At 48.3% G+C, this 57,671-nt stretch carries 53 protein-coding genes and 1 pseudogene (1 of these 54 running past the window's edge); 11 read left to right on the top strand and 43 right to left on the bottom strand.

Annotated features, from left to right (window positions below):
- Positions 1-200 precede the first annotated feature (200 nt).
- Positions 201-407: a hypothetical protein gene (locus tag U2F10_RS12965; protein WP_163700234.1), complete on the top strand. Its 207-nt coding sequence runs from the start codon at positions 201-203 to the stop codon at positions 405-407.
- Here U2F10_RS12965 and U2F10_RS12960 read toward each other — a convergent pair.
- The gene (locus U2F10_RS12960; RefSeq protein ID WP_163700237.1) at positions 404-1,591 is read right to left on the bottom strand and encodes a n-acyl-d-glucosamine 2-epimerase; all 1,188 of its coding nucleotides are present in this window, start codon (positions 1,589-1,591) and stop codon (positions 404-406) included. The genes U2F10_RS12965 and U2F10_RS12960 overlap by 4 nt on opposite strands.
- Before the next feature lie 278 nt (positions 1,592-1,869).
- On the opposite strand from U2F10_RS12960, the gene U2F10_RS12955 reads away from it, so the two are divergent.
- Together U2F10_RS12955 and U2F10_RS12950 are read left to right on the top strand one after the other, a co-directional pair.
- Positions 1,870-2,073: a hypothetical protein gene (locus tag U2F10_RS12955; RefSeq protein ID WP_163668076.1), complete on the top strand. Its 204-nt coding sequence runs from the start codon at positions 1,870-1,872 to the stop codon at positions 2,071-2,073.
- Positions 2,074-2,322: 249 nt separating this feature from the next.
- Complete coding sequence (locus U2F10_RS12950; RefSeq protein ID WP_431732050.1) at positions 2,323-3,186, top strand: M23 family metallopeptidase; 864 nt, start codon at positions 2,323-2,325, stop codon at positions 3,184-3,186.
- 72 nt (positions 3,187-3,258) lie between these two features.
- Here U2F10_RS12950 and U2F10_RS12945 read toward each other — a convergent pair whose 3' ends face one another.
- Positions 3,259-4,500 (bottom strand): SGNH/GDSL hydrolase family protein, encoded by a 1,242-nt coding sequence (locus U2F10_RS12945; protein WP_499872333.1) that lies wholly within the window; start codon positions 4,498-4,500, stop codon positions 3,259-3,261.
- A gap of 358 nt (positions 4,501-4,858) precedes the next feature.
- Between U2F10_RS12945 and U2F10_RS12940 the strand changes: the two genes are divergently transcribed.
- A complete protein-coding gene (locus U2F10_RS12940; protein WP_499872332.1) occupies positions 4,859-7,414 on the top strand; it encodes a CHAT domain-containing protein in 2,556 nt (851 codons plus the stop codon).
- Positions 7,415-7,535: 121 nt separating this feature from the next.
- Here U2F10_RS12940 and U2F10_RS12935 read toward each other — a convergent pair whose 3' ends face one another.
- On the bottom strand, positions 7,536-7,877 hold the full coding sequence (locus U2F10_RS12935) for a hypothetical protein (protein ID WP_163700246.1): 342 nt from the start codon (positions 7,875-7,877) through the stop codon (positions 7,536-7,538).
- A 538-nt stretch (positions 7,878-8,415) separates the two neighbouring features.
- On the opposite strand from U2F10_RS12935, the gene U2F10_RS12930 reads away from it, so the two are divergent.
- Positions 8,416-8,556 (top strand): hypothetical protein, encoded by a 141-nt coding sequence (locus U2F10_RS12930; RefSeq protein WP_499062329.1) that lies wholly within the window; start codon positions 8,416-8,418, stop codon positions 8,554-8,556.
- A 40-nt stretch (positions 8,557-8,596) separates the two neighbouring features.
- On the opposite strand, the gene U2F10_RS12925 is transcribed toward U2F10_RS12930, so the two are convergent.
- From U2F10_RS12925 to U2F10_RS12900, 6 genes are all read right to left on the bottom strand, one after another.
- The gene (locus U2F10_RS12925) at positions 8,597-9,106 is read right to left on the bottom strand and encodes a DUF1993 domain-containing protein (protein ID WP_163668087.1); all 510 of its coding nucleotides are present in this window, start codon (positions 9,104-9,106) and stop codon (positions 8,597-8,599) included.
- A 176-nt stretch (positions 9,107-9,282) separates the two neighbouring features.
- Positions 9,283-10,170, bottom strand: a complete 888-nt coding sequence (locus U2F10_RS12920; RefSeq protein ID WP_163668089.1) for a nucleoside monophosphate kinase — start codon at positions 10,168-10,170, stop codon at positions 9,283-9,285.
- 426 nt (positions 10,171-10,596) lie between these two features.
- Positions 10,597-11,031, bottom strand: a complete 435-nt coding sequence (locus tag U2F10_RS12915) for a GNAT family N-acetyltransferase (RefSeq protein WP_163700251.1) — start codon at positions 11,029-11,031, stop codon at positions 10,597-10,599.
- 73 nt (positions 11,032-11,104) lie between these two features.
- Entirely contained in the window at positions 11,105-12,436 is a 1,332-nt protein-coding gene (locus tag U2F10_RS12910) for a YncE family protein (RefSeq protein WP_163700255.1), read from the bottom strand.
- A 27-nt stretch (positions 12,437-12,463) separates the two neighbouring features.
- Positions 12,464-13,351, bottom strand: coding sequence for a DUF1349 domain-containing protein (locus tag U2F10_RS12905; RefSeq protein WP_499866826.1), 888 nt, complete (start codon positions 13,349-13,351; stop codon positions 12,464-12,466).
- Between the two features lie 68 nt (positions 13,352-13,419).
- On the bottom strand, positions 13,420-14,061 hold the full coding sequence (locus U2F10_RS12900) for a cytochrome P460 family protein (RefSeq protein ID WP_163700260.1): 642 nt from the start codon (positions 14,059-14,061) through the stop codon (positions 13,420-13,422).
- Between the two features lie 135 nt (positions 14,062-14,196).
- Between U2F10_RS12900 and U2F10_RS12895 the strand changes: the two genes are divergently transcribed.
- A complete protein-coding gene (locus U2F10_RS12895; RefSeq protein ID WP_163700263.1) occupies positions 14,197-15,123 on the top strand; it encodes a LysR family transcriptional regulator in 927 nt (308 codons plus the stop codon).
- 321 nt (positions 15,124-15,444) lie between these two features.
- Here the strand turns inward: U2F10_RS12895 and U2F10_RS12890 are convergent, their stop codons facing one another.
- The 3 genes from U2F10_RS12890 to U2F10_RS12880 form a co-directional block, all read right to left on the bottom strand.
- A complete protein-coding gene (locus tag U2F10_RS12890) occupies positions 15,445-15,975 on the bottom strand; it encodes a GNAT family N-acetyltransferase (RefSeq protein WP_163700265.1) in 531 nt (176 codons plus the stop codon).
- Positions 15,976-16,079: 104 nt separating this feature from the next.
- On the bottom strand, positions 16,080-16,505 hold the full coding sequence (locus U2F10_RS12885; protein WP_499866825.1) for a hypothetical protein: 426 nt from the start codon (positions 16,503-16,505) through the stop codon (positions 16,080-16,082).
- 224 nt (positions 16,506-16,729) lie between these two features.
- On the bottom strand, positions 16,730-17,158 hold the full coding sequence (locus tag U2F10_RS12880; protein ID WP_163700271.1) for a GFA family protein: 429 nt from the start codon (positions 17,156-17,158) through the stop codon (positions 16,730-16,732).
- Positions 17,159-17,453: 295 nt separating this feature from the next.
- Here U2F10_RS12880 and U2F10_RS12875 point away from each other — a divergent pair, with 295 nt between their 5' ends.
- Positions 17,454-18,689 (top strand): hypothetical protein, encoded by a 1,236-nt coding sequence (locus tag U2F10_RS12875; protein WP_499872329.1) that lies wholly within the window; start codon positions 17,454-17,456, stop codon positions 18,687-18,689.
- A 98-nt stretch (positions 18,690-18,787) separates the two neighbouring features.
- On the opposite strand, the gene U2F10_RS12870 is transcribed toward U2F10_RS12875, so the two are convergent.
- The 14 genes from U2F10_RS12870 to U2F10_RS12805 all read right to left on the bottom strand — a co-directional run bounded on the left by U2F10_RS12870 (position 18,788) and on the right by U2F10_RS12805 (position 37,419).
- Positions 18,788-19,567: a DUF8692 domain-containing protein gene (locus tag U2F10_RS12870; RefSeq protein ID WP_163668099.1), complete on the bottom strand. Its 780-nt coding sequence runs from the start codon at positions 19,565-19,567 to the stop codon at positions 18,788-18,790.
- A 666-nt stretch (positions 19,568-20,233) separates the two neighbouring features.
- A complete protein-coding gene (locus U2F10_RS12865) occupies positions 20,234-20,524 on the bottom strand; it encodes a hypothetical protein (protein WP_499062333.1) in 291 nt (96 codons plus the stop codon).
- Positions 20,525-20,545: 21 nt separating this feature from the next.
- Entirely contained in the window at positions 20,546-20,839 is a 294-nt protein-coding gene (locus tag U2F10_RS12860; RefSeq protein WP_163668103.1) for a hypothetical protein, read from the bottom strand.
- A gap of 12 nt (positions 20,840-20,851) precedes the next feature.
- Positions 20,852-24,358, bottom strand: coding sequence for a DUF6519 domain-containing protein (locus tag U2F10_RS12855; RefSeq protein ID WP_499872327.1), 3,507 nt, complete (start codon positions 24,356-24,358; stop codon positions 20,852-20,854).
- A gap of 42 nt (positions 24,359-24,400) precedes the next feature.
- Positions 24,401-26,659, bottom strand: coding sequence for a hypothetical protein (locus tag U2F10_RS12850; RefSeq protein WP_499872326.1), 2,259 nt, complete (start codon positions 26,657-26,659; stop codon positions 24,401-24,403).
- The gene (locus U2F10_RS12845) at positions 26,656-29,325 is read right to left on the bottom strand and encodes a putative baseplate assembly protein (RefSeq protein WP_499872324.1); all 2,670 of its coding nucleotides are present in this window, start codon (positions 29,323-29,325) and stop codon (positions 26,656-26,658) included. Before U2F10_RS12845 ends, U2F10_RS12850 begins: the two co-directional genes overlap by 4 nt.
- Complete coding sequence (locus U2F10_RS12840) at positions 29,322-31,802, bottom strand: putative baseplate assembly protein (protein ID WP_499872322.1); 2,481 nt, start codon at positions 31,800-31,802, stop codon at positions 29,322-29,324. The genes U2F10_RS12845 and U2F10_RS12840 overlap by 4 nt, the downstream gene beginning before the upstream one ends.
- Position 31,803: 1 nt before the next feature.
- Positions 31,804-32,163 (bottom strand): GPW/gp25 family protein, encoded by a 360-nt coding sequence (locus tag U2F10_RS12835; RefSeq protein WP_006514835.1) that lies wholly within the window; start codon positions 32,161-32,163, stop codon positions 31,804-31,806.
- A complete protein-coding gene (locus tag U2F10_RS12830; protein ID WP_163668113.1) occupies positions 32,163-32,486 on the bottom strand; it encodes a PAAR-like protein in 324 nt (107 codons plus the stop codon). The genes U2F10_RS12835 and U2F10_RS12830 overlap by 1 nt, the downstream gene beginning before the upstream one ends.
- 39 nt (positions 32,487-32,525) lie before the next feature.
- A complete protein-coding gene (locus U2F10_RS12825) occupies positions 32,526-33,059 on the bottom strand; it encodes a phage baseplate assembly protein V (RefSeq protein ID WP_163668115.1) in 534 nt (177 codons plus the stop codon).
- Complete coding sequence (locus U2F10_RS12820) at positions 33,059-34,201, bottom strand: hypothetical protein (protein WP_499872320.1); 1,143 nt, start codon at positions 34,199-34,201, stop codon at positions 33,059-33,061. The genes U2F10_RS12825 and U2F10_RS12820 overlap by 1 nt, the downstream gene beginning before the upstream one ends.
- Positions 34,194-34,514: a LysM domain-containing protein gene (locus U2F10_RS12815; protein ID WP_499872318.1), complete on the bottom strand. Its 321-nt coding sequence runs from the start codon at positions 34,512-34,514 to the stop codon at positions 34,194-34,196. Before U2F10_RS12815 ends, U2F10_RS12820 begins: the two co-directional genes overlap by 8 nt.
- Positions 34,514-35,170, bottom strand: a complete 657-nt coding sequence (locus U2F10_RS12810) for a CIS tube protein (protein ID WP_499062339.1) — start codon at positions 35,168-35,170, stop codon at positions 34,514-34,516. The genes U2F10_RS12815 and U2F10_RS12810 overlap by 1 nt, the downstream gene beginning before the upstream one ends.
- Before the next feature lie 272 nt (positions 35,171-35,442).
- Complete coding sequence (locus U2F10_RS12805) at positions 35,443-37,419, bottom strand: eCIS core domain-containing protein (RefSeq protein ID WP_499872317.1); 1,977 nt, start codon at positions 37,417-37,419, stop codon at positions 35,443-35,445.
- A gap of 241 nt (positions 37,420-37,660) precedes the next feature.
- Between U2F10_RS12805 and U2F10_RS12800 the strand changes: the two genes are divergently transcribed.
- Together U2F10_RS12800 and U2F10_RS12795 are read left to right on the top strand one after the other, a co-directional pair.
- Positions 37,661-38,197, top strand: coding sequence for a TetR/AcrR family transcriptional regulator (locus U2F10_RS12800; protein WP_499872315.1), 537 nt, complete (start codon positions 37,661-37,663; stop codon positions 38,195-38,197).
- Positions 38,198-38,321: 124 nt separating this feature from the next.
- Positions 38,322-38,765 (top strand): DoxX protein, encoded by a 444-nt coding sequence (locus U2F10_RS12795; protein ID WP_163668127.1) that lies wholly within the window; start codon positions 38,322-38,324, stop codon positions 38,763-38,765.
- 77 nt (positions 38,766-38,842) lie between these two features.
- Here U2F10_RS12795 and U2F10_RS12790 read toward each other — a convergent pair whose 3' ends face one another.
- From U2F10_RS12790 to U2F10_RS12710, 17 genes and pseudogenes are all read right to left on the bottom strand, one after another.
- On the bottom strand, positions 38,843-40,549 hold the full coding sequence (locus U2F10_RS12790) for an eCIS core domain-containing protein (protein WP_499872313.1): 1,707 nt from the start codon (positions 40,547-40,549) through the stop codon (positions 38,843-38,845).
- Between the two features lie 211 nt (positions 40,550-40,760).
- Positions 40,761-41,153, bottom strand: coding sequence for a hypothetical protein (locus tag U2F10_RS12785; protein WP_499872311.1), 393 nt, complete (start codon positions 41,151-41,153; stop codon positions 40,761-40,763).
- Positions 41,150-43,150: an ATP-binding protein gene (locus U2F10_RS12780; RefSeq protein ID WP_499872309.1), complete on the bottom strand. Its 2,001-nt coding sequence runs from the start codon at positions 43,148-43,150 to the stop codon at positions 41,150-41,152. The genes U2F10_RS12785 and U2F10_RS12780 overlap by 4 nt, the downstream gene beginning before the upstream one ends.
- Entirely contained in the window at positions 43,147-44,379 is a 1,233-nt protein-coding gene (locus U2F10_RS12775; RefSeq protein ID WP_163695918.1) for a Pvc16 family protein, read from the bottom strand. The genes U2F10_RS12780 and U2F10_RS12775 overlap by 4 nt, the downstream gene beginning before the upstream one ends.
- A gap of 3 nt (positions 44,380-44,382) precedes the next feature.
- Positions 44,383-45,234, bottom strand: a complete 852-nt coding sequence (locus U2F10_RS12770; protein WP_163695916.1) for a hypothetical protein — start codon at positions 45,232-45,234, stop codon at positions 44,383-44,385.
- Positions 45,231-45,965 (bottom strand): T4 family baseplate hub assembly chaperone, encoded by a 735-nt coding sequence (locus U2F10_RS12765; RefSeq protein WP_163668139.1) that lies wholly within the window; start codon positions 45,963-45,965, stop codon positions 45,231-45,233. The genes U2F10_RS12770 and U2F10_RS12765 overlap by 4 nt, the downstream gene beginning before the upstream one ends.
- Before the next feature lie 6 nt (positions 45,966-45,971).
- Positions 45,972-46,493, bottom strand: a complete 522-nt coding sequence (locus U2F10_RS12760; protein ID WP_006514820.1) for a phage tail protein — start codon at positions 46,491-46,493, stop codon at positions 45,972-45,974.
- Between the two features lie 15 nt (positions 46,494-46,508).
- Entirely contained in the window at positions 46,509-47,366 is an 858-nt protein-coding gene (locus U2F10_RS12755; RefSeq protein ID WP_499872307.1) for a phage tail sheath family protein, read from the bottom strand.
- A 44-nt stretch (positions 47,367-47,410) separates the two neighbouring features.
- Positions 47,411-48,439 (bottom strand): hypothetical protein, encoded by a 1,029-nt coding sequence (locus tag U2F10_RS12750; RefSeq protein ID WP_499872305.1) that lies wholly within the window; start codon positions 48,437-48,439, stop codon positions 47,411-47,413.
- 1,243 nt (positions 48,440-49,682) lie between these two features.
- The gene (locus U2F10_RS12745) at positions 49,683-50,225 is read right to left on the bottom strand and encodes a DUF4253 domain-containing protein (protein WP_499872360.1); all 543 of its coding nucleotides are present in this window, start codon (positions 50,223-50,225) and stop codon (positions 49,683-49,685) included.
- Positions 50,226-50,249: 24 nt separating this feature from the next.
- Positions 50,250-50,348 (bottom strand): annotated as a pseudogene (locus U2F10_RS12740) (toxin-antitoxin system toxin component, PIN family protein); the annotation flags it as partial.
- Between the two features lie 148 nt (positions 50,349-50,496).
- Positions 50,497-51,039 (bottom strand): opioid growth factor receptor-related protein, encoded by a 543-nt coding sequence (locus tag U2F10_RS12735; RefSeq protein WP_163659687.1) that lies wholly within the window; start codon positions 51,037-51,039, stop codon positions 50,497-50,499.
- Positions 51,040-51,169: 130 nt separating this feature from the next.
- Positions 51,170-51,373, bottom strand: coding sequence for a hypothetical protein (locus U2F10_RS12730; RefSeq protein ID WP_163659689.1), 204 nt, complete (start codon positions 51,371-51,373; stop codon positions 51,170-51,172).
- A gap of 66 nt (positions 51,374-51,439) precedes the next feature.
- Complete coding sequence (locus tag U2F10_RS12725) at positions 51,440-51,607, bottom strand: PCP reductase family protein (protein WP_163659691.1); 168 nt, start codon at positions 51,605-51,607, stop codon at positions 51,440-51,442.
- Positions 51,608-51,765: 158 nt separating this feature from the next.
- A complete protein-coding gene (locus U2F10_RS12720; protein WP_499872303.1) occupies positions 51,766-52,776 on the bottom strand; it encodes a hypothetical protein in 1,011 nt (336 codons plus the stop codon).
- A gap of 198 nt (positions 52,777-52,974) precedes the next feature.
- The gene (locus tag U2F10_RS12715; protein WP_163695907.1) at positions 52,975-53,598 is read right to left on the bottom strand and encodes a DJ-1/PfpI family protein; all 624 of its coding nucleotides are present in this window, start codon (positions 53,596-53,598) and stop codon (positions 52,975-52,977) included.
- Between the two features lie 42 nt (positions 53,599-53,640).
- Positions 53,641-55,947 carry a WD40/YVTN/BNR-like repeat-containing protein gene (locus U2F10_RS12710; protein WP_499872301.1) on the bottom strand — a complete coding sequence of 769 codons (2,307 nt, stop codon included), beginning with the start codon at positions 55,945-55,947 and terminating at the stop codon, positions 53,641-53,643.
- A 504-nt stretch (positions 55,948-56,451) separates the two neighbouring features.
- Here U2F10_RS12710 and U2F10_RS12705 point away from each other — a divergent pair.
- The gene (locus U2F10_RS12705) at positions 56,452-57,228 is read left to right on the top strand and encodes a PspA/IM30 family protein (RefSeq protein WP_163661645.1); all 777 of its coding nucleotides are present in this window, start codon (positions 56,452-56,454) and stop codon (positions 57,226-57,228) included.
- A gap of 87 nt (positions 57,229-57,315) precedes the next feature.
- Positions 57,316-57,671, top strand: the 5' end (the start) of a protein-coding gene (locus U2F10_RS12700; RefSeq protein WP_499872299.1) for an LL-diaminopimelate aminotransferase. The gene runs 829 nt beyond the window's last position; the window shows 356 of its 1,185 coding nt (coding positions 1-356); the start codon lies at positions 57,316-57,318; the stop codon falls past the right edge of the window.

Here is a 57,671-nt window from a genome sequence, read left to right as displayed (position 1 = left end):
TATTGGTAGCTATATTTACGTACCCAGGGTGCCAGAGTGTTGTTAAATAAGGACATTCCTGGTCAAAACCACGTGGTTTCCGCAATCGGTTTGTCGTCGATATCACTTGATTTTCCTCAGTACCCTAAAAAGCTATGTATCATTGGGCACCTTGAGATCGGTTGAGTACCCATGACTTATTCAGCTGATCAAGGAATTTTATGGCTTCGAACAAACCTGTCAACAATTCATATGATCACACCAGTCATAATCAGGATCCGGAATTTTGGCGACAGTTGTCTAGGGATTTTCCGTTTGAGGGTGTGGATGAGGAGCAGCTACGCCAACAGACGGAACAGTGGATTAATTGTGCTAACGAGCTTTTAGGTCCGCTCCCGTCTCGGATGAAGAATAAAACGAAGCGTTAGAGCATTGCTTGAGTGTGTTCCCAGCCCAGGTATAGAGCCCTCGGTACATGGAAACAGCCTTTCCACTTTCCTCCTTTTAGGGGGAGTAGTACATCGCCCTGGCGGTTTAGATAGCCAAACCATTCACCGTGGTCTGGGTCATTAAACCGGGACCATGCATAGTTATGAACGGTGCGATACCATTGCCAGCAGTCATCTCGCTGGGTGAGTCGATAGCCCAATAGCAGGGCCACTAAGGTTTCTAAATGAACCCACCACAGTTTTTGGCTCCATTCTAGTTGCTGAGGGGGATGGCCCATGCGGTCTAAGAAGTAGAAAATACCGCCATACTCATTGTCCCAACCCCGTTCAAGAATTGTTAGGGTGGTGTCGATGGCGCGATTAATTAAGGTGTTGTCCTGGCGTCGCTGGCCAATGTCCATCATGAACCACATGGCTTCGATGCCATGGCCAGGGTTGAGTAATCGACCTTCAAAACAGTCGATGGGAGTGCCATCTGGAGCAATGTGTTCATATATCAAGCCGCTCTCAGGATCTAGGAACTCTTCCATAACGGCGTGAATGGTTTGGTTTAATACTACATCTAGGCATTCTGTTGTTAGCAACCAGTCCATTTCTAGGGTGAGGTTGGCCAAAATCATGGGTATGGCCAAGGACTTCATGGGGCGTGTGCCTGGGTAAGCTTTGTTGTACTGGCCTTTAGGATTATCTTGACGACGCAAAACATTGTTATAGGCCTGTAGGGCAATTTCCTTAGCTTCGCTATCTCCACAGGCCTGGGCGTATTGACTGAAGGCCATGGCGGCAAAGCAATCGGAAAAAATATTGTAGGGCTGTATTAAGGGACGGCCTTGGCGATCTAAGGAAAAGTACCAGTTACCCTCAAGATCACGACCGTGCTGGGTCAAAAAGTTAACACCGTGGCGGGCCATCTCTAACCAGTCTGAACGTTGTTCTAGGCGGTTGTACACCATGGAAAAGGTCCAGACTTGGCGGTTTTGCAGCCAGATAAACTTATCGGTGTCGTAAACATTTCCCTGTACGTCTAGACAAGTAAAGTAGCCGCCGCACTCACGATCTAATGAGTGGTTTTGCCAAAATGGCAAGACTGTCTCTAGCAGTGTGGATTTGTAGAGTTGGGCAAGGGCGCTAAAGTCCTTGTGGGATAGACGTTCGATCAGCATCAGTCAAATGTTGATAACTAGATAGGGAACACTATCTCACTCTTTGTCTGGATGTAATTGGAGAGAAAGTTGAAGTTTTTTAGGAACAAACTACACCAAGCTACAGGCCACTGCACAGGACTACCTATGGTTTGACGCACTGGTTTGACCCGCTGGTTCGGCGCGCTAATTTGATACATGAGTGTAACTTGGTGAGTTGCCGATCTCCTCGGGCAGTCTATGGAAAGCATCCAATAGGGATCTACTTAGTAAAACTGCTGATGACTGGATGAATGTCTATGTTGCTCTCCGAGGACTTGATCGAACTGAAATATCAAGAGATTGTGGAATACCAGGACGTGGTGACCAATGCAGCCATGGAAAGTATTGCATTTGATGTGATCGACACCCAGATGGCTTGCTTAGGGACAGCGATTATGACAAGCCTGATAATGGGGTGTTGTGCCAAGGTATTTATACCGAGTCGCAAACATCCACGGTAGTCTTAGTCCAACTGCTCCCACTGGGCTATTTTAAATGGCATATATTCACGAACAGATAAAAAATCTCTGTATTATTCTGTAAACCTAGCCACTAAGAGCATGGTATCGACGACATGTCATTAGTGGTAAATCAATCGTCAGGGGATATTGGTGATTAATACCTAGTTGGGTGAGATATCGGCCAGGTTCTCACCAAATCAAAGGTCAGATTAAACCAGACAGAACATAAGGAATTAGCAGAGTATGGTGATGCAGCGGCGAGAGGTATTAGCAGGGCTATTGGTAACCGGTGGGTTGATGTCATGGGGATTGATGGGCAAAGCGGCCCATGCCTATGATGTTATTATTACGCCCAACGATCCTCAGCTGGGCGATACCATTTCTGTCATGGTGAAAGCTAGAAACGGTGCTAGCTCTCCTCCCACAGTTATTGCCAATGGTAAAGAATATCCCAGTTTTCCCCTATCCGATAATCGCTTTCGCGCGTTTGTTCCCACCAGTCCTCTGGATACGCCGGGGCGTATCGTGATCCAGGTCAGTGGTGATGAAGAAACCCGCAATCTGGCCGTCGGTTTACGCAACCGTAGCTTCCGGACCCAGCGGATCACACTGCGAGGTAGCGGTAGCCTGGGCACGGACCATGAATTTGATCGAGTGGATGCCTTTAAGCAACTGGTGAGTCCTGAGCGCCATTGGCGGGGCACATTGTTGCGTCCGAGTCAGGGCAGGGTGAGTTCAGAATATGGCGTACGGCGTTATTACAATGGTGAGTTTGCCGAAAACTACTACCATCGTGGTGTGGATTATGCTGCGGGAACTGGAACACCGGTAGTAGCTCCTGCGGCTGGGTATATCCGCCTAGTGGGTCGTGTGAGTGATGGATTTGAGCTCCATGGTAATACCGTTGGCATTGATCACGGTCAGGGGCTGTTGAGTATCATGATTCACCTCAGTCGCATTGATGTGAATGAGGGAGATTTCGTAAGTGCAGGTCAGCAAGTGGGGGCCATTGGTTCCACCGGTGCGTCCACTGGCCCCCATTTACACTGGGGGCTATATATGAATCAGGTGGCGGTTGATCCCGTACCCTGGCGCTATAACGGCTTTGAGTAGTGGGCAGCTGACCTACTTTAGGAAGAGAGTTTGGTTGTTGTTATTGAGATTTTATAATTGCTCTTTTCTTATTTATTTTAAGGCATTCAATTTTTCTAGCACTAATGGGTCGCGCGCTAACTGTTGCGCGATGCTGGTTGCGCCTGCCTGGTTTAAGTGACTGGGGTCAGCAAAGAAGGCATTTTGTTGACGCCATTGCAGAAGCAGGTCAATGACGGCAAATCCCTGACGCTGGCTTTGGGTTTGTAAAAACTGTTGGAAGCGTTGATCAAGGGGGAGACGAAAGTCGTCTAGGTAGTCGCCGCTGAGGGGAAGATGAACATAGACCAATTCAATATTGCGGCTTTTGAGATAGCCCACTAGCGATCGCAACGACCCCAGCTGTAACCCTGTCAAACCAAACGGGTTATAAAACCCATCGTAGCGTCCGCTAATGCGCGGATAGGTTTGATAGAACGCAGCCGGGTCAAATACATCGGCAACTGGCAAAAAGCCATAGGCATTAATACTGCTAGGCGGTCTGGGGATAGAGGCTCGATTGCTAAACCCTGGCTTTTCCCCTGCCAGCACGGCCCGGTATCCCGGTGACTTGAGAATGTTGGCAAAGGTGGCATCAACACGACGGCTGTTAAATGCCCGCGAACCATCCCCCCAAATCACCAGTCTGGGCAGTTGATCTGAGGTGAGCAGTCGCTGGAGGACAAAGTTCATCACCTGGGCCGTAGCGCCGTTAATGCTGAAGTTAAACACCCGCACGGGATATCCCTGTGTTTCTAAATCTGTTTGGAGGATCTGTGGGTTTATCCCCTGGATGGTGCGGGAGCTACCAATCACCAGGATGTCCGGTGGGCCAAACGTGGCTAAATAGCTCAGGTAGAGCCGCAATTGTTCATCTAAGACGGGGCTGCCTAAACTGGGAAACACATTGGGCCAGCTGAGTTGGTTGGCCTGCCGTTGGGCAAAGGCCAGATTTTGTAAGTACTCCTGCTGCTTACGCTGGGCAAAGAAGCGCTCCGGGCTTTGGGCCGGAATGGTTTGCAAGGTTGCGATCGCATCTGTCCATGCTTTAACGACCTGATCCCATTGGTCAGCGTTACTGGCGGTTTGGCCTAACTCCGCTGCCTTATCAGCTTGCTCAAACCCAGACTCCAGGGCTGCCGCCACTCGTCGGTCGGCCCAAAAATTACTCCTTGCCGCAAAAGCAGGATTGGGACCATTCACATCGCCACGGCTGAACCAAAATCCCAGCGACACCAAAATTGCCAAGCCAAATAGCAAGGCCATGATCCGGTGTCGTTTATCTAGAACTTTCATGCTGTCAATTTGCTAACCCACCAGCGGTATATATAACCACAGTGTGACGGCGGTGGTCTCTGATTGTGACTATTTCTCAAAGGATAGCAACAGCTTTTGTAAACGTTGGGTTAAGGTTGGACACTTCGCTGTGGCGAAACCCCGCAAAAATTTGCTGGCCTGGCCCCATGTCCATGGACTGGATGAATCAAATTTCATACTGTATTCGTCAGAGTAAGCAATGTGCCCCACGGGCGATTAAGTGGATAACCGTCCTTAAATTACCAGTGTGGGATTGTAGACACGGAAAGATTGATGCTTTTATCAATCTTTCAGGTGGCATAGATTTTATGGTTGGTTGTCACAGATTTAGGCATTTATGGCAGGTTTTCGAACGGTTAGCTGGCTGTTAGGCATCAGTCTGCTAATGGGTGTGGGTCAGGCAGGCGAGGCTAGAACTGCCCAAGTGAATGGGCCTGTCAGGGCCAAATCTGTTGAGGCTGCCCAGATCCAGTATCAACAAGCAAAAAACTTTCTACGTATGGGCAGCAGTCGAGCCGCGCTGCGTCCGTTGACCATGGCCAGTGAGTTATACCGCAGTGCAGGAGACCCGATCGGCGAGCACAATAGCCTGGTGGACCTGAGTTTTGCCCACTATCGTTTGGGCGATTTCAACCGGGCCCAGCAGACCCTGAATCAAGCAAATCAGCTAACCATACCCGCCTCTACAGCCGTTGCTCAACGCCATCGAGGTTTTTTAATGCAGGCGTTGATCTGGCTAGAACAGGGAAATATTACCCGTAGTTGGCAGCAGCTGCGTCAGGTGCAGCGGGGGTTCCTGCAAGATTTTTCAGAACAAAATCGGCTTAATTTAGCCCTAGGAGAGGTCTATCGGCACACGGGACAATACGGTCGGGCGCTGGATACGCTACACGCTACCCTGTCCCGAAGCTCAGACCGGGTGGATCGCACTCGAGCCCTGGGGGAAGTGGGCAGCCTCTATTACATGCTTGGGGACTACGGCCAGGCAGAGTCTGCTTATCAAACCGCCCTGGGGGAAGCCAGATCCGTAGGGTATTGGGAGGGCATACCTCGGTATCTCAATGGTTTAGGGCATGTTTATCGGCAGCAGCAAACCTATGACAAGGCGCGGGCCACGTATTTAGAGGCAAAGGACATCGCTATTTCCCAGGGGCAGTGGCACGAGCTAGCCAATATTCTCAACAGCTTGGGAGAGCTCTATGCCGAGCAGGGGGCGTTTAACAAGGCACTGGAAACGTTTACTGAAGCCCTGGGCTATCGAGACAAGTATGTCGGGCCAGAATATAGCCGCACCCTAGATCATTTAGGGCAGCTCTACGTCAGGCAGGATCGGGAAACAGCCCTTGAGTACTTTAATGACGCCTATGCCTGGGCCAGACATCACCATGATGAAGTGGGGCAGATCAATGCCCTCAGTGGCCTGGCTGAGATTTATCGGGCCAAAGGCAATCTATCTCAGGCTAAAGAAACGCTGTATGGGGTATTGGATAAGTTTGAAGCCCTAGAGCCTGGTCTACAGGATAGTAATAAGGTTTCGCTGTTTGAGACCCAATCTTATCGGTACGATCAGCTACAGCAGGTGCTGATTGAGCAGGGGGATATGGAGGCTGCCCTGGTGGTGGCAGAGCGAGGACGGGCGCGGGCCTTTGTGGAATTACTGGCTGCCCAAACCCTGGAGACAGCCACACCTGTGCCTGTGGCAGACCTAACGATTGCTCACATTAAGGCACTGGCTAAAAAGCAGGGGACCACACTGGTGCAGTATTCCATTATTCGCCAACCGTCCCCTGGACGCAGCCAGTTTAACGATCGAACCCTATTTATTTGGGTGGTTAACCCCGATGGAGAGATTGCCTTTGAACAGGTGGATCTGACTCAGCAGCCCCATGCCCTGAGGGATAAGTTGACCGCTAGCCAGGATAGTCTCGGGGTGCGTGGGTTTAATTCGTGGGGTGGTGGGGTGCAGACCGCCCAAGCCAGCCAAGATATGGCCCAGGCAGACTTGAAACAACTTTACGATCTGCTGATTGCTCCAATCGCTCAGTATTTACCCGAGGCCCCAGCGGAAAAGGTCATCATTGTTCCCCATCGGGAGCTATTTTTGGTGCCTTTTCCGGCTTTGCAAAATGCCCAGGGGCAGTATCTGATTGAGAATCATACGTTAGGCACAACACCGTCGCTACAGACGCTGCATTTTCTACAACAACGCCTGGTGCAACAATCCGGTGAGGCCCTGGTGGTGGGAATTGACCGTGCTCAAGCGGCATCAGCGGTGATCGTGGGCAATCCTGAAATGCCGTCGGTGCCCTTTAGGGTGGGGGGGCCACCCATGCCCCTGACGGATTTACCGGGGGCAGAGGCAGAGGCCGTTGCGATCGCACCCATTCTCAATACTGTTCCCTTATTGGGGACTGCGGCGACAGAAACCGCCGTGCGTGAACGGTTGGCCGATGCCGATATTATCCATTTAGCCACCCATGGTTTACTGGATGAACGCCATGGGTTGAGTAGTGCGATCGCATTGACCCCCACCCGTGAAAAAGGTGACCGTGACCAGCCTGACGATGGGTTGCTAACTGCCCAAGAAGTAATGCAGCTTGATCTCAAGGCCGACCTGGTGGTGCTCAGTGCCTGTAATACAGGACGAGGGCAGATTACGGGTGACGGTGTTGTGGGACTTTCCCGCTCATTTTTAGCAGCGGGTGCCAATAACCTGGTGGCTTCCCTGTGGGCCGTACCCGATGAGGCAACGGCAATGCTCATGACTGAGTTTTATCAGCAGCTACAAATTGAACCAGATAAGGCCGTTGCCCTGCGACAGGCCATGTTGCATACATTGGCAGATCATCCCGATCCTCGCGACTGGGCCGCATTCTTTTTGATTGGGCTCTAAGACTAGTTCTGAGTTTTGTAGAGCCTCACATTGCATTCACCCCACTCCCTATTGCCTACTCACTTACACCGACAGACTATAGTTATTCAAACCGAGAGCGGCTATAAATTAGCCCAAAAGATTATTCAGCCTCAGAACTTTCTCCAAGCCTAGCTAAAACCCATTTAGCTTCAGCCACCTTAGCCTCTAACTTCAGCAGAGAAGACCTGAGTTTAGTGACTTGATGAGTATGTTTTTTAAGTTTGTATTCTGCATCCCTAGGCATATCTTTTGCATTTGCTGCTGATTCTGCAAAAGGCTGTTGTGCAATACGATGGTCAATAAACTGTCGAAGCTGTTCGATATCTACAGAGATCTCAGCAATTAGCTGAACCAGGGTTTGCCCTGGTTCCTCAACGGTACGAATTAGGGAAGAAATGTCCAGCTGAAGATCTCTATTGACACGCTCAAGTAATCGTTCCATGGGTCTTGACCATAGTGCGCAGGTAAATATCAAGTCATTAAGCACAGCGCGCGAGTGATATATTCTCGGCCCTTTTTAAATTAAGCGTTTGTTGCCAATAGCTTATTCATGATATCTGATGAAGTGTCTTCCATTGTCCTTCAATCCATTTGAGCGCTATGGGGCCAAAGCCAGGGGGCGTGATTGTGATGTCACTGTCATTATCTATGCCTTGCCATGCATACGTCTGGGGCAATCGTAAAGTTGTTGTGACGAAATGATGAAAAGTGTTGTAGCCTTCATCACTAAGGGGTAACTATCTGTGCCAAATGAAAATCCTGTAAAGAATGCAGCTGTTTCACGAAATGTTTTACAGCCGAACATTGGAGTTCGTTGGCAGACTTTGGTGACGATGACTATAAACCTTTCATAACGGAAACAGGCCCAAGATCGCCTATCACGGGGCAAAAACTATATCGACTACGATTGCTTTGACGATGCCATTGAAGAACTGATCCAGGTGGGCTAGCCTGCCCCCCTGGATCAGCCTGAGATTGAGGTGGAATTGGACCTGCCTGAGCGGGATATGAACTTTGGCGATGCCGCCTTGTTGCCAGGTGAGGTGCGCCCGATTCATGTGATTGAAGAGTTGGCTAATGCGTATAAGCGCTATGAAGTAAAGGTGGTTGAGGCTGAGTAGGGTACTAATTTAAAAATTATACTGGCTGGCGTGAGGCTGATTATGGTCGGCCCAAATAGTCTCGTTTACCAATCTCGACGCCATTGTGTCGAAGAATATCGTAAGCCGTTGTCACATGAAAATAAACATTGGGCAAAACAAAAAATGACAGAAACTCCCATCCTCTGAAATCCATAGTTTGACCTTCACCAATGGGCAACGTGAGGATTGTCTCTTCTGTGTTGTTAATTTGTTCAGGGGTAAAGGTTTCTATGTAAGCCACGGACTGATGCATACGCTCGATCAGTTCAGGGAACGTGGTCTCTGTGTCTTCCATGGCAATCACCTCAACACCTGCAAGCCTGGCCACACCTCGTCTGGCCAGATCTGAGACAACCTGAACCTGTCGAACAAAGGGAAACATATCGGGGTATAAGCGGCTATTGAGCAAAGCCGTCGGATCGATATTTTTGGCCTCTGCGTAGTCTTCACCCTTTTTGAGAATGACAACCATGTTCTTAAGGGCGCGGATTAATAACGGCACCGAGGCTTGATACATGGAAATTGTCATAACAAACCCTCCTAAGGTTCAGTTAACTTGCCTGTTTCCCTGACACCATACTTAATGAATGAATCTGTGGCTTTAGCCATTTCATTGGCCCCTAGCCATTTCATTGGCCCCTAGCCATTTCATTGGCCCCTAGCCATCTCATTGGCCCCTAGCCATCTCATTGGCCCCTAGCCATCTTATTCCAAACAGCGACTTAGCGCAGCATTATAGGCCTGGTAAGGTTTTACGCCTGTCAGTGTCTCCACCAGTTCACCACTCTTAAAAAACATAACCGCTGGCATGCCTTTGAGCCCAAACCGTTTGGGTACCTGCTTATTGACATCAAAATCTATTTTCATCACATTGACACGGTCTTTATAGGTCTTGGCCAGCTGATCAATTAGGGGCGTTATCAGTTTGCAAGAGCCACACCAGGACGCCATGCAATCCACCACCAGCAGAGGTTCTTGTTCCAGAAGAGAATTCAGTTCTGATTCATCCTGAATAAAGCGGGCTGCCCCTGCTTCTTCTGCAAATAGCTCAGCCAATGCCTGGGTTATTTCTGCAAACGAGAGGCTAGCATTAACAGTTGTTAATTGCTCTTGCTGCCGATAATACTCCAGTACGGGCGCAGTCTCTTGTTGATGATGGGCTAACCGGTGACGGATAGCTGGGATCGGCTCATGATTCTCTGTAGAAGATAATCGGTTAATCAATAGCCCCGTCATGGTCTTTAAGTAGGCCACCTTTGCTACAGGTTGACCTACCTTTAACAACCATTCATTCAGCCCTTGGGCCTGAACCAGGGTGCGGGGAAACCCATCCAACACCCACCCCTGTAGCATCACATCCGGCTGCTCAAACCGCTTTCGCAGCAACTTTATTGCTAAAGCATCGGGGACTAGCTCACCCGCTTCAACGTAAGACTGTATCTCCAGACCGATGGCCGACTGTTTAGCAATAGCCCCATGGATGAGCTGCCCCATGGACACATGGGGAATATGCCAGCGATTGGACAGTGTGTTTGCCTGTTCCTTAACCCCTACACCAGGAGGTCCTAAAAGAATAAGCTGCTTGAATTTCATGGAATAGACCTTAGCAAACCGTAACGTTGGCAGTCTATGGAGGCATGGAGATGTTTCCATAGACTGCGCTTACAGCTCACCAGTATGTTTTACGCACCCAGTTTGTCCTCATTTTGCTGCATATTCTTTTAGATTTCGCCGATGGCTGCTGGAGTTCAAAGATCAGGGCGAAGCAAGTTAAGGCTACAGATGTCAGTGGCTCAAACAGCCAGGAATTGGTAGCAAATCTTTTGAATATCTGGATGTTTATTTAACGTTTATTCAAAAAACTATAGAATGCTGCGACTTGTAATCCCAACAACAGCAATTCTCCTTGCCCTTGGAGCTGTGCTGTTAATTGTGGGGATATTTAATGCCTTAAAAACTCAACAATAACGAAGAGTTTATCTGGTTAGTTTGGGACATGTAGCTGAAGTTTGAAGACTTTCATTTTTTGGTCATCATAATCATTTTAGAGTGATGTGAGAATCCACACTTTTCATAGAAGGCTGCTGCTGGGCTATCTCTCATGGTCAATAAATAAATTATGCTTACACCCTGGTTTATCAGCTGTTGGTAAAGCATATCGATTATCTTTGTGCCAATTCCACTTCGTTGCTGAGTGGATTGGATACACATTTCTTTTAGAAAAAAATGTTTGCCTTCGTACCATGTTTCAGTGTGGCCGATGGCAAACCCTAGAATTCTGTCCTTTTTGATCGCAACAATTCCATAAGACCCTGGCATACTATAACAGTCCTGCAATCTACCCAGAGCTATTTCCTGACTCCACGTTTCGTTCCAAGGTGGGCTGTTGAAGACTGCAGCAAATAAAGCAGCACATTTCTCAAGATGAAAATCTTCGATAGGTTGAAGGTTCATACCGATTTGTCAGATAGCGCAGCGCGGGTTCTAAGGCCGATAAGAATACTTCTTGCAACCCAGCGTATGCCTATCAGTTAACCACAATCAGTGAGTGAGCGCCAGGTCCAGTATCAATCCTGTAATCTGTTTGTTCCAAATTTGTCCCATCAACCACCCGCCAAAACTCCAGGGCTCCGCGTCGTGGTTCTGGTGTCTCGTATTCAAACACCCCTGCAACAATATATTGATCAGACGCATCAAATGCAATGCCTTCTGGAAGAATACCGTCAAAGGTCCAGTCACCAGTCTTGGCCATTTGACCTGTGATCGGATCGAACTGGATTAAGGAAAGTGAGGACTGGCTATACCCTGGCTCATCTGGAGAAAGCCATGTCTGGCCGATATTACTCGTCGCAATCAGCGTGCCGTCGTTTGAGAAGGCAATGCTTTCAGCATGTCTTGGCAGAGAAACTCCGGCCACAACAAAATGTTGGGCTGCATCAATCTGATCCAACGGTGCTAATTCAATGACTGTCAGCTGTGATGGTGGTGCATTGACATAAAATCCCCTCACATCTGGCCCCCACTGCAAATCATTGGTCACATAAAAACGACCATCGGGAGAAAACTTTCCAGACATTGGCCATTTAGAGGTGACAACACGGTTACCCCAGGGCACCACATCGCTGACATTGCCATTGGCATCACGAACAACCCGAGAAAACTGAACCTGGCCACGAAAATTAGCATTGACAGCAATAACATCTGCTGTAGGGTGCCACTCTACATGGTGGGGTAGCATCCCACCGTCTGGCAGTTCTGCCACTGGCGAGAAGCTCCGCATCGGCAGTTGGACCGGTTCACCAAAGCGACCATTGGTAAAGGTGACAAACGTCAGCGGTGCATCTGGGTCCTTAGTTGCCAAGGCTAATGTTGTGCCGCTAGCATCTAGGGAAACACCTTGAGGATCAATACCTACCTCCACTGACGCAATGACTCTCGGGTTTGCCCGATCAGATACATCAACTGCCCGTAACGTTGTACCCAGATCCAGATCGCTGATTAGCTGATCTTCTGGTTCGCGTTGCTCTTTGGTTTCAGCAACAAAGATAGTATTGCTATCTTGAGAAGCCACCAAACTGTAAACAGGGTTAATAACAGAATTGGAGACTTCAATTGAGCTAGTTAGGGCGGGTGTAGCAGGCAATGGTAATGTTACCAATGAAAGCTGATCAGGACCGCGTGGATCGCCAAGCTGCCCGTCAATGTAAGCATAGGCCCGCATATCTCCATCAGATATCGCTGCAATGTATCGGCCCTGAAAATTTGGGGGTATTTGGGCATTGACGAGCTGGATATAGGCAAACATCACAGCAGTGGCAAGCCCTATCAAAACGGTAGCAACTCGCTTTAAATTAGACATTATTAAGAATCAAAAGTGCCATCAGGACTAATTACTCATCAGTTCTCTTAGCCTCGTCTCCGAAAGTTGAGGATTAAAAGAAACCCTTGGATCAAGTGTTGCGAGCGGGAAGCGCGGTGTGCTGGGTCGACGAAAATCAATCGACTCGACATAGGCCACCAGGTCCGCATTTTGAGTAGCTGAGCCCTGCTCATTGTATTGCTGGTAGTTGGGATAATCGGGAGCTAGTGAATCCCAGTCTGCATAGGCTGTTAGGCCGACGTTGAGCGTTTCAGGCAAGTCGGGGCGAATAAACTGGTCAAGAACTTGCCATTCTGTAGAGTTTTCGGCCTGATACAACAATGTAAAGAGTTCACCAGAACGCCCAACTCGTAATCGAATCCAGCCCTCTGGTGCGTCAGAAATCTTTAAAGTCGAAAGACTGTTGTAGGTCGATTTTATTTCAAACTGCGGTTCACCTGCTGGGAAGGCTGTGCCAGCACTAAAGAATAGCCAGTTTTCTTGATTGGGTTCCCAGTTTGCTGGTGTGATAGCTCGCGGTGTTCGAATGAATAGCCCCGCTAACGAGAACGATCGCTGAGGCATAGTACTTTGAGTGCCTTTTACCCTGATACGAGTGGTAATGATAAAGTCTCCGGTAACCTGACGATAAAGATGCCCTGCTGTATTATCTTCAAACCAGCCAGAGGATCTGGGTCGCAGCACTAAGCTGCCATTTTCGATGCTAGGAGGCTCCCACTTAGGCACCCAGCCCTCAACTTGGAATTCTTGCCAGCCTTGAAGTGCCTGTGGACTGTCAAAGCGAGTCGATAGCGATCGCAAGTCATCATCTACTTGAGGCTCAGCAGCCTCAGCTGCTACAGGCTCAGCCGCTGGGCTATCTATAACGGCCCCCGTAGTTGTTAAACCCGTCATTATAATTCCTCCTAAAACTAGGGAAATGAGACGTCTCATAGACTTCCTTTGGTATCGTTAAATGATTTTTATCGACAAACAGAAGTGCCAAACTCTGTTATCTGGTGCTGCACCTGTTGTGTTTTTGCCGCTGTGAGCAATGCCGGTAACGTAAATAAATAGTCACGATCGCGCACCATCGTATGGCAACCAATACAAGACCCTTGACTACTGGAAACTAATCTTCCAGATGGGCTGTACCAGGCCGATTGCCACTCGCCACTGTCAGCATTGACCTGCCACCCACTACGCTTTTTTCGAATAAACACATTGTTTAGTTGAGTCGGTGTCAGATGGCCATTACTTCCCTGACGTGCTGAGTGAGTTTCCATCACAATCACTGTGCCACTGGAGACTGTTTCACTGGTTTCAAGGGCCTCAAGAGATGGACGATTTACGTACATCTGTCGGATAATGTTGCTATTGGGACAGTCCACGATCGCATACTGAACAAACTGCTGTTGATAATCAGCTGGAAACCGTACTGAAGCAGCGTCTGTTGAATCTGGTGCGTAGACAACCTCTGGTGTTACCCGATCAGACGCAAGACTGTGGTTAACACTAGACTCTGATGATATTCCAGAGGGAGATAGGTGGGTAATTGAGATCGCAACCCCCACCGTCATCAAAAAGAGAACTAATCCTGAAATCCATCTTGGACGTGCCATCATGTGTCACCTCTCGTAACGTCCAGACAGGACTCACATAAATTTTGTAGAAACAGCCTATGTATCCCAACATAAACAGGCGAGAATAATACTGTCCAATGCTTTTTAGGACAGCATTAATAACATAAAGTTATTACTATGAAACTTCACGCCTTTCAGTACTTCGTAACCGTTGCAGAAGAACTCCATTTTGGTCGCGCCGCTGCTCGCTTACAGATTACCCAGCCTGCCCTTAGCAGACAGATTCACAGGCTAGAAGCAGAACTGGGTGTAACGCTGCTCCACCGCACAAAACGCATGGTAGAGCTAACCGAAGCAGGGGCTGCATTTTTAATCGAAGTTCGCAAAGGACTACAGCAGTTAGACTCAGCCATCCAACTAGCCCAGCGCATCGATCGAGGAGAAATTGGCTCGTTACGGATTGCCTTTACAGCCTCCTCCATGCATACAGTGCTGCCAGAAATTTTGCGACATTTTCGCGATCGCCATCCCGATGTCAAACTAGCCATGAACGAAATTTGCACCCTTGACCAGGTGAACAGTCTCAGAAAAGAAACTATTGACATCGGTTTTTTACATCCACCGGTAGAAGATTCATTTCTCAACCTCTATCCACTACAAGGAGAAAAACTAGTGCTGGCTCTACCTGATAGCCATGCACTAGCCGAGAAAAAACAACTATCGCTACAATCCCTTGCCACCGAATCATTTATTGTCCACCCACGCCATGAAGGACCCGTGCTGTATGATCAAATGTTAGCCCTCTGCAAAGACGCCGGATTTGCCCCCAATATTGTTTATGAAGATAGCAAATATCAAACCCGACTGGGCCTAGTCGCTGCTGGTACCGGCATCACATTCGTCCCCGAAAGCCTTCAAAAAGCAGGTTTATCCGGTATCTCTTATTGCCCCCTCATCGGCAACTTCCTCCAACTCCAACTAGCCGTTGCCTGGCGACGACGGCATATATCACCAGTGATTGAAGGCTTTCTAGACGTAGTTGAAAAAGTCACAACCGAGAAAAGTCATCACTCAAAAAAAATTGCAAAATCAATAACAGATTGAAAACTCAAAAAGAGTATAAATAATTTGCTTCCAAAACTGTAGCGCTTAAGTTCTACAGTGTTGAGAAGGATAAAAATATCGGATGAGTTAGTTTAGCTCTTACCCTAACCTTGACGTAGCTCACCCCTCACCAGAATATTTGCTACAAACGATTACCCTGTCGGGGGGTGGGGGGAGTTTAGGCCCCCACGAATAGGAGGGTTTCAGGGAGGAAAGCCCTGAGCAGCCCTATCGCTACTTATCAATTCCCATCACTATGAACTATTGAATCATTCCCCTAGCCATTCATAGCCAAAACCATCACTTACCCCCTGGCAAGCTTCAATCCGCATCGTTTATCCTCTCCTTCTGCAGTACAAATTGTCGCACCAGCTCCGGAAAGTTTGCCTGTCTCACTACCCCACAATCTTCAAAACCAGCCTTTCTTACAACAATCTGCGAATACTTATTTTCTGGGGCAATCGGAGCTACTACGCGGTGATAACCAAGGTCGTTAAGAGCATGGTGGGAGATTGCGATCGCAATCTCCGTCCCATACCCCTGTCCCCTCGCCGCTGGCATCACAGCATACATAACCTCCACTGCTTCATCATCATGGGGATTCAACCCACAAAAACCCACAAACCGTTTGCTGTTCTTTTCTTCAACCGCAAATGCAAGCATCGGTTGCTCAGAACCATAGGACGCAATCGTAAACTCAATCAGACGTTTAGCACCCTCCCTGGTGGTTTGTTCGTCTGTAAACGTCAGAAATTTTGTCGACTCAGGATCTGTCATAAAGCTGATAAAGGCATCAGCATCAGCAAAGATGAACTCGCGAATTGTTAATCGCGCTGTGTTGATTGGCTGCATGACCCAGGAACTAAACCAATAATCCAGTTAGTGCGAAGGCTAATCAAAAGCCTAGCAAACAGATTCTTGACCAGAACTATTCGTAAATAAAATCTATGGTGAGTCTAGTGTGGTAATTTTTTTGACGGCTCCCACCGTATGGTCAGCGTTGTGCTTTCACGCTCGACAAATGCTTGATGATACACATTTGCACCCCAGGCAATAAAATCTCCTCGTTTTTCAAGCAAATAGTTGTGCGTGTCAGGAGCCTTAAAGTCAGGACGGCTTGAGAACTCTATCCGAAAACCGCCGCTGTCACTCATTAGCATAGTTATGGTACGACCATAGCTAATGGGTTTGTTCAACCCTTTCGTTTCTCCGACAAGATGATGCATCCACTTTGCAGATAAATTTGAAAATCCTTGACCATGGGGGGTGAAGCGTAGATTAACATCCTTAGCAGGATCTGCCTTGGTCCAATCACTAAACCCAATAAACCAGCCAGTGCCATTGGTATCTAGGTTGTCGAGATTACCAAATTCAATATCCATGTTTAAGTATTATGCTCAATTTTTCAGGAAAGCTGAACCGATAATTTCAGCATCGATATTATATAGGCTGAACTTTGAACATAATCACCGCATGAGGTGGGCCATGGTGAGCCATGCAGCTGAGTTTTATTGCTTTAAGCTTAATCAGATCCTGTTGTTGTGAGCTGTTAACCATCACCCGTGCAAGATTTATTTTGCTATGTGATGCATCCCCTAAAGCAGTCTTATGCCGAAGGTGGTGCATATTTTGCAAACACTTCAGCCTCTGTCATATTTTCAGTCTTATTTGAGAAGTCGTAAAATTCAGGTTTTTTGTCAATAAATACTTGATGCTCAAAGATAAACTGACTATCATCATCGAATAGCCCAACTAACATACTATATTCGTTGTTGCCTTTGAGTCTGTAAAAAAGATGGCTACCACATTTTTTGCAAAAGCCGCGCTCGGCCCATTCCGATGAGTCAAAGACCGATATATTCTCCGCTCCTTCAAATGCAACCTCTGTACCGCAGCTGACGGCCATAAGAGGCCCACCGTTCCATTTTCTGCACATGTGGCAGTGGCAGGCACCCATATTTTTATGGATAGTCTTTGCGGTGAAGTGTATGGCACCGCAAAGACAACTTCCTGTTCCTGTCATTAGATCTGTCATTTATCTCGAAGCTATGATTGGTTAATGAGTTTCAGCGTGATTGAGCAAAGAACTCTTCCCGATCTTAACCACGGTTTTAGCCTGCTATTCTGTCTATTCACAGAACTTATACAGCCTGTATGCTAAGCCTTGTAGCTTTTACTTCGTATTACTTCGATGAACTTCACCCTATGTCTCTGGCAGCGTGATTGATTCAGGGGGGTGCAAGATACTCATGGAGGATGCATTGCCCACGGTGGCACAATGGGCGCACAGACACACATTATCTTTGCGGGGCTTTTGCTCAATTAGTTTTATGTTTTATAGATTATGTCGTTCCCTGCGACGGTTCTTTCATCGCTCTCGAACTATCAATAATGAACCGCTGAACAAAGTTAGTTTAGTGGTCATTATCCTGATTGATATTTTTATTTTGACCAATGTGTTTATGGGCTTAAACGATATTGGTCAGTGGTACATGGCTCCTTCTGAAGTCTATCCTTGCTATGCCGAGTGGGATAGCTATCGTGATCAGACTGCTGAGGATAAAGACTTTAATCTGGTCCGATGGGCAGCTGATGAAAACAATGTTGGCTTGAAGCAGCAGTATGGGTGGACGGCTGTTGATCGTTTGGGTGAAATAAACAGTGTCTGTTTACAGTACGCGGATACTAAGGATGCCATTAAACAACCCAGTAATACTAACCGATTGGAGCAGTTGAATGGGAAGGAAGATGCGATCGCAACCCTAGAAAATACAAATCGCACCATTCGCCAGCAGTATGACTCTACGCTCCTAGAAGAAATTGCAGAACAACCCCGTGATCAGTCCATTAATCTAACCAGTGCCGCCCAGGCCAAGGCGACACTAACAGAGAATGAGGCTCAGATTACGGCCCTCAAAGCGGAAATTACAACCCTTAAGGATGAGCTCCTGTCCAGCTCAGAAAGTGCAGCCTTTCTCACCCTGCTCAACCAAGATTCTGCATTTCAAACCATTGAGCAAGGGTATGACCGAGCTAGTTTCTGGTATCCCAGTATTCAGCTAGCTTTTCAGGCGATTTTCCTTGTGCCGCTGATTTTGGTGGCTTTTGGCGGTTACACCATCGCTCAGCGTAAACGCTATGGCCTCATTGCCCTGATTAGCTGGCATCTCCTGGTCATCTTTTTTATCCCATTGATTCTCAAAGCGTTTGAGTTTATGCAAATGGGAGTCTTGTTTACCGCTGTATTTAATATTGTCACCGTCCTATTTGGCAGACTTCTGTTTTTGGTCAGCTATATTTACATTTTGCTGATTCCGCTGCTAGGCTTTGGCATGATTAAGTTCGCTCAACGGTTTATCTTTAACCCTAAACTCCAAGCTGCAGGGCGTATACAAAAGTCACGCTGTATTAAGTGCGCCAAAAAGCTACAGGCCCATGACAGCCATTGTCCACACTGTGGCTATCATCAGCACCAGGAGTGCAATCACTGTCACCAGCCCACATACAAGTATTTACCCTACTGTCATCACTGCGGCACAGCGCAGCCCGTGGCAAATACCCGATGAGTTATTCAACTAGATGAGGATTCAAATCCGACGCGCATGATGGTCATGATAGTAGCAACACTCCGTGGCAGTTAGGTGATGCGTTTAAAGTGCCATCGTTAACGATCTTGACCAATATGGAGACCTTTGTGTATTATCTGCTGTTTTGCAATTCCATCAGAATAGTAGGGCAGCTCAATGTTTGGTTTGGCTGCACTGACTCTAATTGAGTATTTGCCAATTTGGAAGCAATAAACAAGCCAGCTGATAATACCGATAAATTTTGCACCATCTTCAAGCAGATACGAGATTCGACCTGATGTCAGGAGTGGGATGGGAGCGGCAGGATACACTATGGCTAATGCAAAATCTAATGTGTATGAAAGACCAAAGAAAACGAGTGCAAGAGCTATAAATATATAATCTGTTTTAAGAATAAGTTGGTGAAATCTAAGCAAGTAAAAAAGTAGTAACCCACCATAGCTTGCATAGGTGACACCTTCTGGTATGCCCAGTTTGGGCAGAACTTTTTCATGGAGTAAGAAGGCGTCATCAAAACCGAGGATTAAGGTTAGCAACGTCGAAGCCAACAAAAACTGCTTGATCTTGTGGTGATTGCCATTGTTTTCAATAACGCTAGCGCTAAAAAAACAGAGCATTGCTGCGGCAGCCCAGCAGAAGAGACCTATTTGAGAAAGAAATCCTGCATAGACAGGAATGCGACCGACAGCAATTATATCCCTGGTGAGCTGATCGATGGGAACGTCATACCAGAGATGAATAAATACTACCTTGCCTAAGAAAATAGTTGAAATAGCTGCGATTAATCCGATTAAGGGCAAATTCCCCCTAAACTGTATATAAAGAGAGCCTAGAAAGTTCTTTCTTTTTGTGATCATGGAAGAGTTGTAGATAAAAAATATTAGTAGGGTAGAGCATTTAAGTTGGGAAATTTTGGCTGGGTGGGGAATCAGGTGTCAGAAGTCAGAAGTTATGCTGTAATTAACTATCATGTTTAACTTCGCTTAAATTTCCCTTAACTATTGTGGCAGCTTTTAACACTGGCTGCTACTACAGACTTATTGCAGCCTGACCATAGCAATAAAGGGCTTTTAGCATCACATTGCATATGGTGAGCATCGGATAAGCATTAAGAATAGGTTAACTATTGTTTAAGGGTCTCACCTGTAGGTAAGTATCCTATGAAAGCCATATGAGAGCTTTCTTATGTCATGGCAAAAACCATAAAAAAGCCCTTGCCCATGGAAGTGTTTTGTAACAATTTATAGTCTTATTGGACTGACAAATAATGGCAGAAATAGCTGTTTTGTAAGGAATGTAGTGATCGATAAATCAGTTTTAGACTATGAATAGATATGTATTTAAATTTTGGGCATTTTTCATCGTAGCTGAGCGATTTAGGCCATTTTTTAAGGAATATAAATCTAATTTTTAAGACGTTTCAACACTTGTTGAGGACAATTTAGCACCTGGCAACAGTTTGCAAACAAGAAAGAGTGCTAATGCCAGAATTATCGCTGGCACAATAGAATCATTACATCTGATTAATGTGTTGTAGGGCTGGTAGCTACTGTTAGGTAATCTTTTGGGCACTGCTGATAGTTCAGGATGTAGTAACCTACAGGTGCAGCTTCTCGGTAGGCGATAATGCAAGCATACTGATCAGGCGATAAAATGCTAATTGCTTCCTCATTGGAATAGTTTTTAGCGCAGCATGTGCGAAGGTTCTCTGGGCTATGGAGATCTTGATAGGCCTGTGTAAAGGTTTCTGCCCAAAGACTGGTGACGGTATTGGCTGACTCTACTCCAACTTTCCTAAAGGCATAAATTAACAAAAATGTGAAACGATGTTGTCATCAACCTTGCTGTTTACGGCGCACGCCAGTGTCATTTGCTTGAATTTCACGTTTTAGACGTTCTATTTCCTGATCGTAACGGCGAATATCAGTATCAAACCGTGAAATCGAAGCCTCTCTGGCTTTCTTTGTAGTATTTAAACGCTGCTCATATTGTTGTAGCTGACGTTTTTTGTCGGCTAGGGTAAAGCTGCCAGGGCTTGTTTGTTGGCTAAATTGCTGCATTTGCTGCTGGAGTTGCTGCGCAAATTTTTGCTGCGCTGACAATATGTCTTCGATACGTTTGATTTCCATAAAACCTCCTGGCTATGAATAAACATTAAAGTCACCGGGGTTCGGCGGGGTAACCCCAGAACCAAAGTTAATAATTGATCCGCTGGCAATATTACCCATTACAGTAATCCTCTCTGGATTTGATAGATCCATGGAAGGGAAATTGGGATTATCCGCAGCCTTGACCTGATTACCCATCACCACCAAGTGTCGTCCCCAGGTCACCACGGTCGCATTGCCTTGGCGGCTAGTAATAAAGTCTGTAGGGGGCTGAGAGGTTTGCGATCGCAAATGGAAACATTGGTTCTGACTAAAACTAACCTGTTCAAAGCCCACCCGGGGCTCATTCGGATTGCGCAAAAACTCGACAAGATGGGGTAAGCCAATCCCTTGAAAAATATTATCATTGACCATGGCATTGCCGACTTGAGGAAAACGAACATCAACATTCGTTGGGGCAAACCATCCCAATAGCAACAGCGACCGATGGGTGGGGATCAGGTTCATCTGAGCTACAGCCTCTGTATCACTGTAAAACACATGGTTTTGAGTGATATCGCAAGATAACACCAGGCCAATTGCAATGCCCCAGAATGCCGCTGTCGCGGCTACTTCTCCCTGGCGTGAGATGCCTGTATTGATAATCTGAGAAGACTGTAGAGTCAGGTCTCCTAGCACTGAGATAATAAAAATACCAGCACCCACAGCGGTTGTTGCCGCAATACTGGTGGCGTTAGATGTGGGTGGTCGATAGCCACAATGATCTAAACGGTTGTTGGCTAAGTAAGCCTGTTCAATCAAATTGCTAGCCGCAATACCTGCCACCGTCATATTATCAATTTGGTTGCCAGAAATCTCCAGGGCTGTTTCTGAGACTGCACCAATACCGTAGGTGCCATCGCTAATGTGGTTGTCAAGTACGCGATTACCTACACCTTGGATGGGAGGTGTGCCCAACAGAAAAACACCAAATTCAGCACCACTAATGTGATTATTTTGAACCACGGTCCGCTGGGTATTGGCCAGCGCCACTCCCATGGGAACAGCTGCGGAGAAATTCCCCGACACTGTCATTTGATTTGCTGAAATTTCAATCCCTTCCACATTAGCTGCGCCAATACCCGTGAGAACTCCTGTGATTTTGTTCCCTTTTACAACGCTGGCATTGAGTTCCAGGACAGGCAGGGGGGCATCATCGTTCTCGGCAACTTCTCCTAAGAAAATTGATAGGGGTAGCTGGGTGTTGCCGATCTGAAGCCCTCGATCCAAATTGGAAATTATAGTGTTGTCTTCCACTCGGGTGTGGGTTCCAAAGACTCGAATCCCTCCCCAGGAAGGAGAGTCTAGATTGATGGTGTTATTTGCAATCATGCAGTGATTACCGTAGGTGATAATCCCATAGAGATAGGGATCGCTCCCTGCTAAATATTGATTGTCAAATTCTTCGATGGGTAGCTGTCGAATTGCCGGACGACGAATCTGGTTGTTAATAATATGACAGTAGTCACTGTGAACGCCCGTAACAATGCCGATAAAACTATCCTGAATTAAATTATCTGTGATTTGACAGTTGTCACCTAGTAACACATTCTCCGAGGTCAGTAGGTTTAACAAAATGCAGATGAGCCCCACCGGGTAGGTAAAGTCATCAATTTGGGCTGTGGGGCCGATAAACTGATTATTGGAAAAATTGCAGGTTGCGATCGCTTCTGCCCAGATCCCCGTGAACATCAGACGGAAGACATTATCCCGTAGGGTAATTTGTTCACTGTTGACCACAGCAAATCCCAAGGCAGGTCCCATGGGTAGGTTTGAACCAGTGTTGTCGGTATCCTGGGCTAGCTCTACCTCAAACTGACAATGGTCTACTTGCACATTGAGGCCGTTACTAATGACCGCCACGGTTAGATCCAACAAATTTGAAGGTTCAGGGTCTATACCGGCGGCTTCAAATCGAATTTGATGGACGACGACATTGACCACCTGTTGATTGCGAAGGCGCTGAATTCGCAATAGGTTGAGCCCATTGTTGCGGACCACGCGAGTGCCAGGACTCTCTCCTTTAAGAACAACGTTGGATCGTCTGATCCAAATCGCTTGTTGGATAGTATGGGTCCCCGTTTTGAGGCAAACACATCCTCCCTGGGGTGGGAGTGAATCTAGGGCTGCTTGAATACTTTCTCCCGGTTGTACTACAACGGTGCAGCAGGATTCTCCAGGGTCTAGTTCGGTCAGGGGACAAAAGCTATGATCGCAAATCTCCAGAACTTCCAGCTCGCCATTGCCATCGGCATTGGTTAAAAACTGAGCGATGGCCAACCGACAGTATTGGTGGTCGATGCCCAATGGCAGCTGGGGAATGGGTGTAGGCACAGGGGTATCGGTCACCGGCCATTCAATCTGGCCCGTGGCGGTACGGGCTGGAATTAGCCAATAATCACCGGTTTTATAGGTACCCTCGGAAAACAGAACTTGAATACCGCCTTCTAAGGATGTCCAGTCTGCTGAGACTGGCAGTCCACCGGTTGCTGCTCCATCCCAGCGACGCAGCTTCGGATGGTAATCAGGATTGATGCCATTGGGAAACTCAGCGGCTAAGGGGGTAGGCGCTGAGGCCAGCACAATCACAGGACGACCGGCAGCATCATTGGTAAAGTCGTCAATCTGTAACAATTCCCCTGGTTGGCCATTCAGCTCAAGGGCATCGTCTATGATTTCGACCCACTGGCCTTTGGCAAACCCCAGCACATCGTCGGGGCCCAGATCAGCCACGGTGATTTCCTGGCCATCCATACCGTTGATGGCTGTGACCACAGAACCATTGTCCCGTGACCACTTGAAAGTGGCAGTGTCGCCATCGCCACCGGCATGAATTTCCACCCGGTATAGCTGATTTTCTAACCTCAGGTAGCCCGCACCGGGAGGAATTAGACAGGGATTGTCCGTGGCCTCGGCGGCAGCTGTGCGGGCATTTAACATGCCAGTGCTGGGGGCGATCAGATCATCCCATTCGGAGAGATCACCGTCGCAGCTGAGCTGATTGACCGGCTCGGTAATGGGCAAGACTTTAACTTGCCATAGGGTTTTTAGCCTTGTTGCGGTACTGGGTCCACCCAGCGCCACTTCACGAATCTGGGGATCGTCAATGGGCAGAATATGATGTTTCCAAACATCCAGATAAATAATGGCGTTAGTGGTACCGGCCTCAGCAAACAGGCTACTTAAATCGGCAGGATTGGGTAAATCGAGTTGTTGACTGTAGGCGACATCGGTCTCATTAATGCAGAGAATACCGTTAACGTAAAAGCGGCCAGCACCGATGGTAAAGTCATTGTCGACGGCTTCAATGCCAAACCCTGGATCGTCTTTAGGAGCCCCACATGGACCAATCACATCGCGGGCTTCGGTTTCAATCCGATGTTGATGGATCTGTTGTTGTTCGACCCAGTCTGAGTCTAACAACAAGCGCCCCATCTGCAACAGCACCATATTGTAGTGCTTGGTGCTATCGAAGGTATCTCGACTAAAATCTCCCTTCATGGAGGCCTCCTGTTAAATCCATCGCTAGGTACTAGACAATCACTAGGTGATGTAAAAAATGCCGGCTTCTAGGCTGAAGCGTAGATATTCGTCCAAGCGTACTCGTAAATTGGTCTCTCGTTGGGGTTGATAGAGATCATGAAATACTCCCATTTCGGCTTCGTCATCGGCTCCCCGACGAATTGCCTCTGCACAGCGCTGACTTAGTTGACCATAGGCCGGGTCGCCATAGCGTCGCGAAGTAAATTGGGGGGATAGACGGCGTTCTATCTGGGCTTGCTGATCGGGGTCTTCGATGGCTGGCAGGTTGAGTTGTGTGGCCAGGGCGGCCAGGGCTAAATTGGGCTGACATTGGTAACGACGTGGGGCTTGTGAATTGAGCGGTAGTGATGAGAATCGAACACAGCCAACCTGACGGCGCTGGACGGTAACTGTGTGGGTAAAGATGCTGTTACTGGCTTCCAGACTGCGTACCGTGGTGGTGCCTAAAAGGGTACTGGTTTGGATATGGGTGGGGGTGTCAGGGGCTGCGATCGCAACATCTCCTCCTCCATCCACCAAACTGGTTACCACCCTTAAGTCTTCAATCGTTTCAGCAATAGTGACAGGGCCTGTAATGGTGTGGTCCAGTTGGACGGTCAGCAACGAATTATTTGCCTGAACAGCCAGACTACGGGGTACCGGTTCAGTGTTAGTAAAGGGAACAAGGGTACAGTGATCTAATTGAACTCGATTCACATTACCTGGCTGCACCGTAAGTGAACCTTCTATCCAAAGACCATTCAAAAACAACTCGCCGGGGCTGTCGTTACCGTCGGGAGCAGTTCCCGCTATTGTCAGGTCACCCTGTAAATGGGGACGCAAGAATTCTGGTGCTAAGTCTCCCAGCTGGCGCTGCAGTAATGGTGAATCCGGTATGGGCACCAGGGGCCAGTCTGCTGCTACGATTAACAACTGACTCCCTTCAGGAATATTAATGGTGGGAAAGTCTTCTCCATAGGTTTGGCTGTCGATAATGGCAATAACACCAAAGCTGCCAGGGGGCCGAGCATTCCACTGGTTAATAGCCTCACTTAAGGTCGGTACGACATCGGCATCGGCAGGGTCAGCAGCGAGACTCACCCCCCGCTGCCAGGTGACCGGACGCTCCAACAGGGGTAAAACGGAGTCTCCACGGTCGTAGGGACCCCCACCCACATCGTGACTAAAGCCATAGGTGTAGCCGACATTAACCTGTTCCGGCACTACCTCTGGTGGGAAAGAGATGCGCCCGAGCAGTGGATCCACAGCCACTTGAATTGGCAACGAGACGGGAGCCTGGTCTGGATCAGAGGGCTGATAAGATTGTGTTGTGGGTGGACGTCGCCAATCAGCCAGATTACAGATGAGAATTTCTTCAGGGGGAATGGATGTTTCTACACCATTGTCCACAACAACAACCTCAAATACCGGCTGTCGAGCCCCAGTCTGACTGGAATCACCCGTAGCAAAGTACTCAGGTTGAAACGATTGTCCATTGGCAATGGCCTGTCGCCAGGCCTCCAGCTCCTCATAGAGCACACGACGAGGCAAGGGATCTGGCACATTAATCGGGGCAGCCAGGGTAAACAAAATTTCTGGTAAAGGCGGGTTAAACAGGGGGGCATCTAGCCCCACCGGATGGAACCGGTAGCGGCCATCGGCTAGGGGGCCTACGGGTCGAGCAGCACTCAGAAAGAGACTGAGGCTGTAGGGCTGTAACCGCCACAAATGTAGGCCAATATTGGGAATGTTATACCGTCCCCGTTGGGAGGCAATCCGTCGCATTTCGGCCAGGTGGGGCGTTGTTTCAAAGGGAGTGCCAAGATAGGTCAATGCCTGCCAGCGACGTAAATCGGGGGTAACAAGATTGTGCTGTCGGACATGGTTCATGGACTGAGTGGTTGACAACAGCTCAAAGAACTCCACCACCCGAGCTGGCCACCCTGTTACATCTCGAGCCAGTTGTTCTAACATGGCCGCCGTACCCTTACGACGGCGATAGCCGATGGTATTTGCTACTTGATCACGATTACTGGGGAATTCAGGCAGATTCGTATAAAGGGGACGATTCCCAATCAGATCGCCAATGTAGGGCACCACCCACTCGGCACAGGTTTCAATAAACTGGTCATCATAAAGCTGTTCCAAATCCGTTTCTAGAACGGCTACTTCCCTTGCCAATACCTGAACCAACGCCTTCAGGGGTTCTCCCTGATCGACATCACGGATGCGATAAATGGCAGGCAACAGTTTGTAAAGGGTTTCTGCATCAAACGTCATGACAGTACCCCCAATTGATCGAGTGCCGCTGGATCTAAGGTCAACAGTTCTGCCGCCAGCAAGTTAGAACCATTGTGCTGAGGTACGGCTGCCGGTAGTGGCCTTTTCAGACCGTTGATCAGCAACAAACCATAGCGTCTGAGTAAATCCAGGTCCACATGCACCACACCAGTCACACGTTGCATCACCGCCAAAACCTCACTCAGGGCCACCCCTTGCCCAAAAGCACGGGCTTCAAAGGAGAATGCCCTGCGCATAGCCTGTTTTACGGCATCCAGTACGCTATCAGCCTGAAAATCAGGATTGATTTGAATCTTGCCTGCCAGCGTAAATTTGGCCGCTCGATAAGACTGGACCTGTATTGGCACATGGGGATCGCCAGACTTCTGCAATTGTTTTAGCAGTTTAGCAATCAGCTCAGCTTCAATGGCTTCTCCGTTGGGACCGGCCACCGTGACAAATACCCCCCGATGTTGGCCCATCCAGGTCCAGGTGGCCAGGGCCTTGGCAATGCCCCCAAAGGCTCTAGAAAAGTCTTCAAAGTCCTGTAGCGACACCACCCGATCAAGGGTGAGTACGGTCAATGGCGCATTGTCGCGGGCGTTGGCCAAACTCTCGCCATTGTCCCCACCGGTAGCGGGTAGGGGATTAGTGACAGCTTTCAGTCCCAGGGGACGAGACATTAAATTGGTCAGCTGATCAGCTCTGACATTACCTGCCAGACCCAGGCCCTTACGATATCGGGCATCGATATTGTTAATGCCAGTAGGCAATTGCTCACCGGTGTGCCCATCCCCAAATTTCACCAGGGTATTACCCGCTTCAGTGAGGCGAGTGATAAAGCTGCGATCTTGAGGTGTTTGGCCATAGAGCATGGGCGCTTCATGCCAGCGGATATCATTTACACGAATCTCTAAGGTGGAGAGGGCACCACTGGGGGTGGCATCACTGCTGACATGGGTGAGTGGCGACTGTCGCAGGGTAAATGTTTGATACACCTGGCTGGCATCGCCATTGCCTAAAATCTCTTGAACAGTCTCACCATGGGTGGCCGGGGCCACATTGGCGTTGATGGTGACAGTATCTCGCCGGTAAGGATAGGTAAGACCTTTTTGTAAGATAATTTGGGTGTAGCCGCTTTGAATGATAATTGTTTTTAGGGTAAGAACCTCACTGTGGGTCACTCCAGGAAGATCGGCTCGTTCCCCGTTGAGAATAAGAGGCTGCCCTGGTTGCAATCCCAGATAAAAGCTGTCCAGTGTAATGGTGTCTCCTTGCACTGCTTCTGTTATTGGTAAATTTGCCAATGACAGAGCTTCGCTTTGGGCATAGACCAGGGTCCGTCGGATAATGTGAAAACTATTGGAATTGGCCTTCCACCAGTCGGTATCCAAAATCAGGCGAGTGGTTTTACCGCTGAGATTATACTCACTGCGGGTCAGGGTACTCACCTGGTTGATTGTGGCAATAACAGGGTTAGAGCTGGGGGCTTTGCGAATGGCCACATGGCCACCCTGGGTAATGCCTTCATAGGCATTATCTAAAAATAACCAGCTGCCAGATTCCCCCGCAGGCTGCCATTCTATCTGCTTAAGCGTGCCATTTTCGATAACAGGTTTGGAATAATCACCACTATCGTCATATTCAATTCGTTTGGCTGCATTATGGCCAAACACGGGCGCACTCAGGCGAAAAACGTAAATCTCTGCCGGTTGAGGGGGGGCAGTTTGTTGGGTAACGATTGTTTCTGTGAGACTGTCTACGGACCATCCCTGGTTTTCTATCAGGGCTAACAGATCTTCCTGGGACCAGCTTTTGCTAATGATTCGACTATCGATTTGGGCCTGGGTAAGGGGAACTTGCTGGTTAGGTTCCACACCTGGAGGAAAGGTGGGATTATTAAATCCAGGCAGTGCCGGTGGCGCACCCGAGATCAGATCCAGACGAGTGGTATTGGCTGCCTGGTCGAGGGTTACGCGAAAAACAGTTTTGAAACTGCGGCTTGGGCCTTTGACAATCAGGAGTTTGTCTCCTTTTTGGAGACTGTTGGTAATTCCCTGTACGGTAACGCTCTGATTAACAGAACTGCTGGTTTGCGGCTGGGTCAATCGGGGTCGCAGGCTGTTCCAGGCAATTCTGGCTTCGATGGGGGTTGAGGTTTCGAATAGCTGGGGTAGCTCATCTTTGCCGGCAATACTCTGCACTTTTGTACCAGCGTCCAGGGTAATTTGGGTAGGAGAACCGGGTGCAGTATCCAGGGTAAAGGCCAGCTGGGTGCTGGCAGCGACACCCGGTTGTAACTGGTAGCCAATCAGGCGAGCCAGGTGTCGAATCGATAGGCGTTCGGTGGCGGTATGCAAATAAGATTCTTGAGCAATACGCTCCTGGTAGAAGGTGAGCACATCAGCGACGGTGGCCCAAGCGTCAAGGAGTGCGATCGCAAAGTCATCATCATCTCGGGTTGTCAGCGCCTGTAGGGCCGACAGCTCCGCACTAGATAGCTGGGCCAACATGCTCTGCTTAAACTGGCCATGGACACCAGCGCGGTAGGTGATAGTTTTCAGCCCGGCCCGATTAAACACCTCTACTGGCGTATATAAGCCAATGCCATCACAACAGCCACAGTCATTTAACGCCAGCAGTTCCCGAGCCAAAAATGAGTTCATTTCCCTGCCTCCATCTGCAAGCGTAATACTCCCTGCTCCTGGAAATCAGGATCATTGTTGAGACTGGCAATTTCCAGACGATCCATCTCTAACACCCCAGTGACAAGGCCCTCTTTACTGGGGATACCCTGCCGCTGAAAGATTTTAATGTGGGCTGACGCCACCCCGGTAACAGCCTGTACAGCAGCATAAATGGGACTGAGATACACCGACTGCCCAAAGGTAAAATTGTCGGGATGAAAGAGACCTAACCGACCATCCGGCAGTCTACGATTGCTCAATACCTGTAGTACCGCTGCCTTAACATCGCTGCGAAAATAATTGTGATGCACACACACCAACATCTCAATTTCCAAAGAGACAAATCGCGGCCCATCCACCTCCAGGTCATAGCCCGCCATCCGAAATCGTTCCAAATGCTCTCGTAGCTCTGTTTCAAACTCAGCATCAACTAATCTCCCCCCCAGACGATCCACGGTAACAAACACAGTGCGCCAGCTCCCTGTCCAGCGAAATGTGGCCACAGCTTTTTGTACTTCTGGGTGCCGTTCAGCAGCAGCAGCGTAGTCCGCCAGGGTCACGGCTCGTTCCTGCACCCTAAAGGCATAGGGCGCAGCTTGACGCACCTGTTCAAGACTTTCTGGGGCCTGTCCTCCTCGGGCAGGCAATGGGTTACGAATCTGTTGAATCGTGCCTAGCTCGCTCACCGCATGGGCTAAGGTGTCGGCTCCGATATTACCTGCGGGACCATTGCCAATGCGATAGGTGGCACTCAATCGGGTACCTGGGCTGGGACGTAAACCATAGCGATCGTCTCCAAAGCGGATCTTGGCACTACCGTCATTCTCAGTTTCGACCACAAAGTTCAAATCTTGACGACCACTACTCAGTAAATCTCTGACGGGTCGCCATGTCGCTGGTTGGCTGCTGAGTTCACTCTGCAACGTAATGGCCGGTAAGGCCGTTCCCAATTGTCGTTGGAAGGCCACCTGGGCAGACGATGGGGGAGATGTGTAGGCGGTGACCTGGGTCAGGGGGCCTGTTGCCAGACCGGGGCGAAACTTAGGAATAACCGGATTGGGAACCGTTGGCTGACAGCGATCGCCTGCTGCCACGGGCACTTTAAACAGCGTTGGCGACGGTACGGTACCCAGAAATTCTTGAGCAATAGTGGCCCCGTGATCGGCGAGAACAATATTACCCAAAGCCACTGTAACGTTCGCTAAAAACTGTTCCCCCTGGACGGCATCTGCCTGGGCAGACAGACATAGGGCAAAGGGTAGCGCATCGGCATCATCCCAGGTGATTTGGGTGACATTTACCGGCTCATTGTTGGGGGGCTCAGCAAACTGTCCACCGATGGGATCTGCCATTAAGGTGACCTGGGTTAACCGTACGGCCCAACGGTGGCTGGGGTCGGCATCTTCGGGGTGTCTCGTGCGGGGTCCCAGTATCTCTTCAAAAATTAAAATGTCGCCCGCATTCAGATTAGGATAATGATCGCTAAGGGTGGCCTGGGTGCTCCCCTTGGGCAAACAACAGTCTTGATCTCCCCAGGTGTAAAACTCTAATTGATTGTGGGTGGGAAATAGGACGGCCTCCGTCATGGTTTCAAAAATAACAGGCCGTTGCCCGAGGGCTATTTTGTATTGGGAGGAACCCGGTGGAATCAGCCTGGGTTGTCCCGGCACCTGGGTGAGTACCTGGGTGCCCTGGGGTAGGTTAACGCTGTTGTTGCCGCTGACCTGTACCTGCACCCAGGTGCGGGCATTACAACCATCGTGCATAAAATAATCTACAAGGCGGGCATGGCGACGCACAGAGGTGCGTTTGCGGGCTGTGTCGAGATAGGCTTCGGTTGCGATCGCATCCTGTTCATAGCTAAGATAATCCCCCACATAGGCCATTAGCTCCACCAGGGCGATGCCGATATCCGCCGGATTCCGCTCAAATCCCTGGGGCATCAGCACCGCCAACCGATCCAACATTAACCGCCGAAAGCTAGCATAATCCTTGGCCAGGTAATTAATGGCTGGTGTGGGCGTTGGTTCTGGAGAACAAATTCGTTCTGTTTCGCAATCAAAATCGCTAGGGCAGTCAACCTTAAACGAAAAATTAATCGCCGACAAAATCGGATCTAGCCAGTTGGGCGGTTCGTTACCCTCAACAATTTTGAGGGTATAAGTGGAATAATCTCCCCATTGATTAACCCGCAGTCGAATTTCTACAGAGTCATTAGCGGTAACAATCTCCGTTACCTGAATATCTCGGATTCGCTCGCCGCCCTCAATCTGAATATTGTCAGCATCGAGACCATTGGCCCCCAGCGGCTTTAACAGAAAAACCAATAAAATTAGCTGCCGATCACTGTTGTTGGGTGCATCATTATCAAGCACCTCTAAATAATCAATGCCATTGAGACCACTGGCAAGAACAGCAGCGCGACGGCGATGATCACAACAGAAATACCGCAGCATGTCACACCTCCCGCGTAAACTGTGCAACCTGCTGTTGTTGGGTACGGCGTACCAAATAACGCACGGTGACACGCAGGGTAGACGCTTCGTTTTCCACCATCACCTCATCCACCTGGATTAAATCCCCCAACCACCGTTGTAAGCCCCCCCTCACCGTGGCCTGGGTTGCCGCCGACAAAATGTCACTGTTTGGGGCAAACACAAGTTGTAATAACCCACTCCCAAAGTCCGGTCGATTTACCCGTTCCCCAGGAGCTGTAAACAACACCTGCTCGATTAGATCACGAATGTGACCTGACCCATCGGTCAGAGCTGTGCGCCCTCGACTCCGATCAATGTGGAAGGGAAAATCTGTCACCATCAGATCGCACTTACCCTCCCCTGGGTGGCCGCAATGATCAAGGGAGTGCCTGTTGGGGTACAAATTGCCTGACTATCCAACAACAACACAGGAATACCCATGGACGTCACCCGAGTTGAACCGGTTACCCACTGGGCCGTCACACAGGGACCATTAGCCGCTGGCGGCGGCGGCAGCGTACATCCCGCAATTCCATAGACCGTCGGCTGAGTCACAATCGGCTGACCACTCACCGTCACCCGAGGGTTTACCGATGTGGGTTGAGCTTGTCCAGCATGGCTGCACAACACCGTTGCTCCTTGATGCAGAATAAATCCTGGCATTGTTCTTTGATTCCTCCCTATACGCTCCTTTCTGTACTGCTAAGTCACCTTTAAAGCCCCCGCATTAATATCCGTAATGCCTGTAATATTCACCGTCGTCGCCTTGAGCGTGATGGTAGGTGCTGTAATCGTCACGCCACTAGCATCAACGGTAATAAAAGAAGCCGGTCCGCTATTGACCATCACCCCCGGTGCCGTCATCGGAGGAACTGGAGCATCGCTAATCACCACAGCTCCCTGGGTGACACTTTGCATCACCGCTACTGGAGTTCCAGGCGTCGTTTGTCCCGCCGCCGTGGTTGGCACCTCCGGTGTAGACCCCCACCAGCAGCCTACCCAAATCGGATAGTCCGGATCACCCTGTTCAAACTCTATCCATACCCCAGCCCCAATTGGCGGAATAAAATACATCCCCATTTGCGGTCCAGCCCAGGGAAAACAGGGTAAGGCCCAGGTGGTAGACGGCAACAACGAAAAATCCGTTATTGATACTTGAAGACGTCCCCGTCGTTCAGGGTCAACGTTATTGACCACCGTGCCGCGATATTTACCATAAAACTTCTGTCCATTCATTATGCAGGCACCTGGGAAACAGTGGATACTAAACCATTGCGAGAGAGTTCAAAACTTTGCTTGTGGGCATCACGGGTGATGGTGTGGGTAACATTATTAACGTAATACAATCCATCAAAGGCCACACCTGCCCCCCGCACCCCCACCAATTCTCTTGCTTTTAGCAAGCGGCCATAGCGCAACACATCCAGACTGCCCGAGCCAGTTACCGCTTCGGCAGAACGAGCTGCCTTGGCAAGACCCATCATGGTAGCTCGTACAGGCGAATATTTAGCTGAGTCAGAAATCACCTCAAACTGTTGAGGGATAGGCGACACGGCCCCCAGGAGAGGATTTAATGGTGTAATATCAGGAATAGGGATGGGAATCGGAACTTTTGTTGTGGGATTTTGAACTGTCACAATTGGCAACATCTTTGCACTATCATCAAATCGAAAGCTGAGAGATTCCACATTGGTGTAAGCGTCCATATCTACATTCAATGCCGGTTGAGGCTGACCCACTTTTATTTCAGGTCCCCAATAGGCACAGCTAGTCAGGGGAGCTGGTCCTGGCTCAAGGTAAAACACATAGCCCACCTCATCGGCAAGCTGTTGAATATAGTCCAGATCGGTACCTTTTTGTTGGGGAACCCGGTCGGTTGGTAGCGGCACATCTAACAAAACACTGGGTAATGCTTTAGGAATAATCCCTAAGGCAGCGTATTTGGCCAGGATAGTCAGCACTCGGGTAAATGGCGGCATCGCTGGAAAAGGCGTACCCGGCGGATTACTAAACCGGGGGTAGTTCATCACTTCAGTGAGATCGCTGCCCATAATCGTCAATGTGGCTGGCTGGCTGCCAACGCCAGGTGAGATCGACTGCTCTTTAACTACCCCATCAATCAGTACCTGGGGTGTGCCATTGACTGTGACGACAATCACCACTCTTAGCAATGGAATCGTTGCTCCTCCAGAGAGCAAGAAAAGGGTTTGCAAGGGGGAATTGTTGCTAATTTCAAAACTCAATTGAAATCCACTGGCGGAGCGTGCCGAAATGCTGATTGAGACTTCTGTTAAGGCATCCAAAACAGTTTGTGGGACTGGTACTGGTACAGCCGGTCCCACCATGAGGGTAAGCAGGTGCTGACTACCCCTAATCATTAGCTGCCCCTGGAATACCTTCAGGCAGAGTAATCCGCAGCGTTTGCCCCGTGGTTGCGGTCAGGTCATTGGGGCGGATGGCACCGTTGGCATCACATATTCGCCAAAACTGTTCCGGGTCACCTAGATACTGGGCAGTGAGATTATCCAGTCGCTCTCCGTCCCTGACGGTATGTTCTTGCAATAGGGCAAATCGTTCTGGTGGCGGAACAAATCGACGACACAAATACGCTACAGACTGGCCTGTCTCACCCTCAAGCGGCTTGGTTTCAATAGTATGGTATCGACTGGTGGGAGGAAATATGTCATTCATTAGGGCAAGCCTCCTATGCCAGAACTATTGAAACTGCCACGGGGTATTTTGGTTGCAAACTGTTCTTTTTGTTCTAGATAGCTCATAAATAGTCCCCCACCATAGCTTTCAACGGGAATATCAAAAATGCTGAGTACCCGCATACCCAGACTGACTTTGGCCCGTACCGGATTTAAGAAAGAATCAAAGGCTTCTTCGGTAACGCTAAACTCTGTGAGGTTGACGGGCAATATACGCTGTTTTCCCCAAATAAATAACAGTAACGGGGCCTGCATTGGGGTAATTTCTAACGTTCCTGCCTGAGCCAAACGATGATTAGCCTGAAGTTGACTGGTGCTGGGGTAAATCAATGTTTCCAGCGCCGCTAACTGCGGATAAAGGCCAAATTCAACCGCATCCGGGTTCTGCTGCGGAAATTCACGCTGGTCCGCCGTATCAAATTCAACTTCCAAGTTAATGGTTTCGGCAGCAGGGCCTTTTAATCGCAGTGCTTCTGCCCGATTACTATCCCCCGACTCCACCCGCAGCACTTGCAAAGAACGACTGAAGGTTTCGGGATTAAATTGAAAATTGATCAGCCTTAGCAGTTGACCATTATCTGCATCAACCTGGGCAAGCCCGCCCTTTTTTAAGAGAGGTGAGATTGGAGTAGTCATTAAACGATTGTCTTAAGGGGCCAAGAACTTGCTCAAATGACTCTGAAAATGTAACCCTGGGAGCTGATGATCCTAGTTATAGGTGTAAACCTAAAATGCCATACAACTGTGTGATTTAACTTTACTCAGAAGCTACCGAATCTGCTTTAGAACAACAAACAGTGCTACAAATTTGACTAAAAATGAAACTTATTGAACAAATTCGTAACTTACGTTAATCAAGCAGAACAAATCATTGTTGCTGGTGTCGATTTCCCCTTTCTCGAAGAGTTTTACAGAGAACTCAAATCATCAAAATCCAAACTGATAGGCTGCTTTCGTCTCTTTTGTGTTAAGGCTCCTGGCTTAACCTGACGGAGCTTTAAAGCCTCAAATCCGTCTTTTTGACTGTTTTGGCAGGTTCTAGTGGTGCTCGAACTAGTTTCAGTGCCTGTCCCTTCAACATAAACTTTATTACGGCTTACAATTTTTAGCTTTTTCGGATTTTTGTTGTTGATGTGGGGGCAGTAACTAATGGTATCGTCACTCCTGTAAACCACAGTACAGAGCTGTTTGGCTATACCAGCTGGCAGAACTGAGAGAGTTGCCGTATTACAGGCATAGAGATTAATGACAGCCCCAGGTGCAAAATATGGCTTCAAATCCATGCCAGCGGCACCATCAACGCTCAGCGCATAGCCATTTACGAGACCTGCCTCATTAAAGTTAACCCTGGCTGTATTAATTGGCCTCTCATCTTCATCGCCATATTCGTCAATAATTTCTTCCCCAGGGGGAAAGATTTTGCCACTGAGTGCCAGATAAGAGTCATTGCCATGACCGACGAGGTTGAGTTCAGATACGCCTTTTTTACCCTGGGCCTTAATCTTATCTGCCAACGCTTTAACGCTACCAATCACCTCTCCTTTCCCACCGGCTGCTGCTCGAAAATCCTCAGTCGATGGGCTCCATGTATGATCACCCACCATGGCTTTCGCTTCTCGATGTTGGTTGTTCCAGACAGCGGGTTTTTTGAAATCTCCTAAAACCCAGAGAGTCTTGCCCTGGCTGGCTGGTGGCATTTTGAAGTCAGGGCAGATGGTCTCCTCTGTTTCCTCTGCATCTGCTTGTGGTGTGGCAGTGTCTGTGGGTGCGCTGACATTGCCGAGCCTGCTGCAGACACCGTAGGCTTTGCCCTTATCCGTTGCGAGATCAAACGCTTGTAGTTTCTGGATTAATGCGTTGTCGGTGAGGCTAAAGTCTGAGTCGCCACAGAGAGATAGCAGGCAAATTCGGCGGGCACGTCTGGCTCGTAAACGGCGTAAGGGGCCCACTTTGAGGTTTTTATTTTCAACCTTGCGCAGCCATCCTGTCAGAATGGAGTGGATCAGGGGACGGCGGGCACGATTTAACTCCGTTTCTTCCTCTTCGCTTTGGGTACACGTTGGCCTGGCGTTCGTATTGTCTGGGGCACGCTGTAACGTGTTGTGGGATGATGCTCCCTTGCCTTGCTGTAGGGTGTGAACTAACTCGTGCGCAATCAGGCTTTGTCCACCTGATGTGTGAGGGTTAAAGGCTCCTTGCGCAAAGGCGATGTGGTTGCCCACAGTAAAGGCGCGAGCATTAAGGCTGTGGGCGAGTTGGGGAGCTCGCCCCGTCGTGTGTATATGGACGCCTGAAAAGTCCTGGCCGAAGCGAGGTTCCATGAATGTTCGGACCTTAGAAGGTAAGGGCTGTCCAATACTTTGCTGTATAGCCTGAGCCCCAGATTGAATGGCAGGTGTAGCATTGAGTGATGGGTTAGAAGAACGTTTGGTCTGTAGGGTTGCGTCTTCCTCTTCCTCCGAATCAACCTGTCTTTGAATCAGAGGGGAAATTTGACCAGCGATGGGTGTTGCTTGCAGTGTTGCTTCTTTCTCCTCCTCAGGGCCTATTTGCCGCTGCAAACTAGGTCCTGGCATCTGTATAACCTGATCAGCAATGCGATCGGCTTCCTGTTCATATTTATCGTTGGGCTGTCCTATTTTCAGTCTGGACTGAGTTTTAGGACTGAGTGATGGCAACGCCTCATGCAAAACAGGTGACATTTTAGAGAACGCTGGGGGCCATACAGAGGGACGTTGCCGATGCTGCTGCTGACTCTGAAATTGGCTCTCCTTCTCGGACACTCCCACTGACTGATCACAGCCACAATTCCGTTTCAGAAATCCTGGCGACATAGGCGTGAAAGATGGTTGTTGTAAGGATTGAGCTTGAACAAGCGATCGCATGGGCTAGTCCTCCAGGCTATCTGTAGCCATCCCCTAACCTCCCCCATTAAATCAGGTTAGGTAGAGCGATCGCGTCATTCGTGACAAACCTTTGCCTATCCCGCCCAGTTGTGGATGGGCAGGAATGTGACTTCTCTAGAAGTCGCTCCTACGATAAAGTAAACCACTCCCAAATTATTGCCTTGCACTTTTTGGTGATCCACAGTAAACTACATACATGTAGATAGATACTGAAATCACTTTGAGCGATACGAGGACAAAAATTTTGGACGTGGCGGAGCACTTAACCCAATTAAAGGGGTTCAATGGCTTCAGTTATCTTGATTTGGCTGATGCTATCGGCATCAAGAATTCAAGCATACATTACCACTTCAAAGCTAAGGCTGACCTGGCTTTGGCGTTGGTTGAGCGCGTTTATGAAGTCCAAAGTACCGCCCTTGATGCTTTCGATAACAATCTCGATACGCCACAACAACGATTGCAAGCAGTGGCCGATTCTTTTCAAGCCTACATTCAGGACGAGAAGTTCTGTTTGTGTGGAATGATGGCGGCAGAATTGCAATCAGTGAGTCCCGCCGTGAGAAGTCGCCTTACTCTGTATTTTAAGGACCTTCAAGCCTGGCTCACTAAGCAGTTTGTGGCAATGGGAGAAACCGATGCTCAAAATAGGGCACTCAGGTTCGTCAGCACAGCGGAAGGCTCCTTGTTGCTGGCAAGACTTGAGGGTGATCCTCAAATTGTTGGTCAAGCGTTGAAGAGTTTTATCCACGACCAATAACATATTTTTTTGCCTCATTTATCTACATACATATAGGTCAGTTTTTGGCGCATGTTTTGTTGAAAGCTGGCCTCAAATCTTTTCCCTACCTCCCCCTAATTCTATGAGCCCAAAGGAGGCTATTATGAAAACCGACAAACCTTTAGAAATCTCTCTGTTCTTAATCCGCATTAGTGTTGCTGCCTTTTTCTTGGTTTGGGCAATTGGAAAAATAATTGCCCCTGGAATCACTCAAGCCGTTGCTGAATCTTACTACTCCTCACCTGTGACAGGATCTGTTTCGGCTGTTATAGGGATTCTACAGTTAGCGATTGTTCTAACTTTTTTGGCGGGTTTATTGAAGACCTGGACCTATGGCTTGCTACTAGGAATGCATGCTGTTTCAGTACTCGTTTCACTCAAAAATTTGGTTGATCCATACACAGCGCCTAATTATTTATTCTGGGCAGCCATTCCCACATTGGCGGCGTTAATTGCGTTGTTTCTATTGCGTGAGCGTGATCAGCTGTTTGTCTTAGGTCGCCGTCATCTGTCTCAAGAGGATACAGCATCTCGCCAAATTCTATAGAGTTTATTGGATGCTATCTGGCATTCATCTGAAAATGCCAGATAGTGTCTATACAGACAATAATAGGGCACTTTTGTTTATTCAGACACTTCGTTAAAACAGCGTTCGGTATCACGTTTGCGCCGCGGCTTACTACATTCTTTGTCTCGACATTGCATAAATTTTTGGAGTTTTGGTGCTCGTTCAAGAATCCAGGAAAACTGATCACCTCTCTGTGTCAAATTTGCAAATTCTGCAGACGCATCAGCTTTTTGCCTTGCCTGCCGGAGATCTTCGCGAAGAATCTGATTGACCTTTGTTCTGGTTGATTCTCCAACATTAGTCTTCTGCTGAATATCATCAATAATCTGAATAATTTTTACTTGGGGTTCTTCTCGAATGTCTTGAAATCCATAACATGGGTCACTTGCACTCGGTCCAGATCTCTCAAATTGATCTAATTCTGCTATTTTGCCTTTGACATTCACAAGATTAAGCTCTTTAGGAGGTTCTTTAGCAGTAGAAAATCGGTTTCTTTTACAGGGATCCCTACGGGATTGAATCTTCTCTAGTAGAGTTTTCTCGCCCGGTGGATTAATGATATCTAATTTTTGAAGCGGTAGAGCCTGACCAGGGCATAACCGGTTACGTCTGGCCCAAGAGATAGCGTGAACTACCTCATGCACAATAGTGTCGACCAGTTCCAGAGGATTATCTCTGGCTGCCCGTATCTTCGGATTAATCGTCAGGATGCCACGTTTCTGATCGAAACCACCAAACGTCTGAGCACTATCGCTGAATGTACGACGTATACGCAGCTTGATTGGCCCGTGATCTCCTCTTTGGCATTTACAATTTCCTAACCAGTCCCAAAGATTTTGGAATGTAGGATGGTTAAACAACTCAGTGATAACAAGCTCTTGCTTTGTACGTTTCTGTTGGACGGGTTCATTCTCATCATTCTTCTCAGCATAACCAAGACGTTTCTTAAAGCGCTCTAGTGACAGCCGCATAATCATCGGTTTTGTCAACAGTGTTGGATGATGAGATAATAGTGGGTTAAATGTGGTGTTGTTTGCAGGTGTAGCGGTATTGTTATTCACATAAGCGGCTTCATCGTTTGCAGGTGTAGCGGTATTGGTATTCACATAAGCGGCATCATCGCGAGATTGCCTCACTCGCAGACGAGAATGTCCTCCAACTTGCTGTATTGTGTGGGTCAATTCATGAGCTAATAACTGTTTCCCGCTAGTTGTCTCAGGTTGAAACTCTTGTTGGTTGAAGAAAATATCCTGACCAAGTGTGAATGCTCGCGCATTCAGTGAACTGGCAATTTTGTTGACAGAGGGTTCGGTATGAATTCGTATTCCACTAAAATCCATGTCGAATCTTGGCTCATAGAATGCCCGTAAAGATTTTGGCAAAGGTTTTCCAAGGTTGCGCAGGGTATTGATTTGAGTCTGAGTGTTTGGTGTGACTTCAGGTGTACTGCCTGGTAATTCTTTTGTTTGAAGCGTCTCTTCATCTTCCTCCTCAGACTCGACCTGCCTCTGCATTAAGGGTGTCGCTTTTGGTTGAATCGTTTCCTCCTCTTCACACTGAGTACATTTGCGCTGGATGACAGGAAGTGTTTGCGCAGAATGGAACTTGGCTTGAACAATATCTTCATCAGCTTCCTCCAGGTCAACTTGGCGTTGAATCTGAGGTTCTGGCATCCGCATTACTTGATCTGCAATGCGATCCGCTTCTTGTTCATATTTATCATTCGGTCCCCCAATCTTCAGCTTCGGCTGAATTTTTAGCATGGGTGTTCCTAATAGCTCATGTAGAATTGGTGGTGCTTCTTTGGCTTCTGTTCGCTCGCTCGCCTGTTGTTTCAGTGTCAGTTGACTGCCAGACCCACCCCGATGCCCTAGCCCTGAAGACCTTTCACACCCACATTGGCGCTGGAATAGATGCGATGACTTTGAAGTCACGGACGGCTGAAATTCTGTCTTGATGTGTGTTTGTGCTTGCTTACCCATGGCCCAAGCCCTGATAAATCGATTGCGCAATGCGAGTCCCCATTACTCGGGGAGGGATATCTGTCGCCATTTCAAACGATCCCCCATTCAGTTGATTCATGCTTCTTCCCTGCTCTAACGCTCGCGGCATGCCTTGCTCAGCAAATAACCGAGCCAATTCTGCTTGCAGCGCTGCCCCAATGCGATCGCGATCCAAAGCCGAAAATCCATGCAGCGTGAGCCGATCAATATGCAGATTCAAAGAATAGGGAGGGAGGGATTGAGACTTAAACGTCTGTGATTCAACTGGCTGCCGCACCGACTCAAAGGCAGACCCATGGGAGCCGTCAACCATGCCACCCATGGTCTCTACGGTTGGCTGTTGCCCCTGGTGGTCTCCGCTCATACCCATCCCTTCACTTCCGTATCTGTCAGTGTCTTTTCAAGCTTAGAATACTCAGTTTTCGCTGCTCGCAATAAATGATGCATTGTCACTGGTGTATCAGCATCTGCCGCTAGAAATGAAGCATTCAAGGCAATGTTACGAATATTGCCCCCAGTAATATTTAAGCGGGCCAGCTGATGAAAATCTAACCCGTGGGTCGGCATCTGCTCCGGGAAAATTCGCCGCCAAATCTCCAGCCGCTGTTCCACACTGGGAAACGGAAACTGCACCACAAAGCGCAGACGGCGCAGAAATGCAGTATCCAGGGCCTTCTTTAAATTTGTTGTCAAAATAGCTAGCCCTCGATAGGCTTCCATCCGCTGCAGTAAATAACTCACCTCAAGATTGGCATAGCGATCGCGAGCATCTTTGACATCACTGCGTTTACCAAACAGGGCGTCGGCCTCATCAAACAGCAAAATAGCGCCACCCGCTTCGGCCCCATCAAACACCCGCCGCAGATTTTTCTCTGTTTCACCAATATATTTATTTACCACCTGGCTCAGATCGATGCGATATAAATCTAACCGCAGCTCATGGGCAATCACTTCAGCTGCCAGGGTTTTACCGGTGCCGCTAGGGCCAGCAAACAGAACCGTAATGCCCAGACCATGGGAGCCCCGAGTGGTAAAGGCCCAGGTGTCGTATACCTTAGCCTGCTGCCTCACCTGGGCGGCAATTTCTCGCAGCATTTGTTGTTCCCGCTCTGGCAGTACCAACTCATTCCAGGTAGCTTTAGGGATAATCCGCTGGGCCAGATCATTTAACTGGGGCCGGGTCTGTAGGCGACAGGTTTCCCAAAGTCTTGCATTCAAGGTTTCAGCCAGGTTCTCGGTGAGATTTTCAGCTAGATTCTTCGTTAAATGAGGCTTAGGTAAACGACTGACTTCAGCACAGACAGACTGGATATTCACAGCACTGAGCCGAAACTGAGAGACCAAACTATCCAGGTGGCCATTGACCTCTAAGGCGTGGGTATTGAGGGCTTGCTGCCATAGCTGTCGCTGCTCTGACCAATTCGACCTGGGTAGTTCCAGGTGAATCATAGCCCGATCGCCGATGACAACTGGATCGGTGCCGACTATCACCAGGTCTGTCTGTAAACTCTCTACAAATGGAATAACGGTTTGTTTTAAAGTGGTGGCGGGCAGCTGGCTACAGTCCAAAAGCAATATGCTCCGGCTGAGGACGGCTTCGCGTTCCCACAGTCTGGCCAGGGCTTCGCGCTCTGCGATCGCACCCGGAATATCCATAGCCCGCAAACGATACAGGACGGTGCCTAAGGCGTGACAGGCGGTGGTTGCGATCGCGCTACCCACATCCTGTCCACCCCATAGCTGAATGATCGGAACCGATAGCTGACTCTCCAACCAAATATCAGCCATTTCTTGGGCGATCCGTTGCTGAGACGGTAATAAATAACCAGGAGCCTGCAACCGATAGATCAGGCCATCTAAACGCTCATCCAGGTAGGGCACTCCGGTTAAATAATGCAGCACCCGTTCATCAATTCGTAAGCGACTCTGGGTCAAACTATCACTGTTAACCACCTCAATCAGCCGCCAACGGCGCAACGGTCCCACAGGCGCAAGGGCGTCCCAGCGAGCCTCTGGAAAGGCCGCCAATGCCAGGCTAAACGTCGGGTACATAAATCGTTCACCCTGGGCTGCTCCACACAGTTGGGTCAAAGACGCACTCAGCTCTACCCCAGCACAGAGCAACAACACCTGGCGTTCAAAGTGAGTTAACCCAAAGGCATCACATAAATAATCCAGAGCAGATACCGGCTGATTGGCTGTAGAGTTCTCTACTATTTCTGTAGGAGCCGCTGTTTCCTGATTAACCGATTCTCCCTGACGCTGTTTTATGTAAGTCCGCAAACATTGACACACATCCTCTAACGCCGTGGCTAGACGGTGTTGATTGGTGGTTTGCCAGTCCTGGTCAGTCGGCATCATGGGCTTACAGTAACGGTTGGGGCAGAATAGGAACCTGTTTCCGGTTGTAATTCACTTTCAGCACCATCAATCCGTAACCGCACCAAATATTCACCTGGAGTGAAATCAGCCGGAATATCAAACGTCAGTGTCGTCGTTGGTAAAGCACCCACTAGCTGAAAATTAGAAATTGATTGATCGCCTAGAAGCAGCTGCACCTGTTGCCGCTCACTGACAGGGGTAACAACGGTTAGAGTCAATGATTGATTTTGTGCCACTGGGTCTGGATTAATGCTAAAAATCTCAGGCCTTAAAATAAAGGAAACCGTATTTGACTCAAAGCCTTCTCGCAAGTCTGCTGGATCTTCGTCATTGGGTTCGTAATTAATGTAGTGAACAACCTGGACGGTTTTTACGCCAGTTTGTAACGTATTGGGCAATTCAACAGAAATCTCTGTATCATTTATATTGTCTGCTGTTGGAGCTATCTGAGTGTCTCCATTAATTCGTACCCTGAGCTCATCTGCCTGCAAGTTGTAGCCTTGAATGGTGAGTGTCCCACTCGGATTAATCAACTGAGGTTGTACTGCATTGATTACCGGGCGCTTCAAAGGCATAACGAATACCTGGCTTTCCCGTACAGGCAGTGCTGAGCGAGTAGTGCGATCGCTTTCAATAAGTACTACAGAGACGTGATAAGCCACCGTTGGCCGATAATTTGTCTGAAAAGCTGACCACAGTTTTGAAATCTCTTCTGTACTCAACCCTTCAGGGGTGATTTTTATCATTTCAATTTGTTCTGCCAGGGTAGATGCAGCCAGAATATTTTCAGGAAAATTAACTAAGTCCGAAAGCCTTGCACTGATCAGCTCACGGGGGAGTACACCGGCTTCATGCAACACTTGCATGCCGTAGCCCAGCATCACCTCAGCGCGAAATGGCACCTGACTGTAAGCACTCAGCAAATAATGTAAATCTAGAGCCAGCGGTGGACAACTCACCCGTTCTCCCTGGGAATCCCTGGCTGGATAGCCAATATTTCGCCAGCCCACATTGGGCATTACCCGATAGAGAAACAAATTCAGCGTATCTGGCACATTCACTTCATTCGATGCCAGCACAGTGTCAGGTGGGAGTACAGAAACATCTGGCGTACTTCCCCCCAAGTTCCCCGAAACACTGGCCAGCCGATTGGTTAATACACCTCTAAGAACGGCTGTAACAGCACCAATCGCAAGGGCAGTACTCATGGCTTAAACTCCATGGCGCGAGCTATTTCGAGCCTTTAAATAATCCTGTAGGGACGGCTTCGCAGGGCGAGACTTAGATGATTTAGGCGGAGCCGATTTTGGGATAACAGCTCGCACATCAATGCGCCCAATGGTGACCTGAATAGTTGGGCCACTAGTCTCAGATGACGGCGGAGAAGATGCTCTAGAGAAAGAGCGAGGGGTGGAAAAGAATTCAGGAGCACCTAACGGTTGTGCAGAAGAGTCATCAGCGACGTTTTGGGACTGACTAAGGCCAACTAACAAGGGTTGAATAGGCTCAACTACAGGCTGCTGACTGATTTGTGTAGCTCCTTGAGAAGAAGCTAACGCTTGAGAAGAGACTAGCGGTGGTGGGGAATGTTGAGTTACCGGTATGCTTGCAGCTATGGGCCGAGGGAGACTCGTTTTGGTAAGGGGCTCAACGACGGGTGCTGAAGAAGGGCCTTCTGTTCTAGATACGTTTGGAGTAGGAACAGACGATTGGGACGGTAATGGTTCTGATAGAGTTCTGGGTTTTAAATCAGAGGGTGATACAGAAGCATCAGATATCGTCGGAGCCGTGGGTAGTAGGACTGATGGTTGAGATAATTGAGATGAGGGCGTAGAACGGAATGGGGCCACCAAACTAACCGTATTTGACTGGGGCTGCCTCAAGTTAGGCTCGCGGGTTATGGTTGGCCCACTCTCAGACGTCTCAGCTTCAGCCTCCATGGGGAACTGAGGCATCAGTGACACTGTATCCGCAGGTGGCTCAAACGGCGACGCCAAGCGAGGCCGCACTACGGATAGATGACCCATGTTTTTAGCGACGATGGTTTGGAGGTAGTGACTCATTGATGGATCATCTCCAAATAAAACTGTCGACGTTGAGGACTCATGGCTAAAATGTCGGCTTCTCGCCAACCGTAGGCAGATGCTAACTGATGAACATCTCGTAAAACCCGCTGTGCCCAGGCTGTTAACTCTTGCCAGAAAAAACTCAAAATGTCGAACGGGGCCTGCCATTGATGCCCACAGTCAGGACAACTGACGGCAAGTTGTATATCGGACTGCTGATCCACCTGTTCCATTTTCTCCAGTAAGGCTTGATTGATACGGGGTGGAATGTGATCTGGCAAAACCGACTGGCCCTGATAGTGCGCAGAGAGAATACAGCGTTCTAAAATCTGCTGCGCTGCCTGAGATACATCAGACATCTGTTCAACCGCATGCAGATCAAGACTATTGGGGAGTCTGAACTCGATTTCATAGTCTTCTGTTGCTAGCAGTAACCCTGAGGATGGCTCTAATATTGGCGGTTGCCGAATATCAGACACGGCAAAGTTGAGCTCTAAATTATTGTGACAGCTGGGACAATTTACAACACTAACCAGTTGTGAACCTAAGGTTTGTTCTCTTAAGGTGAGTAAATGGTTATCCCGCTGACCAATACTTAACTGAGCCAGTTGTTCAGGAGACTGATCTGGACAGGCCGCCATCAACAACAGCAACCCACGCTGAGCTGTACTTTGGGATATCCCTTGTTCCCATACCGTAAGCAAATTAGCCGCTGTTAGCCCTTTCATGGTCACCTATGGTTCGACAAAACTAGGCTCAGACGGTTCGACCACGTCAAGATCACGCTCAAATCCTTCATTTTGTAAGGTCACCATTTCAAAGGCAATGGCATTGGCATTGGCATCCAATTCTGGCAATGCTTGACACTCTGAAGGCCAACAGCGGTAAACCTTGTAAGCAATAGCCACCTGTCCCGCCTCGTTCATAAGTTCGATGATAATATCCTTGCGAAAATCCGCTAGCGATACCTCTGCCCCCAGACCAGAACCATAGTTCCACACCTTATTACACCACCGCTCAAACTCAAGATCGTGGGTCACACCGCGCTCCAGTGTAATCGCCTCAAACTTACTCTGGCCAGGAGACCTACGCACGGTACTCGGGTCGCCACCCTCACGATGTTCTACCACTTCGGTAGTGCGTTTCAGGGCACCCACCTTACTCACACCTGCTACATATCGCCCATCCCATTTGACGCGAAACTTAAAATTCTTATAGGGGTCAAAGCGTTGAGCATTGACACTAAACTGCGCCATTGTGAACTCCTCCTATTAGGTTTGAATTTGGCCCGCTAGCTGTTGCAGTTTAATAAAGACAAATTCAGCAGGCTTGAGCGGTGCAAAGCCCACCAAAATATTGACAATGCCTTGATTAATGTCGTTTTGGGTGGTTGTTTCCTTGTCACATTTCACCAGATAGGCCTGGCGCGGCGTTTGACCCTGGAAGGCCCCCTGACGGAATAAATTATTCATAAATGCGCCAACATTGAGGCGAATTTGTGCCCATAGCGGCTCATCATTGGGTTCAAAAACAACCCACTTGAGACTTCTAAAGAGGGTCTCTTCAATAAACAACGCTAGCCGTCGCACCGGCACATACTTATACTCTGAACCAATGGCATCGGCCCCCTCTAAAGTACGTGCCCCCCAGCAGATTGTTCCATAGATCGGAAATGTGCGTAGACAGTTGATGGCCAGGGGATTCAGGGTGCCATTTTCCGCATCCGTCAACGAGGCATCCAACCCAAACACATTGCTGAGGGTAGCATCAGTTCCTGCTGGGGCTTTCCACACACCACGCTCACTGTCAATACGGGCATAAAGCCCAGCGATTGTGCCGCTGGCACCCACTGTGCGCAGCTTAAAATTATTCAATGGATCAGGCATTTTGACCTGAGGGAAATAGAGAGCAACGTGATCGGACCTGAGGTTGTTGTTAGCCCCTAGCCAGGCTTTAATTGCCTGGGGAGTACTCAGGTTGTTGGGTGTATCCATCAGAAACAGGGCTCGCCGTCTCCGACAATAGCTTTCGGCCATCGTCATCACCGCCCCGGCCTGCTCTGCTGTTAATGAGCCAGTACCGTCAACGATGGCACTGCGTGGGATGCAAAGCAAATTAAACAGATCCACATCTTCCAGGGCATGAATCCCTGTTTTTGCCGTTGGATCACCAATTAGCTCAGTGCTACCGGGTAAGGCTCCATTATCGCCAGCAGCTCCAGCAGTCTGTCCACTGCCAGCAATGGCCCCCCCCCCAGAATATATTCTTGGATATTGGCGCTGGCATTGGGTGTACTTGTCAACAGTAAAGCGTCTGACGTGGCACCAGCCGTGAAACCAATTACATCGCGGGGGTTGCCGGGTCCGGCTAGGACCAATAAGCGATCTCCCACTGCTGTTACAGTTGCGCCAGCAAAGGCTGGCTCAGTCGGGTCGGTAGCCCGAATTGCAGCTTCTAAGGCAGGGGCAACTTCTAACAGTGAGCGACTACCGGTTTCAAGATTGAGAGAAACTGCTGCTGGAGTAGCTGGCAAGGTTGTGCCGCCATTGCCATCAGGGCGGGCAATGGTGACCGTGACCGCTGGTGATGCTGGAATGGTTGGATCATCAGCATGGGCAGCAGAAAGTGTGCCATTGATCTCAGGTAACGATGCTCCGGACGCAGTTACCTGTATCAGCTGTGAGCCCGTATTGGGATCATTGACTACGGCATCTACAAAATTGTTTTGAGCTACAGTCATGGAAAGATTTTGGAAAACCTCTTGCCGCAAGGGCACTAGACCGCCATCAGCCGGATATTCTGAAACGATCAAGTTAAACTCATCGGCTGCCGTGCCCACTGGTTCAACTCGAAACCGAACATTATCTCCCCATGTACCGTGGCTAATGGCTTCAACAGTGAGAGCATTAATGACTGCCGTTGACGCACTGGCTGCATCCGTCGTCACCCGCACAGCCCATGCTTCTGTCCCGCCATTCAGAAAAAACTGCTGGATAGCGTAGCTAGCTTCGCTATTAGAGTTTAAGCCGCCAAACGCTCGATTAAAATCTCCTATATTAAAGAGTTGAACCGGGCTATCAACAGGGCCTCTGGTGAAGTAGCCGACAACGGCCAGGATAGATGTGGCGACACCTGTAATTGTGCGAATGCCACTGGGAAGCTCCTCAACATAAACACCTGGATAGGTTGGCGTAATTGGCATGGGAAGGAATCCTTGAATTTCAATTACAGCATTATTGTGGTAACCGTGATAAATGTATCAATTACACTTCTCTCTAATATGAAAAATCTACGACAAGATAACTTACAGTAGTTTTCTTTTAGGCGTAACGAAGGTAAATCTATGGGATATTTACTCTAGTTAACAAGTTTAGCTGACAAAAATCTCCATAGTTAACCTATTCAAAAGCTGATGCACCTTTTGATCTTAAGAAGTACCTCTCATTAAGAAATAGCGACACACATCTCTACTGAATTGTAGGAACTTGCAATTTATCGCATCAGTTTTAAATGACTCGTAATATTTTTGTTGGCAAATAATTTTTGCATTAATAATGAAGGTGTGATCGCTAGCTTGAAGGGCAACATTCATTTCTTTTATGAAAATTGCCTCTTTTACCCCTGCGTGGACTAGGATCTCTTCAATGCCAATGGTTTGATAAGTTTGGATGATTATTTTCTGTAGTGCTGGGCTGCCTTGTGTTTCTGTGTAGCCCAGCCAAGTTTGATGACGTTTCTGTATGCTGCCCGTGTGGTAACGAGGACGTCATGCAGTCCGGTTCATTCGCCTGGTTATCAGCCGCAGCTTAGTCCTTGAGTATGTTTGCTTCTTTTAGCGATTCGTAAATGGCATCCGCATTTCGTGGGTCATGGCCTTGAAAAAAATCTTCTGTTGGATATCCAAGTTCTATTCGAATTTGATCTTCGCGAAGGGGGATTCTATCGAATGATTGGAGATCAATAACTGGGGTGTTTAAAGTAATCGATGATAGGGATGTTATGAAGTTGCCGTAATAAATGGGCTGACCTTTGGCTGTAAGTTGGAATGGATGTCCACTGACAAGATCTGGGGTTAACTTTGTTAAAAGCCGTTCCTTCACGCCTGACTTTAACGTGATTGTGTGGGATTCCCAGTCGTACGACGCGATGTTATTTGTCGTGATGAGTATGTTCCCATCAGACGAGTTGATTGAAAATAGAGAGAGTGATCTTTCTTTATTCGTGGATGGACTCTGTAGATCAGCGGTATCAGATATTGTCGCTTGATGATGACTACAGCCAAGGCAACCGAGAAATACTGTTACGATTACGAGACTCAATAATTTGCTCATGGTTAGGCTTATAACGTCTAAGAGCAGACGATCGCTGATGAATATAAGGTTTCATGCCGAAATCTCTCCCGGTTCGGCTGCATCCATTTGTTAGGCGTAGGCATTTCTATATCTTCAGTCCCACCAAAGATAAATGGCCTTCTCGCTTTTCAAATATTCGAGAATATCTTCCACATCTCCAGATCCTTGATCAACAATGTCTGGACAGAATTCATATATCTCCTCACCGAACGCTTGGAGATCCCCTGGAAGACTCTGAACTTTCATTTGAATCGTGTCACTTTCTGCCTGCCAGATATCCAGTTCCAAATCACGGTCCCAGGCCTTCAACTTCTCTATAATCTTTTCCGTTGTTAGATCGTAGTTAATTCCATCAGAAGCAGCCGCTCTCAAGATGTCGAATTTGTCCTTCGAAAGGATTACTACCAACTCATGCCCATTAACTTCTTCGTTAGATAGATTTCTTGTTGTCCCAATAAAAGCAAGCGCTCCTGCGGGTAGTACTTTCCTTATTTTTTCCAGTTGTGAGCGAGCTGATTCTTCGGAAACTATTACCGATACTGCATCAAAATACTTATCTCTTCCAAAATCTCTTGTTGAATAGTCTCTCACTGACTTGTCAAGCTGTTCGCTCAAAATCGACTTGATATCTTCCATTTCAAGTGCCCTCGACTGAATCGGTGCATCTATGACCAAACCAGCAGCACCGCCCTGTTTGGTTAAGCCCTCAAATACAACGTTTGGATCAATCACAACCCGAAAAGATGAATCAGCACCCATGGCACTACTATAGCACCGTATTTAGTATCATGGCATTTATACAGTCATGAAAATAACTCCTAAAGTTGTTCTTAATGGGCAGGCTAAGATGGCTAATGTCTTTAAAGGGAACGATGTAGCGACCCAACAATCAATACAGCCCAGCACATTATGCAGAGTTAACCGCATCTGTCCAGTATTGAAATGTCTCACCACCAATCTGGTCGCTGTCTTCTTGATAAATTTTCTGTAGGCATTCATAAAATGCTTGAGCTTCCTGGATTAAGCCGAACGCTATTAAGCACTTGAGTATTCGAGTAATACGAAGATAGTTGTGGTTGAACATATTTACCCATTCTTGCTTACGATCCGGGTAGTTTTTCGATTTCTCCACAACTACCTTGCTTTGCTCATCTCTAGAGATCGCTAGCCCATAGAAATATAGCATCACAGAGAATGACTGGAGCAAGTTTTTCTGTAGATGAGGATTTTCCCTAAATGCTTGAATAATGTTCTCATCTACAACTGGAGCATGGGAATTAAAGTGACTTTTCTCGGCAATGGGAAATAACCATTGAATGTAATCGTGGGCACACTCTAGTTTCTCAAAATCCCATGCCCACATTTGTTGTATTTTGCGCCCCTCAAGGTCTGATTTTTTGCCCAGATAGAATGGCACGATCATTGCTGTGAGATTTTGTTCGGAGTACATCAAAAAATACCTCTGCAATTTTCAAATATTTGATGAGGGAAGAGGCCTAACGCCCATCTACAGTGGCGTGAGACTAACTATCCCGAAAAGTTTGCTATGCCTTAACCTAAGCGTCCGTTTCAAGGGCTATTCAGGCACTCACAGCTGTAACTGAATATCTGAGGTAAGCTACTGGTTTGACCAGTGTGACTCGAAGAGCTTTGATTGTTCCTTTGATCATAATTTGAGGATAGTTGCCACTCTTTTCTCGCTTAAGATAGCCAGAAACAATGAATTGGTAGTACTCAATTGTCGAGGCAGGGGCAATTCCACCAATAATTCCAACGGTAGGCATATTTAATTTTAAGATTGCTTAGAACAACATTGGCCAGGGAACGTATATAGATTTCTGAATATCGCATTACCCGAACTTCTTTTTGGCTTGCTCGTAGACTTCAATGGTAATTTGGGTAGCGCCTGACTCCTGAGCTAGCTTCTCAATCTTTTTGCGGGCAGCAGGGCGCACGAAAAAGGGAATTTCTTTCAAACGTGCTTTAGCTTCTGGGGTCCATTCAATGGAGTTACTCATGGGCGATCGCATACAGTGCTTTTTTACTTTACAGCTATAAATTCAGCTTTTGCATCGGAAAAGCATTGAATAGGAAAGAATCAGAATTTTCGTAAACTAGGTCATTGCTGAACTTAGCCGCAGATGAATTTCACCTGGAGTCGTTTTGCTCTGCAACACTACAGGTTATCGAGAATTGCCTGAAGATCAGCAGCGGGATATGGAGTAGTCAAATCTGCCAGGAGTTGCCGATAGAAAGCTCCCATTTTCATGACCAAGGCCATTCTCTTGCTAAGGTAGGCGCGAAGGTCAACCGAAATAGCTGCATCCGAACCATGGTGCTCATTAGCCAATTGCTGTAGTGCTTGTCGCCAATTGTCTCTAGAATCATAGCAACTGACAATTGCATGGACCAGGCTAGTAATCACGGTACAGATATCAAAGTTTTGATGCTCATCGAAGAACTGGCATTCATCGGCGTCAAGTTGAAACTGGTTTGACAGGGCAAGGCCATAGTCTGCTAGCAAAAGTTGGTTACCATCGGTGAGGATGTTATTGAAGTGAGCATCCATATGAATAACGCCTTGAGAATTTATAAATGACAGTATGTCAGTTAATTGAGTCTCAAGGCTGGTGATCATTGAAATCGGATCTGTGCAATGTAATAAGTGATGACGCAACCATTGGCTGAGCGTTAATGGGTAATGTTCCAAAAATATGACTACAGAATGAGTCGCTTTAAGCATCGAAGAGACCCGTTGATGGATCGCTTCGCAGTTTCCCCAGCGCTGCCGATCTATGCTGTCATCATAGCTAGTGCAGACAATGGGCAAAACACGCCAGTGGTGTAGCAATGGAAATTGAGCACATTGACCTGATTTCACCCAGGTGTTTGCGACGAGGTGTGTTTCGATTTCGCGCCATGCGCCAAAACCGCAGCTGCCAATACGATACTGATAATAGGTTGGCAGTTGAAAATAGTTATCAGTCGATTGATAATTTTGACCCGGCATTTCAAGGGCTGCTAACGGCACAAGTTTGACAAACACAGGGGTACGATCATTTAAAAATGATAGGGTGCCATGTCCTCTGACTTGTATTTGTGCATCGTTGAGTAAATGCAACAGTCCTTCGTTACTCCAGCATTGAAGTTCGTCAGCAATTTCTCCATGGTATTTAAGGCGAGTCATGCAGGTTTCTATAGGGCTTGGATGCGTCAGTTTACGTTTCTCCGCTCCTTGAAATGACGAATCAGATTGAACGTTTTGACCTTGAGGACCCAACGTATTTTTAACAAGTTTTTTAAAGGATCCAGCTCAAACTATGGTGTGTTGAAAAATACAGGATTATTAATTCTCGCCGCATGCTCAATGGCCTGGGATGCTAGCTTAGCCGTAGGATTCTCCTGACCAGTCGTATTCCATGTAGGTGGCCGTTTCTAAGGCAACATCCTTACCTAGAAGCTTGGCTACTAGATAAAAGGCCGCATCAATTCCTGCTGAGATACCACCGGAAAAGATGAGCTTGCCACTATCCACCACTCGGGCATTTGCCTTTACCTCCGCAGTCGGCGCAATCTGCTGCAGTTCGTCTAAGGCTCCATGGTGAGTCGTCGCAGCCATATTCTCCACTAAACTTGCTTTAGCTAGAACAAGTGCCCCTGTGCATACTGACAATATATGCTCAGATTGAGGATAACACTGATTTATCCAGGCCAAAAGCGTCTCATTATGCATCTCCTTACGAGTGCCAAAGGGGGTGCCATCAACATGTCTCCCCCCTCCACCGGGTACAACCAAAATATCTGGTTGAGGACATGTATCGAGGGTATAGGTGGGATTAACACTGAGAGAATTTCTAGCGGCAATAGGCGTATGCTCCGCCACGGTGTAGACGTTAAACGGGTCCGAGCCATCTCGCTTGCCAGTCACCGAAAAGACTTCAAAGGGACCACAGAAATCCAGAACTTCTACATCGTCAAAAACGAGAATTGCCACATTACGCTGTTTCACTGATTCTCCTATTTATCGTCGTCGTTGGCACCATGGTGATGGCTAAATTTTTAGTAACACGACTAGAGCGACTACAAAGCTCACCATCGCTGTACCCAATTGTAGTAACCGTCGATTCAGCTTAATTATTTTGTTGATGCGCAACAGTCGGACGGCAAAATAGGCCACAATCGCTACAATCACGGCTAGCAAGACCTTAAGGATTCTACCTCGATAGAGTTCTATTGCGATCGCGACCGTCTTAAGGGTGCCAATCTCAGTGGGGGCCTCCACATCGGGGGTTGCTAAAATCTCCCAGGTGCTACCCCCATCGGGGGAGCGATAAATGTCAGTATTCGCTGTCCCAAAGCCAAAGATGGTGTTGTCTTGGGCATAGTTAGGCGAAAACTCGATGGGACGTCCAGCACAGGGCACATTGTACATCCGAGAAAATGCCAGGCTGGCATCGCCAATGGGGGCAAAGGACTCTCCTTTATCCACACTTTTGTACAGTCCTTTGCCGCGTAAACTCACCATAACGGTGCCATCTGCGGCATAGTTAGGTGAGATCGCCACGCCTTCTAAAAAGGCTCGGTCGGGGGCAATATCTGCGATCTCAACTGACTGCCAGCTATCGCCTGCATCTGTAGTTCTAAACAATCCATCGTAGCTACTGACAAATAGGGTTTGGTCCTGGGGATAATCAGGCGAAATCTCAATGTGTAAATTGCCAGCTGTGGCGATGGGGCTAGCTTCCGTAGTGGACTGCCAGGTTTCACCAGCGTCTGTGGATTTGTAAACACCGGTCTCTGCAACCACATACAAGGTGCGATCTTCGGCAAACCCAGAGGAAATCACCATGGAAGGACTATCATTTCCTCGTTTCCAAGGCAGTTTTGCAACTTCTTTGAGCGTTTTACCCCCGTTGGTAGAACGAAAGAGGAGTCCCGCCTGGTTGCCAACATACATGGTTTTATCAGAGCCAAACTCAGGGGACAAAAGCAATGTTAGTCCGCGAGCTTCTTTACCTAGGGCGTGGATAGACCAGGATTTCGCTCCATTGGTTGAGCGTAAAAACTTTGTCCATAGACCTGCCGTAAATACTGTTTTATCAGTGGCATAATCAGGAGAAAAGGCGATATCAAAAAACCGTCGTGGATCCTGATAAGTCTCCTTAAAACTACGGTTTAACCGAGGCACTTCAGCCCCATTCATGGTCAGCTGCCAGGTTTTACCCTGGTCATTACTGGTCATGATTTTGCCCACATAGGTGGTCAAGGCCAGGGTACCATCTTCACCATAGTTCGGTGATATATCCATCGCGACCACCACACCCGGATCTAATGTGTTGATCTCTCGCCACCGTTGACCGCTTTGAAAAGAACGATAGAGACCGTTAAAGCCACCTAAAAATACGGTTTTGTCGTCAACAAAATTGTCCGATATAGCAATCTCACTAAAGTGATGGGTCTCAAACTCATCAGCTTGCCGATCTTTCTTTAGACCATGGGGATAATCAGTCCAGGTCTCACCACTATCCAATGAGATAGAGATGCCCTGATCCCAACTAGAAATCATGACTCCCCTAGAATTACCCGGCAGGGTTTTCACATCCTGAATCCGTAAATCCTCTAACCCCTTATTGACCTCAAGGATTTCTAAGGTCCCAGGATTTAGTCGAAACACCCCTTTAGAAGCAGTTCCCACGTACACAACCGTGCCATTAGACGCAAGGGTTGTAATCGAGTCGTCTGCCACCGTGAGCAATGATTGCCAACTTTGACCAGTATCATCTGAACGTAACAGTTGCCCCGTCTCATCCCCAGCCCATAGAACGCCATCTGCATCAGTCAGCGCTCGAAATAGCTGGTTGGCATCCACAACCGAGGACCAGCTTTGACCGCTGTCTACACTTCGAAATAGTCCCCCTTCTGTCCCAGCAGCCATCATCACCTGAGGTTGGCTAGACAGGCTATGCACCAAGCCAATGTCCTGGGCCCCTAAGCCATCGCTAGAACGACGCCAACTTTCACCTTCGTCATTGGAGATGAAAATGCCATCACCATGGGTACCGAGGGCCAACATTTTGCCCTCAACTTGATCAATGGTCAGTGTCGAAAGCGGCGTGAGGGTATCTAGTCCCTGGACAATCCGTCGCCAGTGTTCGCCTTTATCAACGGACTTTAGTAAATTGCCCCGCACTACTGTGTAGACCGTCTGATCGGTGCTATAACTGGGCGAAAGCTTGACTTGGGTGACCACATCATGGGGCCGATGGGCCTGGACCGGTTGAAAAGATCCAATAATGGTTAGCAAAAGACTCAGAATCACCAAGCTTAGCCACGGCCTGAATAGGTTAGCTATAGCCATCCTTATGTCTGATAAACCAACCGGAAGGTGGCGTTTAAGGAAATGCATCTTAAAAGACAAATGTTACTAGCTAAATTTCTTCAGGTAGTGGATGCTACAAGACCCGTTGCCAAGCGCTGCTAAAGCTGGGTTTACCTGATTCCAATACGCTTAATTGCTTTGCGATTAAGCGCTTATAAGTACCTATTAAAGATGCAGGCCCAATATATGGGGGCATTCATCAAGAATATTTCATATGTACTTAGTTACATTAATACCCAAAAACTAAGGCATCCTATAGCCCACACCCGTCAGGTCTAAAATTTTTTAATAAATCTGATGAAAATATCATTTCTTTAGAGATCCTAGAAGATATGCATAGGCGCTTATCCACACCTCTGTGGTGCGGCAACGTGTGCTAAAACTAAAGCGCTAGGTGCCATTAGGTGCTGTAATATGGTCCGTCTGATCAACGCCCTATGCACTCAAACCCAAACACAAACTTATCAAGGACAAGGAAGACCAATGGGGTTATTTGATCGCGTTAGCCGACTTATCCGCGCAAATGTCAACGATGCCGTAAGTAAGGCCGAAGATCCTGAAAAGATTCTTGAGCAAAGCATCATGGATATGCAGGAGGATCTGGTACAAATGCGCCAGGCTGTGGCAGGTGCGATCGCAAGCAAAAAGCGGGTGGAGCAGCAGCAGGAAAAAGCTCAGTCAGAAGCTAACGTTTGGACTCAGCGCGCCCAGCTAGCCTTGCAAAAGGGTGATGAAAACCTGGCCCGTGAAGCCCTCGTCCGTAAAAAGAGCCATGCCGAGACAGCGGCAGCCCTAAAGACCCAGCTCGACCAGCAGACGGCTTCAGTGGATACCCTGAAGCGTAATCTGATTGGTCTAGAAAGCAAAATTTCTGAGTATAAGACCAAGAAAAACATGCTCAAGGCCCGTGCCAGTGCGGCTAAGGCCAACGAAAAGCTACAGCAAACCGTGGGCAATCTCAGCACCAACAGCTCCGTCGGTGCCTTTGAGCGCATGGAAGAAAAAATCCTTGAGATGGAAGCCCGTGGCCAGGCCGCTGCCGAGCTAGCCGGTGCCGACCTCGAAGGTCAGTTTGCGAGCTTAGAAGCAGGCAGCGATGTCGATTCAGAACTGGCGGCCATGAAAGCCCAGCTGTCGGGTGGTTCCGTTAATCAGGAAGCTCTGCCCCCCGCTGACGCCCAGCAGCCAGTAGATGCTCCGGTTAATAAAGCTGTTGATGCCGAGTTAGAGGCATTGAAGCAAGAATTGGACAATTTATAATTGGACCATCTGTAGGGTGGGCATTGCCCACCCTCAAGCCATTAGGCAATGGGTTTAAGATAAAACTATTGCCCACTCCCTTTTCCCATGCAATTTGCCAATCGCCTCGCCCCTCTTCAAACCAACGTCTTTGCCGATATGGATCGAGCTAAGGGCAGGGCGCGGGCGGCAGGTAAGACAATCGTAGATTTATCACTGGGGTCTTCGGATTTACCGACGCCAGTCCATGTCTTGGATGCGATCGCAACAGCTGTCCATGACCCGATCACCCATGGTTACAACCTATTTGAAAGTACCCGAGCCTTTCGCCAGGCAGCCGCTCGCTGGTACACCCAGAAGTTTGGTATTGCAGTGGATCCAGAGACAGAGGTCCTACCGCTCATTGGCTCCCAGGAAGGCACGGCCCATTTACCCTTGGCAATTTTGAATCCAGGGGATTTTGC

It is taken from the genome of Leptothoe sp. EHU-05/26/07-4, assembly GCF_043421015.1.
Classification (GTDB): Bacteria; Cyanobacteriota; Cyanobacteriia; order Phormidesmidales; family Phormidesmidaceae; genus Leptothoe; species Leptothoe turfae.
The sequence above is the reverse complement of the archived record's forward strand: the minus strand, read 5'-3'. Positions and strand labels throughout refer to the sequence as shown.

Coding starts and splice junctions, on each gene's coding strand:
- U2F10_RS12780 (WP_499872309.1), bottom strand. CDS start 43,150: ATGATGCCGACTGACCAGGACTGGCAAACCACCAATCAACACCGTCTA.
- U2F10_RS12720 (WP_499872303.1), bottom strand. CDS start 52,776: ATGACTCGCCTTAAATACCATGGAGAAATTGCTGACGAACTTCAATGC.
- U2F10_RS12925 (WP_163668087.1), bottom strand. CDS start 9,106: ATGACAATTTCCATGTATCAAGCCTCGGTGCCGTTATTAATCCGCGCC.
- U2F10_RS12840 (WP_499872322.1), bottom strand. CDS start 31,802: ATGCTGCGGTATTTCTGTTGTGATCATCGCCGTCGCGCTGCTGTTCTT.
- U2F10_RS12915 (WP_163700251.1), bottom strand. CDS start 11,031: ATGAACCTTCAACCTATCGAAGATTTTCATCTTGAGAAATGTGCTGCT.
- U2F10_RS12940 (WP_499872332.1), top strand. CDS start 4,859: ATGGCAGGTTTTCGAACGGTTAGCTGGCTGTTAGGCATCAGTCTGCTA.
- U2F10_RS12845 (WP_499872324.1), bottom strand. CDS start 29,325: ATGAACTCATTTTTGGCTCGGGAACTGCTGGCGTTAAATGACTGTGGC.
- U2F10_RS12710 (WP_499872301.1), bottom strand. CDS start 55,947: ATGGCTATAGCTAACCTATTCAGGCCGTGGCTAAGCTTGGTGATTCTG.
- U2F10_RS12765 (WP_163668139.1), bottom strand. CDS start 45,965: ATGAAAGGGCTAACAGCGGCTAATTTGCTTACGGTATGGGAACAAGGG.
- U2F10_RS12855 (WP_499872327.1), bottom strand. CDS start 24,358: ATGAAGGGAGATTTTAGTCGAGATACCTTCGATAGCACCAAGCACTAC.
- U2F10_RS12805 (WP_499872317.1), bottom strand. CDS start 37,419: ATGCGATCGCTTGTTCAAGCTCAATCCTTACAACAACCATCTTTCACG.
- U2F10_RS12875 (WP_499872329.1), top strand. CDS start 17,454: ATGTTTTATAGATTATGTCGTTCCCTGCGACGGTTCTTTCATCGCTCT.
- U2F10_RS12750 (WP_499872305.1), bottom strand. CDS start 48,439: ATGCCAATTACGCCAACCTATCCAGGTGTTTATGTTGAGGAGCTTCCC.
- U2F10_RS12850 (WP_499872326.1), bottom strand. CDS start 26,659: ATGACGTTTGATGCAGAAACCCTTTACAAACTGTTGCCTGCCATTTAT.
- U2F10_RS12825 (WP_163668115.1), bottom strand. CDS start 33,059: ATGAATGGACAGAAGTTTTATGGTAAATATCGCGGCACGGTGGTCAAT.
- U2F10_RS12905 (WP_499866826.1), bottom strand. CDS start 13,351: ATGACGGGTTTAACAACTACGGGGGCCGTTATAGATAGCCCAGCGGCT.
- U2F10_RS12960 (WP_163700237.1), bottom strand. CDS start 1,591: ATGCTGATCGAACGTCTATCCCACAAGGACTTTAGCGCCCTTGCCCAA.
- U2F10_RS12955 (WP_163668076.1), top strand. CDS start 1,870: ATGTTGCTCTCCGAGGACTTGATCGAACTGAAATATCAAGAGATTGTG.
- U2F10_RS12790 (WP_499872313.1), bottom strand. CDS start 40,549: ATGCTAAAAATTCAGCCGAAGCTGAAGATTGGGGGACCGAATGATAAA.
- U2F10_RS12870 (WP_163668099.1), bottom strand. CDS start 19,567: ATGATCACAAAAAGAAAGAACTTTCTAGGCTCTCTTTATATACAGTTT.
- U2F10_RS12820 (WP_499872320.1), bottom strand. CDS start 34,201: ATGATTAGGGGTAGTCAGCACCTGCTTACCCTCATGGTGGGACCGGCT.
- U2F10_RS12890 (WP_163700265.1), bottom strand. CDS start 15,975: ATGCAGCCAATCAACACAGCGCGATTAACAATTCGCGAGTTCATCTTT.
- U2F10_RS12880 (WP_163700271.1), bottom strand. CDS start 17,158: ATGACAGATCTAATGACAGGAACAGGAAGTTGTCTTTGCGGTGCCATA.
- U2F10_RS12965 (WP_163700234.1), top strand. CDS start 201: ATGGCTTCGAACAAACCTGTCAACAATTCATATGATCACACCAGTCAT.
- U2F10_RS12935 (WP_163700246.1), bottom strand. CDS start 7,877: ATGGAACGATTACTTGAGCGTGTCAATAGAGATCTTCAGCTGGACATT.
- U2F10_RS12810 (WP_499062339.1), bottom strand. CDS start 35,170: ATGACTACTCCAATCTCACCTCTCTTAAAAAAGGGCGGGCTTGCCCAG.
- U2F10_RS12795 (WP_163668127.1), top strand. CDS start 38,322: ATGAAAACCGACAAACCTTTAGAAATCTCTCTGTTCTTAATCCGCATT.
- U2F10_RS12785 (WP_499872311.1), bottom strand. CDS start 41,153: ATGAGCGGAGACCACCAGGGGCAACAGCCAACCGTAGAGACCATGGGT.
- U2F10_RS12835 (WP_006514835.1), bottom strand. CDS start 32,163: ATGGTGACAGATTTTCCCTTCCACATTGATCGGAGTCGAGGGCGCACA.
- U2F10_RS12895 (WP_163700263.1), top strand. CDS start 14,197: ATGAAACTTCACGCCTTTCAGTACTTCGTAACCGTTGCAGAAGAACTC.
- U2F10_RS12735 (WP_163659687.1), bottom strand. CDS start 51,039: ATGTACTCCGAACAAAATCTCACAGCAATGATCGTGCCATTCTATCTG.
- U2F10_RS12760 (WP_006514820.1), bottom strand. CDS start 46,493: ATGGCGCAGTTTAGTGTCAATGCTCAACGCTTTGACCCCTATAAGAAT.
- U2F10_RS12730 (WP_163659689.1), bottom strand. CDS start 51,373: ATGCCTACCGTTGGAATTATTGGTGGAATTGCCCCTGCCTCGACAATT.
- U2F10_RS12815 (WP_499872318.1), bottom strand. CDS start 34,514: ATGAATGACATATTTCCTCCCACCAGTCGATACCATACTATTGAAACC.
- U2F10_RS12910 (WP_163700255.1), bottom strand. CDS start 12,436: ATGTCTAATTTAAAGCGAGTTGCTACCGTTTTGATAGGGCTTGCCACT.
- U2F10_RS12950 (WP_431732050.1), top strand. CDS start 2,323: ATGCAGCGGCGAGAGGTATTAGCAGGGCTATTGGTAACCGGTGGGTTG.
- U2F10_RS12885 (WP_499866825.1), bottom strand. CDS start 16,505: ATGGATATTGAATTTGGTAATCTCGACAACCTAGATACCAATGGCACT.
- U2F10_RS12775 (WP_163695918.1), bottom strand. CDS start 44,379: ATGAGTACTGCCCTTGCGATTGGTGCTGTTACAGCCGTTCTTAGAGGT.
- U2F10_RS12920 (WP_163668089.1), bottom strand. CDS start 10,170: ATGAAATTCAAGCAGCTTATTCTTTTAGGACCTCCTGGTGTAGGGGTT.
- U2F10_RS12725 (WP_163659691.1), bottom strand. CDS start 51,607: ATGAGTAACTCCATTGAATGGACCCCAGAAGCTAAAGCACGTTTGAAA.
- U2F10_RS12860 (WP_163668103.1), bottom strand. CDS start 20,839: ATGGAAATCAAACGTATCGAAGACATATTGTCAGCGCAGCAAAAATTT.
- U2F10_RS12705 (WP_163661645.1), top strand. CDS start 56,452: ATGGGGTTATTTGATCGCGTTAGCCGACTTATCCGCGCAAATGTCAAC.
- U2F10_RS12900 (WP_163700260.1), bottom strand. CDS start 14,061: ATGATGGCACGTCCAAGATGGATTTCAGGATTAGTTCTCTTTTTGATG.
- U2F10_RS12745 (WP_499872360.1), bottom strand. CDS start 50,225: ATGGAAGATATCAAGTCGATTTTGAGCGAACAGCTTGACAAGTCAGTG.
- U2F10_RS12945 (WP_499872333.1), bottom strand. CDS start 4,500: ATGAAAGTTCTAGATAAACGACACCGGATCATGGCCTTGCTATTTGGC.
- U2F10_RS12830 (WP_163668113.1), bottom strand. CDS start 32,486: ATGCCAGGATTTATTCTGCATCAAGGAGCAACGGTGTTGTGCAGCCAT.
- U2F10_RS12770 (WP_163695916.1), bottom strand. CDS start 45,234: ATGAGTCACTACCTCCAAACCATCGTCGCTAAAAACATGGGTCATCTA.